The organism is Pseudomonas sp. P42 (genome assembly GCF_017973755.1).
Lineage (GTDB): Bacteria > Pseudomonadota > Gammaproteobacteria > Pseudomonadales > Pseudomonadaceae > Aquipseudomonas > Aquipseudomonas iridis.
In genome coordinates, this window is record NZ_JACOPU010000003.1 from 342308 (window position 1) to 398051 (window position 55744).

55 protein-coding genes, 1 other RNA gene and 1 pseudogene (2 of these 57 cut by a window edge) are annotated in these 55744 nt (G+C 60.0%); 25 read left to right on the plus strand and 32 right to left on the minus strand.

Going from position 1 to position 55744, the window contains the following annotated elements:
- A protein-coding gene (gene argE, locus H8B20_RS10935; protein WP_210623138.1) for an acetylornithine deacetylase crosses the window boundary here: on the minus strand, nt 1-212 show its start. Its footprint begins 943 nt before the window's first position; 212 of the gene's 1155 nt are visible here — the first part of the coding sequence; it begins with the start codon at nt 210-212; the stop codon falls past the left edge of the window.
- A 155-nt stretch (nt 213-367) separates the two neighbouring features.
- Here argE and H8B20_RS10940 point away from each other — a divergent pair, with 155 nt between their 5' ends.
- Nucleotides 368-1738, plus strand: a complete 1371-nt coding sequence (locus H8B20_RS10940; RefSeq protein ID WP_210623139.1) for a CYTH domain-containing protein — start codon at nt 368-370, stop codon at nt 1736-1738.
- A 115-nt stretch (nt 1739-1853) separates the two neighbouring features.
- Here H8B20_RS10940 and H8B20_RS10945 read toward each other — a convergent pair whose 3' ends face one another.
- Nucleotides 1854-2318 (minus strand): Lrp/AsnC family transcriptional regulator, encoded by a 465-nt coding sequence (locus H8B20_RS10945; RefSeq protein WP_016983809.1) that lies wholly within the window; start codon nt 2316-2318, stop codon nt 1854-1856.
- Between the two features lie 126 nt (nt 2319-2444).
- Between H8B20_RS10945 and H8B20_RS10950 the strand changes: the two genes are divergently transcribed.
- The 3 genes from H8B20_RS10950 to H8B20_RS10960 all read left to right on the plus strand — a co-directional run bounded on the left by H8B20_RS10950 (nt 2445) and on the right by H8B20_RS10960 (nt 5048).
- Complete coding sequence (locus H8B20_RS10950; RefSeq protein ID WP_210623140.1) at nt 2445-2783, plus strand: hypothetical protein; 339 nt, start codon at nt 2445-2447, stop codon at nt 2781-2783.
- 92 nt (nt 2784-2875) lie between these two features.
- Entirely contained in the window at nt 2876-4660 is a 1785-nt protein-coding gene (gene tfpB / locus H8B20_RS10955; protein WP_210623141.1) for a type IV pilus assembly ATPase TfpB, read from the plus strand.
- A 70-nt stretch (nt 4661-4730) separates the two neighbouring features.
- The gene (locus H8B20_RS10960; protein ID WP_210623142.1) at nt 4731-5048 is read left to right on the plus strand and encodes a DUF2388 domain-containing protein; all 318 of its coding nucleotides are present in this window, start codon (nt 4731-4733) and stop codon (nt 5046-5048) included.
- Between the two features lie 179 nt (nt 5049-5227).
- Here H8B20_RS10960 and gcvP read toward each other — a convergent pair whose 3' ends face one another.
- The 10 genes from gcvP to H8B20_RS11010 all read right to left on the minus strand — a co-directional run bounded on the left by gcvP (nt 5228) and on the right by H8B20_RS11010 (nt 17790).
- Nucleotides 5228-8101: an aminomethyl-transferring glycine dehydrogenase gene (gcvP, locus tag H8B20_RS10965; protein WP_210623143.1), complete on the minus strand. Its 2874-nt coding sequence runs from the start codon at nt 8099-8101 to the stop codon at nt 5228-5230.
- Nucleotides 8102-8355: 254 nt separating this feature from the next.
- On the minus strand, nt 8356-8739 hold the full coding sequence (gcvH, locus tag H8B20_RS10970) for a glycine cleavage system protein GcvH (RefSeq protein WP_042561656.1): 384 nt from the start codon (nt 8737-8739) through the stop codon (nt 8356-8358).
- Between the two features lie 48 nt (nt 8740-8787).
- Nucleotides 8788-9870 carry a glycine cleavage system aminomethyltransferase GcvT gene (gene gcvT / locus H8B20_RS10975; protein WP_042561657.1) on the minus strand — a complete coding sequence of 361 codons (1083 nt, stop codon included), beginning with the start codon at nt 9868-9870 and terminating at the stop codon, nt 8788-8790.
- Nucleotides 9871-10025: 155 nt separating this feature from the next.
- On the minus strand, nt 10026-11642 hold the full coding sequence (locus H8B20_RS10980) for an ABC transporter permease (RefSeq protein ID WP_210623144.1): 1617 nt from the start codon (nt 11640-11642) through the stop codon (nt 10026-10028).
- Between the two features lie 144 nt (nt 11643-11786).
- Complete coding sequence (locus H8B20_RS10985; protein ID WP_042561659.1) at nt 11787-12791, minus strand: extracellular solute-binding protein; 1005 nt, start codon at nt 12789-12791, stop codon at nt 11787-11789.
- 187 nt (nt 12792-12978) lie between these two features.
- Nucleotides 12979-14196, minus strand: coding sequence for a 2-octaprenyl-3-methyl-6-methoxy-1,4-benzoquinol hydroxylase (locus H8B20_RS10990; RefSeq protein ID WP_181818472.1), 1218 nt, complete (start codon nt 14194-14196; stop codon nt 12979-12981).
- A gap of 9 nt (nt 14197-14205) precedes the next feature.
- Nucleotides 14206-14691, minus strand: coding sequence for a DUF4442 domain-containing protein (locus H8B20_RS10995; protein WP_210623145.1), 486 nt, complete (start codon nt 14689-14691; stop codon nt 14206-14208).
- Nucleotides 14684-15871 carry a 2-octaprenyl-6-methoxyphenyl hydroxylase gene (gene ubiH, locus H8B20_RS11000; protein ID WP_200612542.1) on the minus strand — a complete coding sequence of 396 codons (1188 nt, stop codon included), beginning with the start codon at nt 15869-15871 and terminating at the stop codon, nt 14684-14686. The genes H8B20_RS10995 and ubiH overlap by 8 nt, the downstream gene beginning before the upstream one ends.
- On the minus strand, nt 15868-17202 hold the full coding sequence (pepP, locus tag H8B20_RS11005; protein WP_150593516.1) for a Xaa-Pro aminopeptidase: 1335 nt from the start codon (nt 17200-17202) through the stop codon (nt 15868-15870). Before pepP ends, ubiH begins: the two co-directional genes overlap by 4 nt.
- A gap of 27 nt (nt 17203-17229) precedes the next feature.
- The gene (locus H8B20_RS11010) at nt 17230-17790 is read right to left on the minus strand and encodes a YecA/YgfB family protein (RefSeq protein WP_042561664.1); all 561 of its coding nucleotides are present in this window, start codon (nt 17788-17790) and stop codon (nt 17230-17232) included.
- 118 nt (nt 17791-17908) lie between these two features.
- On the opposite strand from H8B20_RS11010, the gene H8B20_RS11015 reads away from it, so the two are divergent.
- The 4 genes from H8B20_RS11015 (at nt 17909) to H8B20_RS11030 (ending at nt 19326) form a co-directional block, all read left to right on the plus strand.
- The gene (locus H8B20_RS11015) at nt 17909-18118 is read left to right on the plus strand and encodes a TIGR02449 family protein (protein WP_016985919.1); all 210 of its coding nucleotides are present in this window, start codon (nt 17909-17911) and stop codon (nt 18116-18118) included.
- A complete protein-coding gene (locus H8B20_RS11020) occupies nt 18115-18432 on the plus strand; it encodes a cell division protein ZapA (RefSeq protein ID WP_210623146.1) in 318 nt (105 codons plus the stop codon). The genes H8B20_RS11015 and H8B20_RS11020 overlap by 4 nt, the downstream gene beginning before the upstream one ends.
- A gap of 30 nt (nt 18433-18462) precedes the next feature.
- Nucleotides 18463-18641: non-coding RNA, 6S RNA (gene ssrS, locus H8B20_RS11025), on the plus strand.
- A 79-nt stretch (nt 18642-18720) separates the two neighbouring features.
- Nucleotides 18721-19326 carry a 5-formyltetrahydrofolate cyclo-ligase gene (locus H8B20_RS11030; RefSeq protein WP_210623147.1) on the plus strand — a complete coding sequence of 202 codons (606 nt, stop codon included), beginning with the start codon at nt 18721-18723 and terminating at the stop codon, nt 19324-19326.
- Nucleotides 19327-19359: 33 nt separating this feature from the next.
- On the opposite strand, the gene H8B20_RS11035 is transcribed toward H8B20_RS11030, so the two are convergent.
- Complete coding sequence (locus H8B20_RS11035; protein ID WP_164488117.1) at nt 19360-19515, minus strand: hypothetical protein; 156 nt, start codon at nt 19513-19515, stop codon at nt 19360-19362.
- Nucleotides 19516-19712: 197 nt separating this feature from the next.
- On the opposite strand from H8B20_RS11035, the gene H8B20_RS11040 reads away from it, so the two are divergent.
- Nucleotides 19713-20162 carry an EVE domain-containing protein gene (locus H8B20_RS11040; RefSeq protein ID WP_210623148.1) on the plus strand — a complete coding sequence of 150 codons (450 nt, stop codon included), beginning with the start codon at nt 19713-19715 and terminating at the stop codon, nt 20160-20162.
- Between the two features lie 102 nt (nt 20163-20264).
- Here the strand turns inward: H8B20_RS11040 and H8B20_RS11045 are convergent, their stop codons facing one another.
- Entirely contained in the window at nt 20265-20672 is a 408-nt protein-coding gene (locus H8B20_RS11045) for a flagellar basal body-associated protein FliL (RefSeq protein ID WP_042561670.1), read from the minus strand.
- Nucleotides 20673-20822: 150 nt separating this feature from the next.
- On the opposite strand from H8B20_RS11045, the gene H8B20_RS11050 reads away from it, so the two are divergent.
- Complete coding sequence (locus H8B20_RS11050; protein ID WP_210623149.1) at nt 20823-21800, plus strand: NADPH:quinone oxidoreductase family protein; 978 nt, start codon at nt 20823-20825, stop codon at nt 21798-21800.
- A 15-nt stretch (nt 21801-21815) separates the two neighbouring features.
- On the opposite strand, the gene H8B20_RS11055 is transcribed toward H8B20_RS11050, so the two are convergent.
- Nucleotides 21816-22445 (minus strand): flagellar basal body-associated protein FliL, encoded by a 630-nt coding sequence (locus H8B20_RS11055; protein ID WP_210623150.1) that lies wholly within the window; start codon nt 22443-22445, stop codon nt 21816-21818.
- A 224-nt stretch (nt 22446-22669) separates the two neighbouring features.
- Between H8B20_RS11055 and glpT the strand changes: the two genes are divergently transcribed.
- The gene (gene glpT / locus H8B20_RS11060) at nt 22670-24019 is read left to right on the plus strand and encodes a glycerol-3-phosphate transporter (RefSeq protein ID WP_042561673.1); all 1350 of its coding nucleotides are present in this window, start codon (nt 22670-22672) and stop codon (nt 24017-24019) included.
- Here glpT and H8B20_RS11065 read toward each other — a convergent pair.
- The 7 genes from H8B20_RS11065 to H8B20_RS11095 all read right to left on the minus strand — a co-directional run bounded on the left by H8B20_RS11065 (nt 23995) and on the right by H8B20_RS11095 (nt 32153).
- A complete protein-coding gene (locus H8B20_RS11065) occupies nt 23995-24663 on the minus strand; it encodes a gamma-glutamylcyclotransferase (RefSeq protein ID WP_042561674.1) in 669 nt (222 codons plus the stop codon). The two genes, glpT and H8B20_RS11065, sit on opposite strands and share 25 nt — an antisense overlap.
- A 209-nt stretch (nt 24664-24872) precedes the next feature.
- Nucleotides 24873-25841, minus strand: coding sequence for a CDP-6-deoxy-delta-3,4-glucoseen reductase (locus H8B20_RS11070; protein ID WP_042561675.1), 969 nt, complete (start codon nt 25839-25841; stop codon nt 24873-24875).
- Entirely contained in the window at nt 25841-27307 is a 1467-nt protein-coding gene (gene ubiD / locus H8B20_RS11075) for a 4-hydroxy-3-polyprenylbenzoate decarboxylase (protein ID WP_150593506.1), read from the minus strand. The genes H8B20_RS11070 and ubiD overlap by 1 nt, the downstream gene beginning before the upstream one ends.
- Nucleotides 27308-27387: 80 nt before the next feature.
- Nucleotides 27388-29349, minus strand: coding sequence for an acyltransferase family protein (locus tag H8B20_RS11080; protein WP_210623151.1), 1962 nt, complete (start codon nt 29347-29349; stop codon nt 27388-27390).
- A 138-nt stretch (nt 29350-29487) separates the two neighbouring features.
- Complete coding sequence (rho, locus tag H8B20_RS11085) at nt 29488-30747, minus strand: transcription termination factor Rho (protein WP_042561678.1); 1260 nt, start codon at nt 30745-30747, stop codon at nt 29488-29490.
- Between the two features lie 248 nt (nt 30748-30995).
- A complete protein-coding gene (trxA, locus tag H8B20_RS11090; protein WP_003206727.1) occupies nt 30996-31325 on the minus strand; it encodes a thioredoxin TrxA in 330 nt (109 codons plus the stop codon).
- A gap of 120 nt (nt 31326-31445) precedes the next feature.
- The gene (locus tag H8B20_RS11095; RefSeq protein WP_042561679.1) at nt 31446-32153 is read right to left on the minus strand and encodes a FadR/GntR family transcriptional regulator; all 708 of its coding nucleotides are present in this window, start codon (nt 32151-32153) and stop codon (nt 31446-31448) included.
- A gap of 255 nt (nt 32154-32408) precedes the next feature.
- Here H8B20_RS11095 and H8B20_RS11100 point away from each other — a divergent pair, with 255 nt between their 5' ends.
- The 5 genes from H8B20_RS11100 to ppx all read left to right on the plus strand — a co-directional run bounded on the left by H8B20_RS11100 (nt 32409) and on the right by ppx (nt 36965).
- Nucleotides 32409-33194 (plus strand): transporter substrate-binding domain-containing protein, encoded by a 786-nt coding sequence (locus H8B20_RS11100; protein ID WP_210623152.1) that lies wholly within the window; start codon nt 32409-32411, stop codon nt 33192-33194.
- Between the two features lie 21 nt (nt 33195-33215).
- Complete coding sequence (locus H8B20_RS11105; RefSeq protein ID WP_047304094.1) at nt 33216-33884, plus strand: amino acid ABC transporter permease; 669 nt, start codon at nt 33216-33218, stop codon at nt 33882-33884.
- On the plus strand, nt 33881-34531 hold the full coding sequence (locus H8B20_RS11110; RefSeq protein WP_042561682.1) for an amino acid ABC transporter permease: 651 nt from the start codon (nt 33881-33883) through the stop codon (nt 34529-34531). Before H8B20_RS11105 ends, H8B20_RS11110 begins: the two co-directional genes overlap by 4 nt.
- On the plus strand, nt 34518-35255 hold the full coding sequence (locus H8B20_RS11115) for an amino acid ABC transporter ATP-binding protein (protein ID WP_210623153.1): 738 nt from the start codon (nt 34518-34520) through the stop codon (nt 35253-35255). The genes H8B20_RS11110 and H8B20_RS11115 overlap by 14 nt, the downstream gene beginning before the upstream one ends.
- Before the next feature lie 207 nt (nt 35256-35462).
- Nucleotides 35463-36965, plus strand: coding sequence for an exopolyphosphatase (gene ppx, locus H8B20_RS11120; RefSeq protein WP_210623154.1), 1503 nt, complete (start codon nt 35463-35465; stop codon nt 36963-36965).
- Between the two features lie 103 nt (nt 36966-37068).
- Here ppx and ppk1 read toward each other — a convergent pair whose 3' ends face one another.
- Both ppk1 and hemB read right to left on the minus strand, forming a co-directional pair.
- Entirely contained in the window at nt 37069-39294 is a 2226-nt protein-coding gene (gene ppk1, locus H8B20_RS11125; protein ID WP_115146609.1) for a polyphosphate kinase 1, read from the minus strand.
- An 18-nt stretch (nt 39295-39312) separates the two neighbouring features.
- Complete coding sequence (hemB, locus tag H8B20_RS11130) at nt 39313-40326, minus strand: porphobilinogen synthase (RefSeq protein WP_210623155.1); 1014 nt, start codon at nt 40324-40326, stop codon at nt 39313-39315.
- 207 nt (nt 40327-40533) lie between these two features.
- Between hemB and H8B20_RS11135 the strand changes: the two genes are divergently transcribed.
- Complete coding sequence (locus H8B20_RS11135; RefSeq protein WP_210623156.1) at nt 40534-41184, plus strand: DedA family protein; 651 nt, start codon at nt 40534-40536, stop codon at nt 41182-41184.
- Between the two features lie 54 nt (nt 41185-41238).
- Here H8B20_RS11135 and H8B20_RS28275 read toward each other — a convergent pair.
- Nucleotides 41239-41378, minus strand: a pseudogene (locus H8B20_RS28275) (sterol desaturase family protein); the annotation flags it as partial.
- Nucleotides 41379-41474: 96 nt separating this feature from the next.
- On the opposite strand from H8B20_RS28275, the gene elbB reads away from it, so the two are divergent.
- The gene (gene elbB / locus H8B20_RS11140; protein ID WP_042561688.1) at nt 41475-42143 is read left to right on the plus strand and encodes an isoprenoid biosynthesis glyoxalase ElbB; all 669 of its coding nucleotides are present in this window, start codon (nt 41475-41477) and stop codon (nt 42141-42143) included.
- Nucleotides 42144-42273: 130 nt separating this feature from the next.
- Here elbB and H8B20_RS11145 read toward each other — a convergent pair whose 3' ends face one another.
- Entirely contained in the window at nt 42274-42729 is a 456-nt protein-coding gene (locus H8B20_RS11145; protein ID WP_042561689.1) for a YaiI/YqxD family protein, read from the minus strand.
- Nucleotides 42730-42865: 136 nt separating this feature from the next.
- Entirely contained in the window at nt 42866-44764 is a 1899-nt protein-coding gene (locus H8B20_RS11150) for an FTR1 family protein (protein ID WP_210623157.1), read from the minus strand.
- A 167-nt stretch (nt 44765-44931) separates the two neighbouring features.
- Between H8B20_RS11150 and H8B20_RS11155 the strand changes: the two genes are divergently transcribed.
- The 5 genes from H8B20_RS11155 to H8B20_RS11175 all read left to right on the plus strand — a co-directional run bounded on the left by H8B20_RS11155 (nt 44932) and on the right by H8B20_RS11175 (nt 49664).
- The gene (locus H8B20_RS11155; protein ID WP_115146611.1) at nt 44932-46305 is read left to right on the plus strand and encodes a COG3014 family protein; all 1374 of its coding nucleotides are present in this window, start codon (nt 44932-44934) and stop codon (nt 46303-46305) included.
- Nucleotides 46306-46508: 203 nt separating this feature from the next.
- Entirely contained in the window at nt 46509-47903 is a 1395-nt protein-coding gene (locus H8B20_RS11160; protein WP_210623158.1) for a COG3014 family protein, read from the plus strand.
- A 15-nt stretch (nt 47904-47918) separates the two neighbouring features.
- A complete protein-coding gene (locus H8B20_RS11165; RefSeq protein ID WP_042561692.1) occupies nt 47919-48293 on the plus strand; it encodes a YcfL family putative periplasmic lipoprotein in 375 nt (124 codons plus the stop codon).
- A 36-nt stretch (nt 48294-48329) separates the two neighbouring features.
- Nucleotides 48330-48917 carry a penicillin-binding protein activator LpoB gene (gene lpoB / locus H8B20_RS11170; protein WP_007911129.1) on the plus strand — a complete coding sequence of 196 codons (588 nt, stop codon included), beginning with the start codon at nt 48330-48332 and terminating at the stop codon, nt 48915-48917.
- Between the two features lie 3 nt (nt 48918-48920).
- Nucleotides 48921-49664, plus strand: a complete 744-nt coding sequence (locus H8B20_RS11175; RefSeq protein ID WP_210623159.1) for a penicillin-binding protein activator LpoB — start codon at nt 48921-48923, stop codon at nt 49662-49664.
- A 109-nt stretch (nt 49665-49773) separates the two neighbouring features.
- On the opposite strand, the gene H8B20_RS11180 is transcribed toward H8B20_RS11175, so the two are convergent.
- From H8B20_RS11180 to H8B20_RS11190, 3 genes are all read right to left on the minus strand, one after another.
- A complete protein-coding gene (locus H8B20_RS11180; RefSeq protein WP_042561694.1) occupies nt 49774-50406 on the minus strand; it encodes a LysE family transporter in 633 nt (210 codons plus the stop codon).
- 125 nt (nt 50407-50531) lie between these two features.
- Nucleotides 50532-51113, minus strand: coding sequence for a mechanosensitive ion channel family protein (locus H8B20_RS11185; RefSeq protein WP_042561695.1), 582 nt, complete (start codon nt 51111-51113; stop codon nt 50532-50534).
- Entirely contained in the window at nt 51113-53023 is a 1911-nt protein-coding gene (locus H8B20_RS11190; protein ID WP_042561696.1) for an ATP-binding cassette domain-containing protein, read from the minus strand. The genes H8B20_RS11185 and H8B20_RS11190 overlap by 1 nt, the downstream gene beginning before the upstream one ends.
- Nucleotides 53024-53073: 50 nt before the next feature.
- Here H8B20_RS11190 and H8B20_RS11195 point away from each other — a divergent pair, with 50 nt between their 5' ends.
- Complete coding sequence (locus H8B20_RS11195) at nt 53074-53535, plus strand: TIGR02444 family protein (protein WP_210623160.1); 462 nt, start codon at nt 53074-53076, stop codon at nt 53533-53535.
- On the opposite strand, the gene H8B20_RS11200 is transcribed toward H8B20_RS11195, so the two are convergent.
- Nucleotides 53532-54653 (minus strand): AlgP family protein, encoded by a 1122-nt coding sequence (locus H8B20_RS11200; RefSeq protein ID WP_210623161.1) that lies wholly within the window; start codon nt 54651-54653, stop codon nt 53532-53534. The two genes, H8B20_RS11195 and H8B20_RS11200, sit on opposite strands and share 4 nt — an antisense overlap.
- A gap of 192 nt (nt 54654-54845) precedes the next feature.
- Between H8B20_RS11200 and H8B20_RS11205 the strand changes: the two genes are divergently transcribed.
- On the plus strand, nt 54846-55511 hold the full coding sequence (locus tag H8B20_RS11205; protein WP_210623162.1) for an FKBP-type peptidyl-prolyl cis-trans isomerase: 666 nt from the start codon (nt 54846-54848) through the stop codon (nt 55509-55511).
- 58 nt (nt 55512-55569) lie between these two features.
- Here the strand turns inward: H8B20_RS11205 and H8B20_RS11210 are convergent, their stop codons facing one another.
- Nucleotides 55570-55744: the final stretch of an Rsd/AlgQ family anti-sigma factor gene (locus tag H8B20_RS11210; protein ID WP_042561701.1), read on the minus strand. 284 nt of this gene lie beyond the right edge of the window; the window shows 175 of its 459 coding nt (coding positions 285-459); the start codon falls outside the window, past its right edge — the gene reads right to left on this strand; its stop codon occupies nt 55570-55572.

Below are 55744 nucleotides of genomic sequence, written 5' to 3' on the forward strand. Positions count from 1 at the left end.
AGACCGCCGGGGCCACTGCCGAAACTGGCGAGCAGATTGAATTTGCCGGGGCTGACCTGCTGGATATCGCAGCTGAACCCCAGATCACCCAGCCATCCCGCGAGCAAATCGATCACCGCGCGGTTGGACTGATCGAGGCTCGGCTGGGTGCAGCTGACCGATGGCGCGGCAATCAGCGCAGCGAACTGGTCTTGCATGGATGGCAAAGGCATCGCTGACTCCAACTCCCGATTTGAAGTCCATCATAGAACCATCCGGCGTCAGGAATAAACCGCCGCAGGGCGTAGGACGAATCAGTCCTGTACACTGCACGGCCTTGGCAGCCACATATTCCCCGGCTGCGCTCCCGATCCTGGATTTTCCGGCCATGCAGAAAGAAACCGAAATCAAACTCCGCGTCAGCCGCGAAACCCTCGCGGCCCTGCGCGAGCACCCCCTTCTAAAAAAACGCAACAAAAGTGGCTGGGAACGCCGTGAGTTGATGAACCAGTACTTCGACACCCCGGAGCGCGATCTGGCCCAGGCCAAAGTCGCCCTGCGCCTGCGCAAGGACGGCGATGAGGTGATTCAGACCCTCAAGACCCGTGGCCAGAGTGTCGCCGGTCTGTCCGAGCGAAACGAGTACGACTGGAAACTGCCCAAAGCCAAGCTCGACGTGAAGAAACTCGACGGCGAATGCTGGCCAGAATCGCTGGCCGACCTGGACAAGAAAACCCTGAAGCCGATCTTCACCACCGATTTCGTCCGCGAGCGCGCCGAAATCGCCTGGGGCCGCGGCAAGAGCAAAGTGGTCATTGAAGCGGCGCTGGATCTGGGTCATGTCGTGGTTGGCAAACAGAAAGAAGAAATCTGTGAGCTGGAACTGGAACTGCGCGAAGGCGAGCCTGAAGCGTTGCTGGAACTGGCCGCTGAACTGGCGCAAACCCTGGCCCTGATGCCGTGCGACATCAGCAAGGCAGAGCGTGGCTATCGTCTGTACGACGCCAACAGCTACTCGCTGAGCCTGCCGGCGCCACAACTGACGGTCGAAACCCAACTGGACGATGCTTTCGCCGCCCTGTGCTGGCATTTGCTCGGCAGCAGCCAGCGTCTGGCCGAACAATATCGTTTCAACGGTCACTGGCGTTTGTTACAGGACTGGGTCGAGAACCTCGCCGAAATGCGCGCTCTGCTCAGCAGCCTCGGCCAGGCTGCCCCGCGTCCTTCAACCCACGACCTGCGCGTGGCCCTCGACGCACTGCTGGAAGACTGGCGCCCGCTGGTTCAGGTGGGTATCGAAGACGAAGATGTGCGCAAAGCCGCGCCGGAGCAGTTCCTCGAAGAGCTGGAAGACCCACGCTGGGGCCTGTTCTCGCTGACGGCTTCGCGCTGGTTGCTGGCTCGCACCTGGACGGCTGATCGTAACGTGCGTGGCAACCGTCAGGGTGGCGCGCAGTTGCACAGCTGGTTGCCGCGTCTGCTCGGCGAAGAAGCCACGGCCCTGCAATTGCAGCGCTATCAGCAGCAGCCGGAAGATCTGGCTGAACAGCTGCCACGTATCGAGCGCATTCAGGTCTGGCTGCACCACGCCCGCAATGTACTGGAGATCCCGGAAATGGATCGCCTGTACGGCGAGCTGAACAAGCTGGCGCAGTTGGCCAACGAGCCGACGATCACTGACGAGCTGCTTGATGCACGCAAGCAGCAGGCGATTGCGGTTTATCAGAATCGCGCGTGGAAAATGCTGCTGCGTATGTAATACCGCCATCGCTGGCAAGCCAGCTCCCACAGGGTTTGATGTTGAAATGTAATTTGTGTTTCAACACAAAACCTGTGGGAGCTGGCTTGCCAGCGATGAGGCCAGCAGCCTCACCTCAAACCGGCAGGCTTGTTGTGGACTTGATCTCCGATAGCGCCACAATCGAGTTCACTTCCTGTATCCCCGGCACCAGCGACAGCTTCTCGAAGAAAAACCGCTCATACGCCTCGATGTCTGCCGCGACAATTCGCAACAGAAAATCCACCGCGCCCATCAGCACATAACACTCCAGCACCTCCGGAAAACCGCGAATCGCTTCGGTGAATTCGGTGAAGTTCGAACGCCCGTGGGCGTTGAGTTTGATCTCGGCAAAGATCTGCGTGTTGAGGCCGATTTTCTTGCGATCGAGCAAGGTCACCTGGCCGCGAATGATTCCCTCCTCCTTCATCCGCTGAATCCGCCGCCAGCACGGCGATTGCGACAAGCCCACCTGTTCCGCGATCTGCGCGCTCGAGAGCGACGCGTCCTCTTGCAGCAAAGCCAGAATCTTGCGGTCGTAGCTGTCCAGCTCGCTGTGCATAGAAAAACCTCAAACAGAACATTCTGCGAATTGATCCAGTTGATCAAACACCAATAACGCCCATCTTAGATAAGAAATACCCGGCAGAGAATGTAAAAATTCCTCCAGTGATTTTGGAGCCCCGCCATGCCGCACCTTGAAGCCGTCAACACCCCCCTGACCCGCGCCGATGTCTGGAACGTCAGTAACGTCCACTGCCTGGCGCAGTATCAGATTCTCGCCGAGGCCGAACCGGATCTGCTGGTGCGTGTGCTCAACCTGTTCGCGTTGCAGTTTCTTACGCCTGAGCAAGTGAACGTGCAGCGAATGGATGATCTGTTGTCGATCGACCTCGTCATGGGCGGCCTGAGCTGGCATCGCGCGCAAGTGATTGCGGAAAAACTTCGTAACCTGATCAGCGTCTGTTCGGTGAATCTGCAGAACACCGACACGGCGTGGGCTGCACCGGCGCAAGCGGCCGGCTGACAAATCCGGCAACGGCTTCGTCGGGTAGTGGCCCAACGGTCTGCGGGGCCGCGACTATCCTTTTGCGCACTGTCGCTTAAAAGGAAGCCCGCATGTCCGTTCAACTTGCCACTCAGGACCGCTGGCTGGAACTCAATGATGTGTTGCGTGAACTGGTCGCCCAAGGCTTCATCAGCCAGGATTCGGCGGAGCAGGCGCTCAATGCCCGCCGTCGCCACGCCGCGCATGGCCAGAAGCATCCGCTGGAGTTTATCGCCAGCCAGCAACTGGACGACCTCAGCCGGCCGGGCAAGCATCTGGATCTTGAAAGCCTGACCCTGTGGCTGGCGCAACAGGCCGGCCAGCCCTATCTGCGCATCGATCCGCTGAAGATCAACGTTGCCGCCATCACCCCATTGATGTCCTACGCCTTCGCCCAGCGCCACAAGATTCTCGCGGTGGCGGTTGATCGCGACTCGGTGACGGTCGCCAGCGCCCAGCCCTATGTGAATGGCTGGGAAGCCGATCTGACTCACGTCTTGAAGTTGCCGATCAAGCGGGTGGTGGCCAACTCGGCGGACATCCAGCGTTTCAGCGTCGAGTTCTTTCGCCTGGCCAAATCGGTCAGCGGCGCCAGTAACGCCGATCAACAGAACGGCAACCTCGGCAACTTCGAACAACTGCTCAACCTCGGCGCCAGCGATCAGGAGCCGGACGCCAACGACGCGCACATCGTCAACATCGTCGACTGGCTGTTTCAGTACGCCTTCCAGCAGCGCGCCAGTGATATCCATATCGAACCGCGTCGCGAGCAAGGCACAGTGCGGTTTCGCATCGACGGTGTGTTGCACAACGTCTATCAATTTCCGCCGCAGGTAACCATGGCGATTGTCAGTCGCCTGAAAAGCCTCGGGCGCATGAACGTCGCCGAAAAGCGCAAACCCCAGGACGGCCGGGTCAAGACCAAAACCCCGGACGGCGGCGAAGTGGAGTTGCGCCTGTCGACCCTGCCCACCGCGTTCGGCGAAAAAATGGTCATGCGGATTTTCGACCCGGATGTGCTGCTCAAGGACTTCGATCAACTCGGGTTTTCCGCCGACGATTTGCGCCGCTGGCAGGACATGACCCGTCAGCCCAACGGCATCATTCTGGTCACCGGGCCCACCGGTTCGGGCAAGACCACCACGCTCTACACCACCCTGAAAAAACTGGCGACGCCGGAGGTCAACCTCTGCACCATCGAGGACCCGATCGAAATGGTCGAGCCGGCGTTCAACCAGATGCAGGTGCAACACAACATCGACCTGAGCTTCGCCGCCGGGGTCCGCGCGCTGATGCGACAGGACCCGGACATCATCATGATCGGCGAGATCCGCGACCTCGAAACCGCTGAAATGGCGATTCAGGCGGCACTCACCGGGCATCTGGTGCTCTCGACCTTGCACACCAACGATGCGCCGAGTGCGATCAGCCGGTTGCTTGAACTGGGCGTGCCGCATTACCTGATCAAGGCCACGGTGCTCGGGGTCATGGCCCAACGGCTGGTGCGGACCCTGTGCCCACACTGCAAGGCACCGCTGACCCTGGACGAGGAGGATTGGCAAACCTTGACCCGCCCCTGGCAGGCGCCACTGCCGGGCAACGCGCAAAGGGCCATCGGCTGCGTGGAGTGTCGCGACACGGGTTATCACGGACGCGCGGGGGTTTACGAAATCATGCAACTGAGCGACAGCCTCAAAGCCTTCATCACCCCGGACACCGACCTCACGGCGATCCGTCGCCAGGCATTCAAGGAAGGCATGCGCAGCTTGCGCCTCTCCGGCGCGCAGAAAGTTGCGGCGGGGCTGACGACGGTGGAGGAAGTGCTGAGGGTGACGCCGCAAAGTGAGCTGAAATAGGCGCCCAGGGAACCGGATAGGGAAAATGACGATCCAACCAGTCATTCAACACCAGTGGAGTCACCCCCTCATGCGTCTCAAACTTGCTGTCGCTACCGTTGCCCTGCTGTCTCTGCCTGTTGGTTCGGCAATGGCCGACAGCTTCTGGCGTAACGTCATTTCCTCCGGCGCCACCACCGGCTCGACCTACCTGACCTTCAAGGATCACAAGCTGATTGTCGCCGCGCAGGACGACGCCGGCAGTTTCGTTGCCAGCGACGGCGGCATCCGTGGCCCGTACCTGGAAGCTGCGATGCAGAAAGTCCGTAACGACAATCCGGGCCTGCAGGCGACGGACATGGAACTGGCGAACGCGATTCTGGCGAAGAACGCCGTGGCTTCCGAGTAAGTCGTTCGCAGACAAAAATGCCGCTCATTTGAGCGGCATTTTTTTTGCCCGGATTTCAGCCACACCCTGTAACCCTGTGGGAGCGAGCCTGCTCGCGAAAGCGGCGTGTCAGTCACCGCAAATGAATGCTGGCTGAACGACTGCTTTCGCGAGCAGGGGATGGCATGCTTGCAGGGCAATCAGCGGTAATCGTCGACCGGCACGCAAGCGCAATACAGATTGCGGTCCCCATAGACATTGTCGACCCGATTTACCGCCGGCCAGTACTTGTGTGCCTTCGTGTGCGCATCCGGGGTGATGCCTTGCTCGATGCTGTACGGCCGCTCCCACACGCCGGTCACATCCGCCAAGGTATGCGGCGCACGCTTGAGCGGGTTGTCTTCCGCCGGCCAGTTACCGTTCTGCACCTCGGTGATTTCCGCGCGAATACTCAACATCGCGCCGATGAACCGGTCCAGCTCAGCCTTGGATTCGCTCTCGGTCGGCTCGACCATCAAGGTGCCCGGCACCGGGAACGACATGGTTGGCGCATGGAAGCCGTAATCCATCAGGCGCTTGGCGACATCCTCCTCGCTGATCCCGGTCTGCGCTTTAAGCGGTCGCAAATCGAGAATGCATTCATGGGCCACGCGACCATTGCGACCGGTGTAGAGCACGGGAAACGCACCGGATAAATGCTGCGCCAGGTAGTTCGCCGCGAGGATCGCCACCTCGCTGGCGTCTGCCAGTTGCGGCCCCATCATGGCGATGTACATCCAGCTGATCGGCAGAATACTCGCACTGCCCCACGGCGCCGCGCTGACTGCTCCGTTCTGCGCCAGCGGCCCGTCGATCGGCACGACCGGATGGTTGGCGACGAACGGCGCCAGATGTGCGCGAATGCCGATCGGGCCCATGCCCGGCCCTCCACCGCCATGGGGAATGCAAAAGGTTTTGTGCAGATTCATGTGCGACACGTCGGCGCCGATGTCCGCCGGTCGCGCCAGCCCGACCTGCGCATTGAGGTTGGCGCCGTCCATGTACACCTGACCGCCGTGCTTGTGGATAACCTCGCAAATCTCGCTGATGCCCTCCTCGTAAACGCCGTGGGTCGATGGGTAGGTCGCCATCAGGCACGACAACTTATCCCCAGCCTCGGCGGCTTTTGCTTTCAAATCCTCCAGATCAACGTTACCCGCCTCGTCGCACTCGACGATCACCACGCGCATCCCGGCCATTTGTGCCGAGGCTGGATTGGTGCCGTGGGCCGACGACGGAATCAGGCAGATATCCCGTGCCCCTTGCTGGCGGCTCTCGTGATATTTGCGGATCGCCAGCAACCCGGCGTACTCGCCCTGAGCGCCGGAGTTGGGCTGCATGCAAATCGCATCGAACCCGGTAATCGCGCACAACCAGCGCTCAAGCTCTTCGATCATCAAGGTGTAGCCGACCGCCTGCTCCCTGGGCACGAAGGGATGCAACTTGGCGAACTGCGGCCAGGTGATCGGGATCATTTCGCTGGTGGCGTTGAGTTTCATGGTGCAGGAGCCCAACGGGATCATCGACTGGTTGAGCGCCAGATCCTTGTTCTCCAGTTGCTTGAGATACCGCAGCATCTCGGTTTCGCTGTGATGAGCGTTGAACACCGGATGACGCAGATAAGGTGTGCTGCGCTGAAGATTGTCTGGAATGCCGGAAATCAGCGCCTCAGCATCAAGATCGTCGACGATCAGCCCATGATCGGCGCCAAGCAGCACATCGAACAGCTTTGCCACGGTGTGCTCGTCACACGTTTCGTCGAGGCTCAGACCGACCCGACCCCGGCCGAGAATCCTCAGGTTGATTTGCGCAGCCTTGGCACTTTCGATAATCGCGGTTTGCGCGCCGCCGACGTCCAGTGTCAGCGTGTCGAAAAACTGCGCGTTGACCCGGTTGATACCGTGGCGCTCAAGACCTGCCGCCAGAATGCAGGTCAGCCGATGCACCCGCTGCGCGACGCGCTTCAAGCCTTCCGGCCCGTGATAGACCGCGTAGAAACTGGCGATGTTGGCCAACAGCACCTGCGCCGTGCAGATGTTCGAATTGGCTTTCTCGCGGCGGATGTGTTGCTCGCGGGTTTGCAGGGCCATGCGCAACGCGACGTTGCCGCGAGCGTCCTTCGACACACCGATGATCCGCCCGGGAATCGCCCGTTTGTACTCCTCGCGACTGGCGAAAAAAGCGGCGTGCGGCCCGCCATAGCCCATCGGCACGCCAAAGCGTTGAGACGAACCGAACACCACATCGGCGCCCAACTCACCCGGCGGCGTCAGCAACAACAAACTGAGCATATCAGTGGCGACACAGGCCAGCGCCTGCTGGGCATGCAAGTGATCGATGAGCGGTCGCAGATCGCGGATCTCGCCGTGGGTGTCGGGGTATTGCAGCAGTGCTCCAAATACGTGGTGCTGCTTCAAGTTATCCACAGCGCCGATGATCAACTCGAAACCGAAACCTTCGGCCCGGGTCTGCACGACGGAAATGGTTTGTGGATGACAGTTCTCGTCGACAAAAAACAGATTGCTCTTCGACCTGGCGACACGTTTGGCCAGTGCCATGGCTTCCGCCGCCGCAGTAGCCTCATCGAGCAATGAGGCGTTGGCCAGTTCCAGGCCAGTGAGGTCGATGGTCAGTTGCTGAAAATTCAGCAGCGCTTCGAGCCGACCCTGGGCAATCTCCGGTTGATACGGCGTGTAAGCGGTGTACCAACCGGGATTTTCCAGCACATTGCGCAAGATGACGGTCGGCGTGAGCGTGCCGTGGTAGCCCATGCCGATCAGGCTGGTCCAGACCTGATTCTGCTCGGCGTAGCCACGCAGCCTGGCCAGCGCCGCTTGCTCATCCAGCGCTGGCGGCAAATCCAGTGCGCGATTAAAGCGAATGCCTAGGGGCACGGTCTGCTCGATCAGTTCACCTCGGCTGCCGAGGCCGAGGCTGTCGAGCATGGCCTGCTGCTCGGCGGCGTCGGGACCGAGATGGCGGCGCAGGAAGGCCTCGGGATCGCGTAACTGGCTCAGGGACGGCAACTGGGACATGACGGGCTCTCTCTTCGCTGGCGCTCGGCGTCAAGGCAAATACGGTCAAACCAGCATAGCAGTCCATGTCGCCGCCAATTTTCAGAGCAACCCCTTTCCCCTTGTGGGAGCGAGCCTGCTCGCGAATGCGGTGTGTCATTCAATTCAAATGTGTCTGACAGACCGCTTTCGCGAGCAGGCTCGCTCCCACAGGGAAAAATCATCGCCCATGAAAAAGCCCCGACAAGTCGGGGCTTTGGGGTGCAGCGCTCAGCTTACTCGCCGATGGCAGCCTTGTAGGCAGCCGCGTCGTGCAGCTTGTCCAGCTCAGCCTTGTCGCTTGGCTTGAGCTTGAAGATCCATGCACCGTACGGGTCGGAGTTCAGCAACTCAGGCGAACCGCTCAGCTCATCGTTGATCGCGATGACTTCGCCGCTGACCGGGGCGTAGATGTCGGAAGCGGCTTTCACCGATTCGACCACACCGGACTGATCGCCAGCTGCAAATACTTTGCCGACTTCGGTCAGCTCGACGAACACCACATCACCCAGCGCTTCCTGCGCGTGATCGCTGATGCCCACAGTGACGGTGCCGTCGGCTTCCAGACGTGCCCATTCGTGACTTTCGGCAAAACGCAGGTCGGCAGGAATATCGCTCATCTTCAGTGTCCTCAAGAAATTGTCAGCGGTGGTGCCCGCCGGAAAAGGTTAGATCAAAGTTTTGCCATGGCGTACGAAGGTCGGTTTGACCACTCGCACCGGGTACCACTTGCCACGGATTTCCACTTCGGCGCGGTCGGCAGTCGCCATCGGAACACGCGCCAGGGCAATCGATTTGCTTAGCGTAGGAGAGAAACTACCACTGGTGATCTCCCCTTCGCCAACATCGGCGATACGAACGACCTGGTGGGCACGCAAAACACCGCGTTCCTCAAGCACCAGACCGACCAGTTTGTGTGCAACGCCAGCGGCTTTTTCCGCCTCCAGCGCAGCACGGCCGATGAACTGACGCGAGGCCGGTTCCCAGGCAATGCTCCAGGCCATGTTGGAAGCCAGCGGCGAAACGTCTTGATGAATGTCCTGCCCGTAGAGATTCATGCCGGCCTCCACACGCAACGTGTCGCGGGCACCGAGGCCGATCGGGGAAATGCCGGCACCCACCAGATCGTTGAAGAATGCCGGGGCCTGATTGGCCGGCAATACGATTTCCAGACCGTCTTCACCGGTGTAACCGGTGCGGGCAATGAACCAGTCGCCGTCGGTCTCGCCTTCGAAGGGTTTGAGGTGCTGGATCAGCGTGGCACGCGACTGGGTGACCAGTTCGGCAATCTTGTGCCGAGCATGCGGGCCTTGAATGGCCAGCATCGCCAGCTCCGAGCGCTCGTGCAGTTGCACGGTGAAACTGCCGAGTTGCGCCTGCATCCAGGCCAGGTCCTGATCACGGGTCGAGGCGTTGAACACCAGACGATAACCGTCTTCGAGGCGGTAGACGATCATGTCATCGACGATGCCGCCACGCTCGTTGAGCATGGTGCTGTACAACGCACGGCCGGGGCGGTGCAGGCGTTCGACGTCATTGGCCAGCAAATGCTGGAGCCAGGCCTTGGCCTGGGCGCCGTTAACATCGATTACGGTCATGTGGGACACATCGAACACCCCGCAATCGCGGCGCACTTCGTGGTGCTCCTCGACCTGCGAGCCGTAATGCAGTGGCATGTCCCAACCGCCAAAATCGACCATCTTCGCGCCGAGGGCGAGATGCAGGTCATACAGAGGCGTACGCTGTCCCATGGGTTTCTCCTTCCGGGCGTGGCGAGGGTGCGGACTGCCGCTGCACGGCTGAAAGCCTCGAAATATAAGGCTTTGAGCTGTTTCCAGCGAACGGGTCTGTCAGACGAACCGCACCGAATGCCGCGCATTGTAGCCGCATGATTCAGGACTGACGACTAAGTGTTTCGGTGCGCCGAGCGACGGATCAGACCAATGACCGGCAATAGTCCGACCAGAACCAGGGTCAGCGCCGGCAACGACGCCCTCGCCCATTCGCCTTCGCTGGTCATTTCAAAGATGCGTACGGCCAGCGTGTCCCAGCCAAACGGGCGCATCAGCAGGGTTGCCGGCATTTCCTTGAGCACATCGACGAACACCAGCAGCGCCGCGCTCAACGTACCGGGCAACAACAACGGCAGATACACTTTGAAAAACAGTTGCGGCCCACTGACACCCAGGCTACGTGCCGCTTCCGGCAAAGATGGCCGTATACGCGCCAGACTGTTTTCCAGCGGGCCATACGCGACGGCAATGAACCGCACCAGATAGGCCATCAGCAACGCCGCCAGACTGCCGAGCAACAACGGTTTGCCTGCACCACCGAGCCAGCCCGAAAGCGGAATCACCAGTTCGCGATCCAGATAACTGAAGGCGAGCATGATCGACACCGCCAACACTGAGCCCGGCAGGGCGTAACCGAGGTTGGCCAGACTGACCCCGGAGCGGATCGCCCGGGTTGGCGCCAACCGTCGGGCGAACGCCAGCAGCAACGCAACGCTGACAGTGATCAACGCCGCCATGCCACCCAGATAGAGGGTGTGAAGGATCAACCCGGCGTAGCGCTCATCGAGATCGAAACGCCCGCGCTGCCAGAACCACACGACCAATTGCAAAACCGGAATCACAAACGCGCAGGCGAAGACCAATACGCACCAACTCATCGCCGCGACAGCCTTGAGCCCGCGCAGGTGATACAGCGCCTTGATCCGCGGACGCTCGTTGCTCGCCCGGTTCGCGCCGCGTGCACGACGTTCGCCGTACAGCACCAGCATCACCACCAGCAACAACAGGCTGGCCAATTGGGCCGCACTGGACAGGCTGAAGAAGCCGTACCAGGTCTTGTAGATCGCCGTGGTGAAGGTGTCGAAGTTGAACACCGAGACCGCGCCGAAATCCGCCAGAGTCTCCATCAGCGCCAGTGCCACGCCCGCGCCGATTGCCGGACGCGCCATCGGCAACGCTACGCGCCAAAAGGCTTGCCAGGGTGATTGGCCGAGCACGCGCGCGGCTTCCATCAGGCCTTTGCCCTGAGCGAGAAACGCCGTGCGTGCCAGCAGGTAGACGTAGGGGTAGAAGACCAGCACCAACACCAGAATCACTCCACCGGTGGAGCGAACACGCGGCAGCCGCAGGCCGGAACCGAACCATTCACGCAGCAGGGTTTGAACAGGCCCGGCGAAGTCGAGCAAGCCGACGAAGACGAAAGCGAGCACATAGGCCGGGATGGCGAAGGGAAGCATTAGAGCCCAATCGAGCCAGCGGCGACCGGGGAATTCGCAGAGGCTGGTGAGCCAGGCGAGGCTCACACCCAGCAGCGTCACACCGAAACCAACGCCGAGCACCAGCGTCAGGGTGTTGCCCAGAAGGCGCGGCATCTGGGTTTCCCACAGGTGCGACCAGATCTGTTGATCGATGGTCTGCCATGACAGCAGCAGAACGCTCAGGGGCAACAGCACCAGCGCGGCAATGGCGAAGACGATGGGATACCAGCGGCGTTGGGCGGGGTGGGCCACTTGCGAACTCTCGTGGAGGAAAAACGTAGAGTGTAAGGAGAAAAGCAAAAAGATCGCAGCCTTCGGCAACTCCTACAGTGGGATTGTGCTCACCCTGTAGGAGCTGCCGAAGGCTGCGATCTTTTGCTCTCTAAATCAGCAGACTCAGTTCCAGCCTGCCCGATCCATCATGCGAATCGCTTCGGCCTGGCGCTTGCCCGCCACTTCCACCGGCAAGGTGTCGGCAATGAACTTGCCCCATGCGGCCACTTCTTCCGACGGTGCAACGGCAGGGTTGGCCGGGAATTCCTGGTTCACGTCGGCGAAGATTTTCTGCGCCTCAGGCGTGGTCATCCACTCGACCAGTGCCTTGGCGGCTTCCGGGTGTGGTGCATGTTTGGTCAAGCCGATACCCGACAGGTTGACGTGCACACCGCGATCCGCCTGATTCGGCCAGAACAGTTTCACCGGCAGTTCCGGCTTCTGCTTGTGCAGGCGACCGTAGTAGTAGGTATTGACGATGCCGACATCGCACTGCCCGGCATTGATCGCTTCGAGCACTGCAACGTCATCGGAGAACACATCGGTGGATAGGTTGTTGACCCACCCCTTGAGGATCTTCTCGGTCTTCTCGGCACCATGCACTTCGATCATGGTTGCGGTGAGAGACTGGTTGTAGACCTTCTTCGCCGTGCGCAGGCACAGACGACCTTCCCAGTTCTTGTCGGCCAGTGCTTCGTAGGTGGTCAGTTCGCCCGGCTTCACTCGCTGGGTGGAATAGGCGATGGTCCGTGCGCGCAGGCTCAACCCCGTCCAGGCGTGGCTAGAGGCGCGGTATTGCTGCGGGATATTGGCGTCGATGGTTTTAGAGGTGAACGGCTGCAGGATGCCCATCTGCTCGGCCTGCCAGAGGTTGCCGGCATCAACGGTCAGCAGCAGGTCGGCGGTGGCGTTTTCGCCTTCAGCCTTGATGCGCTGCATCAGCGGCGCTTCCTTGTCGGTGATGAACTTGATCTTCACCCCGGTTTTGGCGGTGTAGGCATCAAACACCGGTTTGATCAGTTCATCGATGCGCGAGGAGTAAACCACCACCTCGTCGGCGGCCTGGGCAGTGGTGCTGCCGATCAGGGTCAAGGCCAGTGCGGTCAGAAGACGCTTGGGTGCCAACATGGGAGTGGTCTCTCGGTCGGGAAATGTGGGCCAAATGATAAGGACTCACATTTACGTTCTCAATCGAACACTTGGGCAAGGAGTTACCAGATGTTGCACGGCGCTAAACGAATCCCTACATAGGGACGCATTGCCAAATTTAAGAGTGAGCCTGCTCACGATGAGGCCATCAGCCTCAATGCAGGCCTCAGGGTTTTGCGAGTGCCGGAAGGTCACCCGTCAAACCGAGGGCTTCACGCACAAACAACGCCTTGGCCTCAGGCATCTGCTCAACCAGCTTCAACCCGGCATTACGCAACCAGCGCACAGGCAGCGGATTGGCCTGGAACAAGCGCTCGAACCCTTCCATCGCCGCCATCAACGCCAGGTTATGCGGCATGCGCCGGCGCTCGTAGCGGCTCAGCACTTTCACATCCGCCAGCCGTTCACCACGCTCGTTAGCCTGCAACAGCACTTCAGCCAGCACCGCCGCATCGAGGAAACCCAGGTTCACGCCCTGCCCCGCCAGCGGGTGAATGGTGTGCGCGGCATCGCCGATCAGCGCCAGGCCTTCAGCCACATAGCGCTTGGCGTGGCGCTGACGCAGTGGCACGCACAGCCGTGGATCGGCACTGACGACGTCGCCCAGGCGACCTTCAAACGCCCGCTCCAGCTCACGGCAGAATGCCGCTTCATCCAGCGCCATCAAACGCTCGGCTTCGCTCGGCGTGGTCGACCAGACGATCGAGCACCAGTCCTGCTGACCCTCGCGCTCCAGCGGCAGAAACGCCAGCGGCCCGTGATCGGTGAAGCGTTGCCACGCCGTCATCTGATGCGGCTTGCTGCTGCGCACGCTGGTGACGATGGCGTGATGCAGGTAATCCCACTCGCGGGTCGCGACACCGGTCAGACGGCGCACCGCTGAATTGGCGCCATCCGCCGCGATCACCAGCGGAGCGCGCAACTGCCGACCATCGGCCAGGGTCAGCAACCAGTCATCGCCGGAGCGGCGCATCTGTTCCAGCCGTGCGTTGGCCAGCATGCCCAGATCGCAATCGTGCAAACGATCGAGCAAAGCATCCTGCACCACACGATTTTCGACGATATGGCCGAGTACGTCGGCGTGCACGCTGCTCGCCGAGAAGTGAATCTGCCCGGTGCCGCTGCCGTCCCAGACATGCATGTCGGTGTACGGACTGCTGCGTCGACTGGCGATGCCTTCCCACACACCAAGGCGTTCGAGAATCCGCTGGCTGGCCGCCGACAACGCACTCACCCGCGGTTCGAATGGCGCCTGGGCATCGAACGGTTTGACGCTCAGCGGGCTGCCGTCGAGCAGCAAAACTTCCAGGCCACTGTCCTGCAACGCCAGCGCCAGGGCGCTGCCGACCATTCCGGCTCCGACAATCAGCAGATCTGCGCGCATTTCCATGCTTTAAGCCTGTCTCGCTTGCGGCTTGAGCCGCACGTAAAGGGTTTTACCGACCCGCGCGACAAGGTTGCCGGCGCCGTCATGAATATCGACCTGCAACTGCGGCAGGTACTTTTCGCCAGTGGCGGTCTGCCGACGGACCTCATCCAGCAAGGTGTCGTCGATGGTAAACCGGGCGAACACCGGGCCTTTGCCCGGCGCAATGAAATCGATGTCGGCGGCCTTGTCCCAGACGATGTACCGCGACCCGAGGTTTTCCATCAGCATCAACATGAAAAAAGGATCGACCATCGAATACAGACTGCCGCCAAACTGCGTGCCGACGTAGTTGCGGTTGTACCAGCCCAACCCCATCGACACCTGAATGTCGCGAAAGTCGTCGCTGATGTGCCGTACCCGAACACCGGCGCCGAGATACGGCGGGTAAAAGGTCATCACCCAACGCATCAACCGCGCCTTGCCGAACTTGTCGCTTAACCACTTAAGCATCCGGACGAGTTCCCAAACCCATGGCCTGGCGGGCGAACCAGCGCTTGGCGGGTGGTAACAGGTCGAGACCGAGCAAACCGATGTTGCGCCCCAGCGATACCAACGGCTGGGTGCTGCCGAACAGCCGCGTAACCTGATCGGAGAACCCCACCGTGAGGTCCTGATCGAGACGCTGACGCTCGCGATAAGCCTGCAACGTGGCGAAGTCGCCCAACGGTTTGTCGCTGGCGAGCAACGCCGCGGCGAGAGCATCGGCATCACGCAGGGACAGGTTGAAACCCTGCCCTGCAATCGGATGCAAACTGTGCGCGGCGTTGCCAAGTACGGCCAGATGCGAGCGCACCTGCTCTTCGGCTTCGACCAGCGACAGCGGATACAAATGCCGCGCCCCCACCTGTTTCAACGTGCCGAGACGGTAACCGAACACGCCCTGCAATTCGCTGAGGAAATCGCGCTCGCTCAAATCAGCCAAGCGTTGCGCGTCCATGCCCAGACGAGTCCAGACCAATGCGCAACGGTTATCCGGCAGCGGCAGCAAGGCCATCGGGCCCTCGTCGGTGAAACGCTCGAACGCCATGCCGTTGTGCGCTTCGCTCGGGGTGATGTTGGCGATCAGCGCACTCTGGTTATACGGACGCTTGCGCACGTTGATGCCCAACTGCTCGCGCAATCCGGAGCGCCCGCCATCGGCCAGCACCGCGAGGTCGCATTCAATGGTGGTTTCATCATTAAGAGTCAGGCGATAGCCGTCGGACAACGGCTCCATGCGCGTGACTTCCGCCGGACAACGCCAGCTGATCACATCCTTGTCGACGTGCCGCCACAGGCATTGGCCGAGCCAGGCGTTTTCCACCACGTAACCGAGCGCCGGCACACCTTCTTCCATCGCCGACAACCGCGCGGTGGAGAAGCGGCCACGATCGGACACATGGATCTGTTTGATCGGCTCGGCGCGACGGGAGATTTCCTGCCACACGCCCAGCCGTTGATAGATTTGTCGTGCGCCGAAGGACAACGCCGAGGAACGTGCATCGTAGCTCGGCTGCCAACTGTCGCCAGGCGCGAACGGTTCGATCAACACGATTTTCCAGCCGCGCGCCTTGGCCCCGGCCTGCAGTGCCAATGCCAGACTGGCGCCGACCAGGCCGCCACCGATGATTGCCAGATTGACTCGACTCATGCCGCGTGTGTCCGTGCTTGCGCCATCAGCGCTTCGATGTCGGCGACGGTTTTCGGTACGCCGTTGGTGAGGATTTCACAGCCGGTCTTGGTCACTACCACGTCATCCTCGATGCGCACGCCAATGCCGCGCCATTTTTTCGCTACGTTCTGATTGTCCGGGGCGATGTAAATACCCGGCTCCACGGTGAGCGCCATGCCGACTTCCAGCACGCGCCATTCGCCGCCGACCTTGTACTCGCCGACGTCGTGTACATCCATCCCCAGCCAGTGGCCGGCGCGGTGCATGTAAAACGCTTTATAAGCCTCAGTCGCGATCAATTCGTCGACATCGCCCTGCAACAGACCCAGCTTCACCAAACCTGCGGTGATGACTCGAACCGTGGCTTCGTGCGCCTGATTCCAGTGCTTGTTCGGGGCGATTTCAGCGAACGCGGCTTCCTGCGAGGCGAGTACCAATTCGTAGATCGCTTTCTGCTCGGGCGAAAACTTGCCGTTGACCGGCCAAGTACGGGTGATGTCACTGGCGTAGCAGTCGATTTCGCAACCGGCGTCGATCAACACCAGATCACCGTCCCTGAGCAGCGCGTCATTTTGCTGATAATGCAGGATGCAGCTATTGCGCCCGGCGGCAACGATCGAACCGTAGGCCGGCATCTTCGCCCCGCCCTTACGGAATTCATAATCGAGCTCGGCTTCGAGGCTGTACTCGTAGAGCCCGGCGCGGCTGGCCTGCATCGCGCGGATGTGGGCCTGGGCCGAGATCCGTGCGGCTTCGCGCATCACCTTCACTTCTGCCGCGGATTTATACAGGCGCATGTCGTGCAGCAGATGATCCAAGGCAACGAATTCGTTCGGGGGCTGGGCGCCGAGGTGCGCTTTGGAGCGGATCACGTTGATCCAGTCCATCAGGTGTCGGTCAAATTCGGGGTTACTGCCCATCGCCGAATACACCCGGTCGCGACCTTCGATCAGGCCCGGCAGGATGTCGTCGATGTCGGTGACAGGGAATGCGTCGTCGGCGCCAAAGTCGCGTATCGCGCCTTCCTGGCCGGCGCGCAAGCCGTCCCACATTTCCCGTTCAGCGTTGCGTTCACGGCAAAACAAAACATATTCGCCATGCTCGCGGCCGGGCATCAAAACGATGACGGCTTGCGGCTCGGGGAAACCGCTGAGGTACTGGAAATCGCTGTCCTGACGGTAGACGTGCTCGACGTCGCGGTTGCGGATGGCCACCGCGGCGGCGGGCAGAATTGCGATGCTGTTGGGTTCCATCTGCGCCATCAGGGCCTTGCGGCGACGGCTGTATTCCGCTTTCGGGATATGGGTCATGGGCAGATGGCTTTCCCTGGCTCGCGATTAATGCAGCGACGGCTTGGCGGCTGGCGGCACGTCGGCTTTTTTGGTTTCCGTGAACAGCAGCAGCGGCGCGACGCGCAGGTACTCCATGACTTCCATGTAGTCGGTCTCGCCGTCTTCGGATTCTTCCAGGGCATCTTGCACCTGGGAAATGGCGGCCAGATCCTGCAACACTTCGGTGGCTTCAGTGCTGAGCATGCTGCTGTCGCGGCAGTTCAGGCCGAAACCGCTGAGGAAGCCCTGGCACCATTCGCCCAGTGCGGCGGCACGCTCAGCCAGTGGCGCGTCATCGGTCGGCAGCAGCAGGACGACAGTGACGTCGTCGCCGGTCAGCTCACCCTTGACCATCTCTTGCAGGCCAATCAGGGCGTTGCGGATGTTGTCCTGGGGCTCACTTTCGAGCAGCTCGGCGGCATCGATCAGCCACTCGTCGGCATTGAAGCCAGCACCGGCGCAACTGCGCCCGAGCAGCAAGCCGTGCAGTTCGGCAGGCGAGACGTTATGGCCGCTGGAGGTCAGCAGGGTGGCAAAGGCTTGGTACGGGGAATTCGCAATGGTCATGGGCAGCTAGGCGCCAGACGGCGCTATGTCTAGAATGGAGGCCTTGTATCCTACATCGACAGACTCGCCAAGACTATTAAAGGCTGTCCGCCAGCTAACCCATCAGACAGTGAATCCAATGGAAGACAACGACCTGCAAGCGCTGATGGCCAGACTCGAACTGCTGATTGGCCGAGTCGAGCAACTAAAGAGTCAAAACGCACTCTTACTAGCTCAGGAAAAGACCTGGCGCGAGGAACGCGCGCACCTCATTGAAAAAAACGAAATCGCCCGGCGTAAGGTCGAATCGATGATTTCGCGCCTCAAGGCCCTGGAGCAAGACTCATGAGTTCAAGCAATAGCGTTACCGTGCAGATCCTCGATAAAGAATATTCGATCATTTGCCCGCAGGAAGAGCGCAGCAATCTGGTGAGCGCCGCACGCTACCTGGACGGCAAGATGCGCGAGATCCGCAGCAGCGGCAAAGTCATTGGGGCCGACCGCATTGCTGTGATGGCCGCACTGAACATCACTCACGATCTCTTGCACAAAGAAGAGCGTCCGGACATTCAAGCCAGCGGCTCGACCCGTGAGCAGGTGCGTGACTTGCTCGATCGTGTCGATCTGGTCCTGGCCGACGATCAGGACATCAGCAAGGGCTGATTCGCCCGCCCGCTTGAGGTATACTCGCGGCACTCCCTGGGGTGCTTGCCAGTTGACGATGTCCCTGAGCCGATTCGCACTACCCTGGAAGTTGCACGTTGGGCTGGTGTGCATGTCCGCCAGACGGAAAGCCTTAAAGTCTACTGCATCTTCCACCTTGAACTTTCGGGTTCAAGGGCTAAGTTGACAGCGGTTCATCCGGGGAGCCTGATTCGAATCCGATGTCGGTGAATGCCGACATCGGATTTTTTATGCGTACGTTTTCGTCCAACCTGCCGAAGCCGAACCATGACCGAACTCGCGCTGCTGCCCCGCCCGCAACTCCGCCGCCTGCTGCGCAAGGCGCGCCGCGCACTGACTGCTGCTGAACAACGCCAGGCCGCCAAAGGCTTGTTCCGGCAATTGGCGCAAGACCCGCACTTTCGCCGGGCCAAACACATCTCCCTGTACCTGCCTACCGACGGTGAAATCGATCCGCGTCTGCTGCTGCGTGAAGCACAGCGTCGGGGCAAGGCCACGTACCTGCCGGTGCTCAGCGCCTGGCCGCGAACCAAAATGGTGTTCCAGCGCATCCGTCCCGGCGAAAAACTCAAACCCAACCGTTTCCGCATTCTTGAGCCGCGCGCCAATCTGGCTCGCCAGCGCAAGATCTGGACACTGGATCTGGTGTTGTTGCCACTGGTGGGATTTGACGACGTCGGCGGACGTCTGGGGATGGGCGGCGGCTTCTATGATCGCAGCCTGGCGTATCTGGCGCGGCGCAAGAACTGGTGCAAGCCGACATTATTGGGTCTGGCCCATGAATGTCAGAAGGTCGAACGGCTGGCGCAGGCGAGTTGGGATGTACCGTTGCAAGGCACGGTCACTGACAAGGCGTGGTATTTCGTAGACTGAACGCCGCAGATCAGCGGCGTCGGGAAGGCAGTTTCAGCGCTTGAAAGCTGTCGACTGTTGAACCTGTTGCGCGATTTCAATCGGTGCGTCGGCCTTGTTGGCCCACAGGCTTTGCGCGTAACCGGTGGTCACAACGCCCAAACCAAACAAAATAACCAAAACCCAAAGCAAATCCGGTTTGCGTTTCATCGATTGCCCCCCTCAAGGCACATCATCACGATGACAGCAGCGGTTTCCATTCGTAGGCCGTGCAGCAGCGTCAAGCTTTAAAGGCCGGCATTTTGCGACAACGAGAACCTGCGCGCAAACGCTGACGTCAACCGACTGTCGGTTTGTCATAAAATTGCCCGACAACTTGCCCAAAGAACGCTTCAGGAGCAAAAACCATGGCCTATTGGCTGATGAAATCCGAACCTGACGAACTCTCGATCAAAGGCCTGGAGAAACTCGGCAAAGCGCGCTGGGACGGGGTTCGCAACTATCAGGCACGCAACTTCCTGCGCGCGATGGCGGTGGGGGATGAGTTCTTTTTCTACCATTCCAGCTGCCCGGAGCCGGGAATTGCCGGGATCGGAAAAATAATCGAGGCGGCGTATCCGGATCCGACGGCGCTGGACCCTGAAAGTCATTATTTCGATCCGAAGGCCACGGCGGAGAAAAACGCCTGGAGCGCGATCGATGTCGCCCATGTCGAAACGTTCGCGCGGGTGTTGAAGCTGGACTATCTGAAGCAGCAGACCGCGCTGGCCGAAATGCCGCTGGTGCAGAAAGGGTCGCGGCTATCGGTTATGGCGGTGACGCCGGAGCAATGGGCGGCGGTATTGGCGCTGCGGTAACGGCCACAAAAAAGATCGCAGCCTTCGGCAGCTCCTACAGGGAAGTGCATTCCAATGTAGGAGCTGCCGAAGGCTGCGATCTTTTGACTTTCTAAATCTGTCTTACTGAATGATCAGGTTGTTGAACAACAGATCCTCAACCACCGGCTTGCCGGTCTCGTCATTCATCACTTGCTGCGTTTGTTTCAATGCTTCCTGACGCAACTTTTCCTTGCCCTCGATGCTGCCCATCGCTTCTGTGGTCTGCTGGGAGAACAGTGCCACCAGCTGATTGCGAATCAACGGTTCGTTGGCCTTGACCAGTTTGGTCGACTCTTCGCCGGTCACACGTAGCGCCACATCGGCTTTGAACACCTTCAGTTTCGGCGTGCCATCGAGCCCGTAGTTACCCACGAACGGCGGGCTCAGGGTGATGTAGTTGACCTTCGGCGCCTCACCTTCTTTGGCTTCTTCGGCCAGCGCTGCCACAGGCAGAGACAGGGCCAGCAACAACATGATCCACGCTTTCACAATTCGCTCCTTATCCGGTTTGCGGCCTAGCATAACGACCCGCCGCGCAAGCACAAGCTTATGGCTGGCTATCAGGGCCGGGTATGCTCGTTGACCCGTTGACTGACACACCTACACTTATCGGCCATCACTCCCAAAGGAATAGCCCTGATGAAAGCCGTGCTGTGCAAAGCCTTCGGCCCTGCCGAATCGCTGGTGCTGGAAGACGTCGCCAGTCCTGTCGCCAAGAAGAACGAAATCCTGCTGGACGTGCACGCCGCCGGGGTCAACTTCCCGGACACGCTGATCATCGAGGGCAAATACCAATTCAAGCCGCTCTTCCCGTTTTCGCCAGGTGGTGAAGCGGCCGGCGTGGTCAGCGCCGTCGGCGAAAAGGTCAGTCATCTGAAAGTCGGCGACCGGGTCATGGCCCTTACCGGCTGGGGTAGCTTCGCCGAGCAGGTCGCGGTGCCGGGCTATAACGTGCTGCCGATTCCGCCGTCGATGGACTTCAACATCGCCGCTGCATTCAGCATGACCTACGGCACCTCGATGCACGCCCTCAAGCAACGCGCCAACCTTCAGCCCGGCGAAACCCTGCTGGTGCTGGGAGCTTCCGGCGGTGTCGGACTGGCGGCCGTGGAAATCGGTAAAGCCATGGGTGCGCGGGTCATCGCCGCGGCCAGCAGCGCGGAAAAACTCGCCGTGGCCAAGGCTGCCGGCGCCGATGAACTGATCAACTACAGCGAAACCAACTTAAAGGAAGAAATCAAACGCCTCACCGACGGTCAGGGTGCCGACGTGATCTACGACCCGGTCGGCGGCGATCTCTTCGACCAAGCCATCCGCGCCATCGCCTGGAACGGACGCCTGCTGGTGGTCGGTTTTGCCAGCGGACGCATTCCCGAACTGCCGGTCAACCTCGCCCTGCTTAAGGGTGCAGCGGTACTCGGCGTGTTCTGGGGCTCCTTCGCCCAGCGCCAACCGCAGGACAACGCGGAGAACTTCCAGCAACTGTTCGGCTGGTTTGCCGAGGGCAAGCTGAAACCGCTGGTGTCGCAGGTGTATCCACTGAGCAATGCGGCACAAGCGATCAATGATCTTGGCCAGCGCAAGGCTGTGGGCAAGGTTGTGGTGCAGGTGCGCTGAAATCAGGAAGAACTTTTAACTGCCGGGCGATCCCGCAACATCGCCCGGCAACAGCTGTTCCTGAATCTTCTGACTACGTGACTCGATGAGTTTGCCGTTGTCATCAAAGCGCAGAACGATGAGCCAATCGTAAACATCCACAGGCCATTTCGGCACACCGATCAGGGCGGGGCCATCGCCGCCGAACGCCGCTATCAGCTTGTTGATGTGCCCGTGGTGCCAGGCGATGAGCAGTGTTTTCGCCTGATTTTTCTCGCGCAGCAGACTCACCAATTTATCGACTTTGCTATTGGCGCAGGGTTGTTCGATTGGCAGTTGCAGGCGTAGGGACAGCGGGATCAGTGTTTGCCGAGGCCGGATACTTTCGGCGCTGTCTGAGGTGGCAATGAGCCGCTGCGGCGTTAGGGTCTGACCATCCAGTTTCAGCGGGGTGAAATAGTCGGCGTATGCCGCGGCGCGCTGTTCGCCTCGGGCATTGAGCTCCCTGCCCACGTCGGGTTTTTCCGCATGACGAACGATCAACACCGTGACATTGCGCAAGCCCGGGGCCGCAGAGCTCTGGACAACACTCAACATCAGTACCGAAGCCGCGACGACGGCCACCATCAACAACCTCGGCAATAACCTGCGGACCTTCGGAGCCATCATTTATCTCTGCTGAATCAGGCGGGATTATTGAGCCGAGTCTAAGACACAACCCTTCAATCGCGACAAAAACGCCCCGTTCTTACAGCTGAGCGACAGGTTCGTAAAGGAATGTGCGATTTCCAACATTTCCCCTTTTTGGTGGATGCGAACCAGTGCTATTTTCGGTAACGAAACTGTAACATTCGCATCCGCAGTCAAAACAAGAAATCTGGAGCTCTTGAATGTTTGCTTTCTTTCGTCCTGCCGCACATCAGGCTCCATTGCCTGAAGAAAAAATAGACAGCACCTACCGACGCCTGCGTTGGCAGATCTTCGCTGGCATTTTCATTGGCTACGCGGGTTATTACCTGCTGCGCAAAAACTTCTCCCTGGCCATGCCGTACCTGATCGACGAGGGCTATAGCCGTGGCGATCTGGGTCTGGCGATGTCGGCCATCGCCATTTCCTACGGTCTGTCCAAGTTCCTCATGGGCCTGGTGTCCGACCGCTCCAACCCACGTTTCTTCTTGCCTTTCGGCCTACTGGTATCGGCTGGGGTGATGTTCGTGTTCGGTTTCGCGCCGTGGGCGACGTCCAGCGTGACCATGATGTTTATTCTGTTGTTCATCAACGGCTGGGCACAGGGCATGGGTTGGCCGCCGAGCGGGCGAACCATGGTGCACTGGTGGTCGCAGAAAGAACGCGGCGGCGTGGTCTCGGTGTGGAACGTGGCGCACAACGTCGGTGGTGGTCTGATCGGCCCGCTGTTCCTGCTCGGCATGGGCCTGTTCAACGACTGGCACGCGGCGTTCTACGTGCCGGCAGCTGTGGCTCTGGCCGTGGCGGTTTTCGCCTTCATGACCATGCGTGACACCCCGCAATCGGTTGGCCTGCCGCCAATCGAGCAGTACAAGAACGACTACCCGGAAGGCTACGACGCCAGCCACGAAGACGAATTCAGCGCCAAGGAAATCTTCGTCAAATACGTGCTGCGCAACAAAATGCTCTGGTACATCGCCATGGCCAACGTCTTCGTCTACCTGCTGCGCTACGGCGTACTGGATTGGGCGCCGACGTACCTCAAGGAAGCCAAGGGCTTCACCGTGGATAAAACCTCGTGGGCCTACTTCTTCTACGAATGGGCAGGGATTCCGGGCACGCTGCTGTGCGGCTGGATGTCGGACAAGATCTTTCGTGGCAACCGTGGCCTGACCGGCATGGTGTTCATGGCATTGGTGACCGTGGCAACGCTGGTTTACTGGCTCAACCCGGCCGGCAACCCGACTGTGGACATGATCGCGCTGGTCTCCATCGGCTTCCTGATCTACGGTCCGGTGATGCTGATCGGCCTGCAGGCACTGGAACTGGCGCCGAAGAAAGCCGCGGGTACCGCTGCGGGTTTCACCGGTCTGTTCGGTTATCTGGGTGGTTCGGTCGCGGCCAGTGCGGCGATGGGCTACACCGTCGACCATTTCGGCTGGGACGGCGGTTTTGTCCTGCTGGTGAGCGCGTGCCTGCTGGCGATGGCCTTCCTGGCCCCGACGCTCTGGCACAAGCAAGTTGCCAGTCAGAGCCGCGAAGCAGTCGCTTGATCGACCTGTGATTTACAACGCTTGAGCCGCGCCTCCAGATTTCGGTCTGGCATGGCGTGGCTGCGCAGGGCGTGGGCGGTCTGTTCGACATAATCGCGAGTGGTTCCGTAACGCCCGCAAGCGCTTGCGAACACCTGGCTCAGCACGTGATCCGGCAAGTTGCCGGCATAGCTGGGCAGGTGTCGCTCCAAAACAAATCCTAATGCCTGAACCTGACTGCCATCTTCGAGCCGGCAGTTGAGCCAGTGTGGCCGATAGGACGGGAACGGCATCTCGCGCTTCCACAGTGCATACAGCGCACTGTCCAGATCGTCTTCGGGCAAGCGATAAGCAAATCCACTGCACGAACCGCCACGATCCAGACCGAACACCAGCCCCGGCATTTCCGGGGTGCCGCGATGTTCGTGCGACCACAGGTACAACCCACGATGATAGCCGTGCACGCGACCGCGCATGCGCTGCGCCGAATTGCATTCCGGCCGCCAGATCAGCGAACCGTAGGCGAACAGCCACACCGGCCCGCCCTTGTGGCGCGCCATGGTCGATTGCATGGAAGCGAGAAGTTGTTCGTGCGTCAGCTGCGGCCCAAGATCGAGCCGCGGAGGGTAAGCCAGGTTCAGAAAAGCGTTTTCAATGGCACTCATGGCGAATAGCGTTCAGCTCCCCGCGGGTGAAGAATTACTTAATAGAACGCACCGCTGTAACAATAAGGCACATATGTTTTAAGGCAATTTAGGTGCCATGGCACACTTCTTAAAAGATTGCCTGATTGATATATAACCTAGCGGTATTTACCCAATTAGATAAATACCGATCGGCTATATAGGGAGTTATAAAGATTTACCCACACGGCTCAAGAGCGGGGGGCATACGCGAACACATCGGCGCGCATTTGATGAGCATCCATCCCCGCTTCGACCAGCGCGTCCAGCGTCCCGTAGACCATGGCCGGCGAGCCGCTGGCGTAGACGTGAAGGGACTTGAGATCGGTAAAGTCTTCACAGACCGCCTCGTGCAGCATTCCGCAGCGGCCTTCCCAGCCACATTGGTCGCTGACGACTTTGTGCAGGAACAGATTGGGCAGCTTCACCCATTCGTCCCAATGTTCGATCTCATAGAAATCTTCCGGCCGACGCACGCCCCAATACAGATGTACCGGGTGCTTGAAGCCGTTGGCGCGGCAATGTTCGATCAGGCTGTGGATCTGGCCCATCCCCGTGCCAGCAGCAACCAACACCAGCGGCCCGTCGGGCAACTCGGCGAGGTGAGTGTCACCGAATGGCAGTTCGACGCGCACCATTGCGTTGCGTTGCAGCTGTTCAATCAGGCTCAACGCACTGGCCTCGCGCGCCAGCACGTGGATTTCCAGGTCGCGCCCACCGTGCGGTGCCGAGGCCATGGAAAACGCTGACTTCTCGCCGCTCTCGCGCTCGATCATCAAATATTGCCCGGCGTGATAGCGCGGTGGCTTGCCGGCCGGCGCGCGCAGACGCACACGCCAGGTGTCGCCGCCGACGTCGCGGCATTCGATGACCTGACACGACAGGCTACGCACCGGCAGTTCTCCCAGCGCAAGCACGCCATCCCACAGCACGATGCAGTCTTCCAGCGGCTCGGCTATGCAAGTGTAGAACTCGCCGTGGTCGCGCACCGTGCCGGCCTGTTCGACCCGGCCTTCCACCAGCAGCGCCGCACACACGTGGCAGTTGCCGTTGCGGCAGCTTTGCGGGCAATCGTAGCCCAGGCGCCGCGCACCATCGAGAATCCGCTCACCGGGCTGTATCTCAAGTACCGCTCCGGAAGGCTGCAGGGTTACACGCATCAATCTATTCCTAATTGATTCCAGATGGCATCGATCCGCTGGGTGACAGCGTCGTCCTTGACAATCACACGGCCCCACTCGCGAGTGGTTTCGCCCGGCCACTTGTGGGTGGCATCCAGGCCCATTTTCGAACCCAGGCCTGAGACCGGCGAGGCGAAGTCGAGGTAGTCGATCGGCGTGTTATCGATCATCACCGTGTCGCGCTTGGGGTCCATGCGCGTGGTGATGGCCCAGATCACGTCGTTCCAGTCGCGGGCGTTGATATCGTCGTCACAGACAATAACGAACTTGGTGTACATGAACTGTCGCAAAAACGACCAGACACCCAGCATCACGCGCTTGGCGTGCCCCGGATACGACTTCTTCATGGTCACGATGGCCATGCGGTACGAGCAGCCTTCCGGCGGCAGATAGAAGTCGGTGATTTCCGGAAACTGCTTCTGCAGGATCGGCACGAACACTTCGTTCAGCGCCACGCCGAGGATCGCCGGCTCATCCGGCGGACGGCCGGTGTAAGTGCTGTGGTAGATCGGTTTGATCCGGTGGGTGATGCGCTCGACGGTGAACACCGGGAAGCTGTCGACTTCGTTGTAGTAACCGGTGTGGTCGCCGTACGGGCCTTCATCTGCCATTTCGCCCGGATGAATCACGCCTTCAAGAATGATTTCGGCAGTGGCCGGCACTTGCAGGTCGTTGCCACGGCACTTGACCAGTTCGGTGCGGTTGCCGCGCAAGAGGCCGGCGAACGCGTACTCGGAGAGGCTGTCCGGCACTGGCGTCACGGCGCCGAGGATGGTCGCCGGGTCAGCACCGAGAGCCACCGACACAGGGAACGGCTGGCCTGGATGCTTCTCGCACCACTCGCGATAATCCAGAGCGCCACCACGGTGGCTGAGCCAGCGCATGATGACTTTGTTGCGGCCGATCACCTGCTGACGGTAGATGCCCAGGTTCTGACGGTCCTTGTTCGGGCCTTTGGTGACGGTCAGGCCCCAGGTGATCAGCGGGCCGACGTCGCCGGGCCAGCAGGTTTGCACCGGCAGCATCGCCAGATCGACGTCATCGCCTTCGATAACCACTTCCTGGCACACCGCGTCTTTGACGACTTTCGGTGCCATGGCAATGATCTTGCGGAAGATCGGCAGTTTCGACCACGCGTCTTTCAAGCCCTTCGGCGGTTCCGGCTCCTTGAGGAAAGCCAGCAGCTTGCCGATTTCGCGCAGTTCGCTGACCGACTCGGCGCCCATGCCCATGGCCACCCGCTCGGGGGTGCCGAACAGGTTGCCGAGCACGGGGATGTCGTAGCCCGTCGGCTTCTCGAACAGCAGCGCCGGGCCTTTGGCCCGCAGCGTGCGGTCGCACACCTCAGTCATCTCCAGCACCGGCGAGACGGGAATCTGGATGCGTTTCAACTCTCCGCGCTGCTCAAGCTGCTGCACGAAATCCCGAAGATCCTTGAATTTCATTGACGATGGCACCCTCAAAATAGGCGTACATCCTACCTGCTCTGACGGGCAAACAGCAGCCCGTCAGCGCCCGGCATCGCTCAATTTTGGTTCGTACCCAGCAGTAGCGGCGCAAATAACGGGCTCAGTCTGGCGCTGCCTACGTCCGAAAGATGATCCGCGTCCTTGTACTGCGAGCGACCATCGACATCGATGGCACACAACCCGTCCTTGCACATCAGCGGCGTCGGGTCGATGACATGCACGCCCGAATCGGCGGCGCTCATCGAGCTGAACAGTGACGTGAAAAACTGCTGTCGCGCCAAGTGCTCCTGAAGCGGGCGGCCAAGGCCCTCCGCCGAGCGACCGATTCGCGCCAGACTGGTCAGACGATCAATGAAGCTCTTGTGTTGCAACGGCACTTCCTTGAACAACCAGACCTGCACACCCGCTGCGCGCAACTCGGACACTTGCGCCTTGATGCCGGCGGCCATGCGCTGCTCTGCCTGGCGTGGGTTGTCTTTGCGATCAAGCAGGAATTGTCTGTCGCCATCGCCATCTTCGCGACCATAAACGTAAAGGCTCCAGTTCGCTGCCAGCACCACGTCCTTGATCCCCAGACTGATGACGCGTTCCATGTTGCGCTTATTGAAGTCTTTGCACTGCTGGCGCAGCCTGTCTTCGATAATCGGTGGGCAACCCGTCAAGCTGTACAGCCACGCCGGCTGGACATTACGACCGGTGTTGCCTTCGATGGCCGGCAACAATGCGGCGGCGTGACTGTCGCCCCAGAACAACTTTGTCGCCCCACTTTCCGGATCGCCACCCACCAGACAGGACTTGGTCAGCGCCTTGTCCGTGCTCAAGTGCATGCATTTCGACTGCCCGGCGTTCCACTCCCGGGACTGAGCGTATTCCAGCGCCTTGCCGCTCAGACGCTGTGGAACACCGTCTGCCGAGCGAATCGCCGAGCCGGTGATCGCCAGAACGGTGATCGATACCAGACCGCCGACCAACACCGAGTTACGGCTGGCGAATACTCGCTTTTCCCGAAACGGCAGTTCGATATAGCGCAGGCTCAGCCATGCCAGGCCCAGCGCCAGGGCCATCCAGCCCAGCGCCTCCAGAGGCTGGATGCCGTCGATCGAGATCGCATTGGCATACACATAGACCGGCCAATGCCAGAGATAAAGCGAATAGGACAGCAGGCCGATCCACACCAGGACTTGCATACTCAACAGTCGGCTAGTCCATGTCGCGCCCTGCGCGCCTGACCAGATCAGCGCCGTCGTGCCCAATACCGGCAGCAATGCTGCCCAGCCCGGGAACACCGTGGACCGGTCAAAAGTGAAGATCGCCACCAGCACCGCAGCCAATCCGGCCAGGCCGACAGACTGCCGAAGCCATGCACTTGGGGCCTGCTTCGGCGCAGGCATCACCGCCAGCATGGCGCCGCACAGCAACTCCCAGGCGCGAGTCGGCAGCGAGAAAAACGCGAATTCGGGCCTGCGCTCGATATAGACGATGTTCATGCCGAACGACACCAGCAGCACGGCGAACAGCATCCAGCGCCAATGCCGGACATAGCGCATCAGCAACACCATCATCAGCGGGAAGAAGATGTAGTACTGCTCTTCCACCGCCAGCGACCAGGTATGCAACAGCGGTTTGAGCTCCGACGCCGGCGCAAAGTAGCCGTCTTCACGCATGAACAGGATGTTGGAGATGAACAACGACTGGTAACGAATCGTGCGCCCCAGTTCGGAAAGATCTTTGGCCGTCAACAACAGCCAACCCAGCGCCAGCGTTACCACGACCACTACGGTCAAGGCGGGCAGGATGCGTCGGGCGCGGCGCCCCCAAAAATCAAGGAAGCTGAAACGCTGCGCACTGATTTCACGGAACAGGATGGTGGTGATCAGAAAGCCGGAAATGACGAAAAAGACGTCAACGCCGACAAAGCCGCCACTGAATGTATTGAAGCCGAAATGAAACAGCAGGACCGGTATGACCGCCAGTGCCCGTAATCCGTCGATATCACGGCGATTGCCAAACGTATGCATGAAAAACCTTTCTTCTTTTGGATACAAAGTCCCTGAAAGCGCGAAAGTTATCAGCAGCGTTCGTTTCAATCCATACACAAATAATTGCGCGCAAAAAAAAACGCCCCTTTCGGGGCGTCCTTTTGAACAGCGCTGGTATTACTTGCGCTTCATCGACAAGAAGAACTCGTCGTTGGTCTTGGTCGTTTTCAGCTTGTCGATCAGGAACTCGATGGCCGCGACTTCGTCCATCGGGTGCAGCAACTTACGCAGAATCCACATACGCTGCAGTTCGTCGTCGGCGGTCAGCAACTCTTCGCGGCGGGTGCCGGAACGGTTGATGTTGATCGCAGGGAACACACGCTTCTCGGCGATCTTGCGATCCAGAGGCAGTTCCATGTTGCCGGTACCCTTGAACTCTTCGTAGATCACTTCGTCCATCTTCGAGCCGGTTTCAACCAGCGCGGTGGCGATAATGGTCAGCGAGCCGCCTTCTTCGATGTTGCGCGCAGCACCGAAGAAACGCTTTGGTTTCTCCAGGGCGTGAGCATCGACACCACCGGTCAATACCTTGCCGGAGCTCGGGATCACGGTGTTGTAGGCACGGGCCAGACGGGTGATGGAGTCAAGCAGGATCACCACGTCTTTCTTGTGTTCGACCAGGCGCTTGGCCTTCTCGATCACCATTTCGGCAACCTGGACGTGACGGGTCGGCGGCTCGTCGAAGGTCGAGGCAACCACTTCGCCGCGCACGGTGCGCTGCATTTCGGTTACTTCTTCCGGACGTTCGTCGATCAGCAACACGATCAGGTGAACTTCAGGGTTGTTACGGGCGATGTTCGCTGCGATGTTTTGCAGCATGATCGTTTTACCGGCTTTCGGCGGTGCAACGATCAGACCGCGCTGGCCTTTGCCGATCGGAGCGCACAGGTCGATCACACGACCGGTCAAGTCTTCGGTGGAACCGTTGCCGGCCTCCATCTTCATGCGCACGGTCGGGAACAGCGGGGTCAGGTTCTCGAAGAGAATCTTGTTTTTCGCGTTCTCTGGGCGATCGAAGTTGATCGTGTCGACCTTGAGCAGAGCGAAATACCGCTCGCCTTCCTTCGGAGGGCGAATCTTGCCAACGATGGTGTCACCGGTGCGCAAGTTGAAGCGGCGGATCTGGCTCGGCGAGACGTAGATATCGTCTGGGCCGGCGAGGTAGGAAGCGTCAGCGGAGCGCAGGAAGCCGAAGCCGTCCTGGAGAATCTCCAGCACGCCATCACCGGAGATTTCCTCGCCGCTTTTAGCGTGCTTTTTCAGCAGGGAGAAAATCACGTCCTGCTTGCGCGAACGGGCCATATTTTCTATGCCCATCTGTTCGGCCAATTCGAGCAGTTCGGTAATCGGCTTTTGCTTGAGTTCAGTCAGATTCATATAGGAATGACGTAATCATTTATGGAGGGGGGAAATTAAGCTTTTGGCTTAATGAGGCCGCGCCGCAGAGAAGGCGACAGGATCGCGTACTTATTCGAAAAGGAGTGCGTCGGCGACGGCTAGCAGGGGGCATTGGAGAAACCAGTGCGGGGCCGAATGTACCACCTGAGTTTCGGAGCGTCTAGCCCTGAATACGCAAAAAGCCCCGCTAATTGCGGGGCTTTTTTTCAGGCACTTTGCTGCGACGCTTAGATGTTGGCGTCAAGGAAAGCAGCCAGTTGCGACTTCGACAGGGCGCCGACTTTGGTCGCTTCAACGTTGCCGTTCTTGAACAGCATGAGCGTCGGGATACCACGTACGCCGTGCTTGGCCGGGGTTTCCTGGTTCTCGTCGATGTTCAGTTTGGCAACGGTCAGCTTGCCTTTGTAAGTCTCGGCAATTTCGTCCAGAACCGGAGCGATCATTTTGCAAGGGCCGCACCATTCAGCCCAGTAGTCGACCAGTACAGCGCCTTCGGCCTTGAGTACGTCGGCTTCGAAGCTAGCGTCGCTAACGTGTTTGATAAGATCGCTGCTCATGGAATTCTCCAGGTTGTAAGCAAAAAAACGTGGCCCATCATATCCGCCCCGCTCCGGTTCAGGAAGCCGCAGATGATTGAGTCTTGCTATGGTGCCTCATGAGTTTGGGTATAGCTCAAGTCAAGCGCTGGCGGGAGCAATGAAGGCGATTCCGGTGCGCAGTGCGGCGTTGCGCACGTGTTCCTGCATGGCTTTTTGCGCTGCACCCGAGGCACGGCGGGCCAGCGCACGAAGGATCTTGCGGTGCTCCTGCCAGGTTTCCATGGCGCGTTCGGCGCGGATGAACGGTAGTTTCTGACTCTCCAGAAAGATCTCGGCGCTGGCGGTAAGGATGCTCAGCATCGCCTGATTACCGCTGGCCAGCAGGATTCGTCGGTGAAATTCGAAATCCAGCTTCGCCGCGGCTTCGAAGTCGGCGCATCGCAATTGCTCGCGCATAGCGGCGACATTGTCTTCCAGCGCATCCAGATCAGATGTGCTCAACGTCACCGCCGCCAGCCCCGCCGCAAAGCCTTCAAGGGCATAGCGTAATTGAAAGATATCCAGCGGCGAGGCCTGCGCCGCGAAGGGCCAGCTCCCGGCACTCTCCCCGCGCGACAACTCCACCGGCGACTGCACGAACACACCCTTGCCCGGCTGAATGCTGACCAGACCCAGCGCGCTCAACGATGACAGCGCCTCACGCAACGACGCCCGGCTGACGCCCAGTTGAAGCGCCAGATCACGTTGCGACGGCAAGGCGTCGCCCGGGCCGAAGCCCTGTTCGGTGATCAATTTGCGGATCGCTTGCAGCGCCACTTCGGGCACGGCGCGGGAGATCGAGTTCATGATTTTCAGACGTACCAGGCCAATGTGCGGCTAGTTGTAAAGCTATTCGCCGAGTCCGGCAAGTCGTGCCCCAGCGGGGTTCGGCGAATGTGACCGATGCGCTATCGCAGTGCGAAAAACAACCTGACTGTTCAGACCAGTAAGACCGAGCAAACCCGCTGAAACTGCGGCGCGCCGGGACGAAAGCTGCGTATTGGCACGGCCCATGCTCTGTCCGATCGCAGAAAATACTTCCCGCCGATCCGGAGATTGTCCATGACCCAGCGTTACAGCGCCCTCCTCGCTTCCCTGTTTGCCGGCCTGTTGTTGTGCCAGGCGCCCGCTCACGCCGACGGTCTCGACGACGTGGTCAAACGCGGCACGCTGAAAGTCGCCGTGCCGCAGGACTTCCCGCCGTTCGGCTCGGTCGGCCCGGACATGAAACCCCGCGGCCTGGACATCGACACGGCGAAACTGCTGGCCGATCAGCTCAAGGTCAAACTCGAACTCACGCCGGTCAACAGCACCAACCGCATCCCCTTTCTGACCACCGGCAAGGTCGATCTGGTGATTTCCAGCCTGGGCAAGAACCCGGAGCGCGAGAAAGTCATCGACTTCTCGCGCGCCTACGCACCGTTCTACCTCGCCGTGTTCGGCCCACCAGAGGCGGCGATCACCAGCCTCGACGACCTCAAGGGCAAAACCATCAGCGTCACCCGTGGCGCCATCGAAGACATCGAACTGAGCAAAGTCGCCCCTGAAGGTGTGACCATCAAGCGCTTCGAAGACAACAACTCGACCATCGCCGCCTACCTCGCGGGCCAGGTCGACCTGATTGCCAGCGGCAACGTGGTGATGGTCGCAATCAGCGAGAAGAACCCGAAACGGGTGCCGGCGCTGAAAGTGAAGCTCAAGGATTCGCCGGTCTACGTTGGCGTGAACAAGAATGAAGCGGCGCTGTTGGCCAGGGTCAACGACATCCTCAACGCTGCCAAAACTGATGGCGCGCTGGAAAAAAACTCGCAGACCTGGCTGAAAGAGCCGCTGCCGGCCGATCTCTGATCGACTGCGCGGGAGAACCTCATGGCTTATCAGTTCGATTTCATGCCGGTGGTGGAAAACACCGACCTGCTGCTACGCGGCGCGCTGTTCACCCTTGAGCTGACGGCCATCGGCGCACTGCTTGGGGTGAGCGTGGGCATTGTCGGGGCGCTGGTACGGGCGTGGAACATCCGTCCGTTCTCGGCGATTTTCGGCGTTTACGTCGAGTTGATCCGCAACACACCGTTTCTGGTGCAGTTGTTTTTCATCTTCTTCGGCCTGCCGTCCCTCGGTGTGCAGATTTCAGAGTGGCAAGCAGCCGTGCTGGCGATGGTCATCAACCTCGGGGCGTATTCGACCGAGATCATCCGCGCCGGCATTCAGGCGATCCCGCGTGGGCAACTGGAAGCCGCTGCGGCACTGGCGATGACGCGCTTCGAAGCGTTCCGCCACGTGGTGCTGCTGCCAGCGCTGGGTAAGGTCTGGCCGGCCCTGAGCAGTCAGATCATCATCGTCATGCTCGGCTCGGCGGTGTGTTCGCAAATCGCCACCGAGGAGCTGAGCTTTGCCGCCAACTTCATTCAGTCGCGCAACTTCCGCGCATTTGAAACCTACGCGCTGACCACGCTGATCTATCTGTGCATGGCGCTGCTGATCCGCCAATTGCTCAATTGGCTCGGCCGTCGCTACATTTCCAGGAGCAGCCAATGAGCGACTTCACGTTCTGGGACATCCTGCGCAACCTGCTCACCGGTCTGCAATGGACACTGGCATTGTCGCTGGTGGCGTTTATTGGCGGCGGCATCGTCGGGCTGCTGATCCTGATCATGCGCATCTCGAAAAACACCCTGTCGAGCAATATCGCCCGCACCTGGATCGAGCTGTTCCAGGGCACGCCGCTGTTGATGCAACTGTTTCTGGTGTTCTTCGGCGTGGCGCTGGCCGGGATCGAGATTTCGCCGTGGATGGCGGCGGCGGTGGCCCTGACCTTGTTCACCAGCGCCTATCTGGCGGAGATCTGGCGCGGCTGCGTCGAGGCGATCCCCAATGGCCAATGGGAAGCCTCATCGAGCCTGGCGCTCAATCCGCTGGAGCAATTGCGCTACGTGATCCTGCCGCAAGCGCTGCGCATTGCCGTGGCGCCGACCGTGGGTTTCTCGGTGCAAGTGGTCAAAGGCACTGCCGTGACCTCGATCATCGGCTTCACCGAACTGACCAAGACCGGCGGCATGCTCGCCAACGCCACGTTCGAACCCTTCATGGTCTACGGCCTCGTTGCCCTCGGCTATTTCCTGCTCTGCTACCCCTTGTCCCTCAGTGCGCGCTACCTGGAAAGGAGACTGCATGCCTCTGCTTAGAATTTCCGCCCTGCATAAATACTACGGCGATCACCACGTCCTCAAAGGCATCGACCTCAGCGTCGAGGAAGGCCAGGTGGTGGCGATCATCGGCCGCAGCGGCTCGGGCAAATCGACCCTGCTGCGTACGCTTAACGGCCTGGAATCGATCAATGACGGCGTGATTGAAGTCGACGGCGAATACCTCGACGCCGCCCGCGCCGACCTGCGCAGCTTGCGACAGAAAGTCGGTATGGTGTTCCAGCAGTTCAACTTGTTCCCGCACCTGACCGTTGGCGAAAACGTCATGCTCGCCCCGCAAGTGGTGCAAAAAGTGCCGAAGGCCAAGGCTGCCGAACTGGCGCGCAAGATGCTGGAGCGCGTCGGCCTGGGCGAAAAGTTTGACGCGTTCCCGGATCGGCTGTCCGGCGGGCAGCAGCAACGCGTGGCGATTGCCCGGGCGTTGGCGATGTCGCCGAAAGTGCTGCTGTGTGACGAGATCACTTCGGCGCTGGACCCGGAACTGGTCAATGAAGTGCTCGCCGTGGTTCGGCAACTGGCCAAAGAAGGCATGACGCTGATCATGGTCACCCACGAGATGCGCTTTGCCCGTGAGGTCGGCGACAAACTGGTGTTCATGCACCATGGCAAGGTGCATGAAGTGGGGGATCCGAAAGTGTTGTTTGCCAATCCGCAAACGGCGGAACTGGCGAATTTCATTGGTTCGGTTGAAGCGGTGGCCTGAAAAAGCTCGGCGTCTGTAATGTCCTCTTCGCTAGCAGGCTAGCTCCCACAAGTGAGCGCGTTCCAATGTGGGAGCTAGCCTGCTGGCGAATGAATGCGTAGCGGTCACCCGCATTACTGTGTCAGATCAAGGGTTTGAACCGTGCGCGTTGGCGTCAGCCGTTGATCGTGGCACGATGTCGGGGTTATCGACCGAGACCCCCTGACCATGCCGCAATCCAAAGCCAAGAATCTGTCCCTGATCGCTGCAATCGACTTGGGCTCCAACAGCTTTCACATGGTCGTGGCCAAGGCCCAGAACGGCGAAATCCGTATCCTTGAGCGCCTCGGCGAGAAAGTGCAACTGGCCGCCGGCATCGACGACCAGCGCCAGCTCAACGAAGAGTCGATGCAACGTGGCCTCGATTGCCTCAAGCGCTTTGCCCAACTGATCAACGGTATGCCGCTGGGCGCCGTGCGGATCGTCGGCACCAACGCCCTGCGTGAAGCGCGCAACCGCCTCGAATTCATTCATCGCGCCGAAGAAATCCTCGGTCATCCGGTGGAAGTCATCTCCGGCCGCGAAGAAGCGCGCCTGATTTATCTGGGTGTGTCGCACACCCTCGCCGACACCCCGGGCAAGCGTCTGGTCGCCGACATCGGCGGCGGCAGTACCGAATTCATCATCGGTCAGCGCTTCGAACCGTTGCTGCGCGAAAGCCTGCAAATGGGTTGCGTCAGCTTTACCCAACGCTACTTCAAGGACGGCAAGATCACCCCGGCCCGTTACGCTCAGGCGTACACCGCGGCGCGGCTGGAGATCATGAGCATCGAACACGCCCTGCACCGCCTGACCTGGGATGAAGCCATCGGCTCCTCCGGCACCATTCGTGCCATTGGCCTGGCGCTGAAGGCCGGCGGGCACGGCACCGGCGAAGTGAATGCCGAAGGCCTGGCCTGGCTCAAACGCCGACTGTTCAAGCTGGGCGATGTCGACAAAATCGATTTCGATGGCATCAAGCCCGACCGTCGGGCGATTTTCCCGGCAGGCCTGGCGATTCTCGAAGCAATCTTCGACGCCCTCGAACTGCAACGCATGGATCACTGCGATGGCGCGCTGCGTGAAGGCGTGCTCTACGACCTGCTTGGCCGTCATCATCACGAAGACGTGCGCGAACGCACCCTGACGTCACTGATGGAGCGCTACCACGTCGATGTCGAACAAGCGGAGCGGGTCGAACGCAAAGCCCTGCACGCCTTCGATCAGGTTGCCGTGGACTGGCAGCTGGATGACGGCATCTGGCGCGAACTGCTGGGCTGGGCTGCGAAAGTGCACGAAGTCGGCCTCGACATCGCTCACTATCACTATCACAAGCACGGCGCCTATCTGATCGAACACTCTGATCTGGCCGGGTTCTCCCGTGAAGACCAGCAGATGCTCGCCCTTTTGGTGCGCGGCCATCGCCGCAATATCCCCAAGGACAAGTTTGCCGATTTTGGTGCCGACGGCGACAAGCTGATCCGCCTCTGCGTGCTGCTGCGTTTTGCGATCCTGTTCCACCACATCCGTGGTACGCAGGCGATGCCGCAGGTGGTGCTGCATGCCAATGGCAATAACCTTGATGTGGAATTTCCGCAGAACTGGCTGGATGAGAATCAGCTGACCCAGGCGGATTTCGGGCTTGAGGCTGATTGGTTGACGCGGGTGGGGATTGTTCTCACGGTTCACTGAGTATTGGTTGGGCACAAAAAAGGCGATCCTTCTGGATCGCCTTTTTTATTGGGTTCGACTTGAGGGCAGAGGGTTAGAGTGAGGGGCTTTTGACTTTCAGCTCTCAGCTGCTCACTGGCAGAATCGGGCTACCCAAACGCTCCAGCAACGTCGCCTGCGCACTTCTCGGGTTCTGGTTACCGGTTGGCGTGTTGCGGATGTAACGGCCATCCGACTGCAGGCTCCAGCTGTGGGTGTTGTCGGTCAGGTACAGCTCCAGCTCTTTCTTCACCCGGGTCAGCAGCTTCTTGCCTTCAACCGGGAAGCAAGTCTCGACGCGCTTGTCGAGGTTGCGCTCCATCCAGTCGGCGCTGGAAAGGAACATCTGCTCCTCGCCGCCATTGAGGAAGTAGAACACTCGGGTGTGCTCAAGGAAGCGACCGATGATCGAGCGCACGTGAATGTTGTGCGAAACCCCGGCGATACCCGGCCGCAGGCAGCACATGCCACGCACCACCAGATCGATGCGCACACCGGACTGGCTGGCCTTGTACAGCGCGCGGATGATCTTCGGATCGGTCAGCGAGTTGAACTTGGCAATGATGTGCGCCGGTTTGCCTTCGACAGCGAACTGGGTTTCGCGGGCAATCATGTCGAGCATGCCCTTCTTCAGGGTGAACGGCGCGTGCAGCAGCTTCTTCATGCGCAGCGTCTTGCCCATGCCGATCAACTGGCTGAACAGTTTGCCGACGTCTTCGCACAAGGCGTCGTCGGAAGTCAGCAGACTGTAGTCGGTGTAGAGCTTGGCGTTGCCGGCGTGGTAGTTACCGGTGCCCAAATGCGCGTAACGCACAATCTCGCCCTGCTCACGGCGCAGGATCAACATCATTTTGGCGTGGGTCTTGAAGCCGACCACGCCATAGATCACCACCGCACCGGCCGCTTGCAGACGGCTGGCCAGTTGCAGGTTGGACTCTTCGTCGAACCGCGCACGCAGTTCGATGACCGCGGTGACTTCCTTGCCGTTACGCGCGGCATCAACCAGCGCATCAACGATTTCCGAGTTGGCCCCCGAGCGATACAGGGTCTGGCGCACAGCCAGAACGTGCGGGTCTTTCGCGGCCTGGCGCAGCAGGTCGACCACCGGGGTGAACGACTCGAATGGGTGCAGCAACAGGATGTCCTGCTTGCTGACCACACTGAAAATGTTCTCGCTGTTCTGCAGCAGTTTCGGGATCTGCGGGGTGAACGGCGTGTATTGCAGCTCCGGATGGCTGTCCAGACCGGTGATGCTGAACAGACGCGTCAGGTTGACCGGGCCATTGACCTGATACAACTCGGTCTCGCTCAGGTTGAACTGCTTGAGCAGGTAATCCGACAGATGTTTCGGGCAGGTGTCGGCCACTTCCAGACGTACAGCGTCGCCATAACGACGGGAGAACAGCTCGCCACGCAGCGCACGGGCCAAGTCTTCGACGTCTTCGGAATCGAGTGCCAGGTCAGCGTTTCGCGTCAGACGGAACTGGTAGCAGCCCTTGACCTTCATGCCTTGGAACAGGTCATCGGCGTGAGCGTGGATCATCGACGAGAGGAACACATAGTTGTCGCCAGCGCCGCCGACTTCTTCCGGCACTTTGATGATGCGCGGCAGCAAACGCGGCGCCGGGATGATCGCCAGACCGGAATCGCGGCCGAAGGCGTCGATGCCTTCCAGCTCGACGATGAAGTTCAGGCTCTTGTTCACCAGCAACGGGAACGGGTGCGTCGGGTCGAGGCCGATCGGGGTGATGATCGGCGCGATCTCGTCGCGGAAATAACGGCGCACCCAGGTCTTGATCTTGGTCGTCCAGTTGCGGCGACGGATGAAACGGACCTGATGCTTTTCAAGCTCCGGCAAAAGAATGTCGTTGAGGATCGCGTATTGGCGATCAACATGGCCGTGCACCAACTCACTGATGCGGGCCAAGGCTTGATGCGGCTGCAAGCCATCGGCACCGGCCTGTTCGCGGGCGAAGGTTATTTGCTTCTTGAGGCCGGCGACGCGAATTTCGAAGAATTCGTCGAGGTTGCTGGAGAAGATCAGCAGGAACTTCAGCCGCTCGAGCAACGGATAGGACTCGTCCAGCGCCTGCTCGAGCACGCGGATGTTGAACTGCAATTGCGAAAGCTCGCGGTGGATGTACAGGCTGCTGTCATCCAGGCCGGGAATGGCGATCGCCGGCACCGCCGCAGCGGTTTCGGTGACCGGCGCCGGTGGCGCTGGCTCCAGTTCCGGCGGGGTTTCGGTGATTTGTTCGACCACCGGCTGAGCTTCTTTTACGGCAACTTCAGTGAGTCCTTCGGTATTCATGGAATGTTCCTGGGAGGGCTATTTCTGCTCTCGTAACAATTGAGCGGCGCGGACGGCAAAGTAAGTCAGGATGCCATCAGCGCCGGCACGTTTAAAGGCGGTCAGTGATTCGAGAATCACCGCTTCGCTCAACCAGCCATTCTGGATCGCCGCCATGTGCATGGCGTATTCGCCACTGACCTGATAGACGAAGGTCGGCACCTTGAAGGCATCTTTTACCCGGAAAAGGATGTCCAGGTACGGCATGCCCGGCTTGACCATGACCATGTCCGCGCCTTCAGACAAGTCCGCACCGACTTCGTGCAGCGCTTCGTCACTGTTGGCCGGGTCCATCTGATAGGAGGCCTTGTTCGCCTTGCCCAGGCTCGCGGCCGAACCCACGGCATCGCGGAACGGGCCGTAATAGGCGCTGGCGTACTTGGCCGAATAGGCCATGATGCGCACGTTGACGTGACCGGCAATTTCCAGCGCTTCACGAATCGCCTGGATGCGCCCGTCCATCATGTCCGATGGCGCGACAACCTGCGCGCCAGCTTCGGCATGGGACAGTGCTTGCCTGACCAGCGCATCGACAGTGATGTCGTTCTGCACATAGCCGTCTTCGTCGAGGATGCCGTCCTGACCGTGGGTGGTGAACGGATCGAGGGCAACATCGGTGATCACGCCCAGCTCGGGAAATCGATCGCGCAGAGCGCGGGTTGCGCGCTGAGCAATGCCCTGCGGATTCCAGGCTTCGGCAGCGTCGAGAGATTTCAGTTCCGCTGGCGTCACCGGGAACAAGGCCAGCGCCGGAATCCCCAACTCGACCCATTTGGCAGCTTCTTCAAGCAGCAGATCAATCGTCAGCCGCTCTACGCCCGGCATCGACGCCACGGCTTCGCGGCGGTTTTCACCGTCGAGCACGAACACCGGCAGGATCAGGTCATCGACCGTCAGCACATTTTCCCGCACCAGCCGACGCGAAAAATCATCACGACGGTTGCGACGCAGGCGGGTTGCAGGGAACAGACGATTGGCGGGGGTAAAGCTCACGGCGGACTCCTGAGCCCGCGCAAACGGGCGAGCGTGACAGTTATAGACGGCCATTATGACGAACGGATGACAGTTGTGCGTGCACCGTGACATGTAGCCGCATTCCATTGTCAGTGCAGGAATAGTTCACGTCGAGACACATTTGGACACTTTCATGAATGTGTCCGAAGGGGTAGGCTGCGCGTTCATTTCGCCAGCACCCAGACAATGCTCCAACAATTTCTGCATGACTTTGGCTACTTTGCCCTGTTTCTCGGGACGTTCTTCGAAGGCGAAACCATTCTGGTGCTCGCGGGCTTCCTCGCGTTCCGTGGCTACATGGACATCAATATTGTGGTCGTCGTGGCGTTCTGCGGCAGCTATGCCGGTGATCAGCTGTGGTACTTCCTGGGGCGCAAGCACGGGCGCAAATTGCTCGCGCGCAAACCGCGCTGGCAACTGATGGGCGACCGGGCGCTGGAGCACATTCGTAAGCATCCTGACATCTGGGTCCTGAGCTTCCGCTTCGTGTATGGCTTGCGCACGGTGATGCCCGTGGCGATCGGCCTGTCGGGCTATCCGCCGGGGCGTTATCTGCTGCTGAACGGCATCGGCGCAGCCATCTGGGCCACCGCGCTGGCGGCTGCGGCTTACCATTTCGGCGCAGTGCTGGAAGGCATGCTCGGCAGCATCAAAAAATACGAACTGTGGGTCCTCGGCGCCCTGCTGGTATTGGGCGTTGGCCTGTGGCTGCGTCGCCGCTTCAAGAATGCCCGTCTGGCGAGGAAGATCTACGCCGACGAGCAAGCCGCAAAAGCCGCGCAGTTGCAGCAAGTCGAACTGGCCAATCCCGCCGACCCCAAGACGCCAGCCGAGTAACTCGCTGGCGGGTGGCGCCCGCCATCCCACACTGCGCACAGCAGTGTGGTTCCCCCCGAAAATCATCAGTTCATCGTCGCCCTCTTCCTGGCGCGAGCCGAACAGTCGACCCAAATAATGAACACCCCGCCGTCGTTGCGATCCATGTAGAAAGCGCTCTGTGCATGCTGTGTCCGATGCCTGGACGGCGTGAGTCTTGAGGCCGACCCCAGGGGTCGCCACCCATAACCCCTATGGCAACCCGCGATAAATTAGTGGACATTTAGCGCTATGAATCTGGAGAGAAAACCATGAGCAAAAAAGTTGCAGTGATCCTGTCCGGCAGTGGCGTTTACGACGGCGCCGAGATCCATGAAAGCGTGATTACCCTGCTGCGCCTCGATCAACGCGGCGCGCAGGTGCAGTGTTTCGCCCCGAACATCTCGCAATTGCATGTGATCAATCACCTGACTGGCGAAGAAATGCCCGAGTCGCGCAATGTGCTGGTGGAATCGGCGCGCATTGCTCGCGGCAACATCAAGGACATCCGCGAAGCCGACGTCGAAGACTTCGACGCGCTGATCGTACCCGGCGGTTTTGGCGCGGCGAAGAACCTCTCGAATTTCGCCATCGAAGGCGCCGGCTGCACTGTGCAGCCAGACGTGCTGGCCTTGGCCGAGGCATTTGCCGAAGCGGGCAAACCGGTGGGGCTGATCTGCATCTCGCCGGCACTCGCGGCGAAAATCTACGGCCCGGGCGTAACCTGCACCATCGGCAACGATGCCGACACCGCCACGGCAATGAACAAGATGGGCGCCACCCACGAAGACTGCGCCGTGACCGACATCATCGAAGACAAGGCGCGCAAACTGGTGACGACTCCGGCGTACATGCTGGCGCAGAACATCAGCGAAGCGGCTTCGGGAATCAACAAACTGGTCGACCGTGTGCTCGAACTGACCCACGAGAACGACGCCTGATACCCCAGCAGCACAAAAAAACAAATGTGGGAGCGAGCCTGCTCGCGAAAGCGGTGTGTCATTCAACTCAATGTTGTCTGATACAACGCCTTCGCGAGCAGGCTCGCTCCCACATTGGATTTGTGCAGAGTCAGGGTTTGCGAGCAAGGCGAGTCAGGATGCGGTCCAGCGCATTGGCAAACGCCTGCTTCTCGCGATCGCCGAATGGCGCAGGGCCGCCGCTCATCTGGCCCTGTTCGCGCAGATCGGTGAACAGGTTGCGCACCGCCAACCGGTCCCCCATGTTCTTCTCGTCGAACTCCTTGCCGCGCGGATCCAGCGCTGCCACGCCCTTCTTCACCAACCGATCGGCCAGCGGGATATCGCTGCATATCACCAGCTCACCGGGCACCGCGTGCTCGACCAGATAATCGTCCGCCGCATCCGGACCGCTCGGCACCACGATCAACTTGACGATGGCCAGCCCCGGCTTGGTCTGCGGCTGCCCGGCCACCAGCACCACTTCGTACTGTCGCTTGAGGGCAAACTTCACCACCAGATCCTTCGCCGCCCGCGGACAGGCGTCGGCATCGATCCATACACGCATTTTGTTTACCTCTTAAAAGCAAAAGATCGCAGCCTTCGGCAGCTCCTACAGAGTTTTCGGTTGGTCACAAATAGTGTGATCACCTCAATCCCCTGTAGGAGCTGCCGCCGGCTGCGATCTTTTCAGGATCACACAATCAAGCAGCAGAAACCCGCTTCTTCTCCGCCACCCAACTACGCCCATACAACACAACAATCGCCAGAATCGCCACCGCCTGCGCCGCCAGCGAATACGCATCGGCGTGAATCCCCAGCCAATCGAAATCGACAAACGGCACTGGCCGTGTACCGAAGATCCCGGCCTCCTGCAGCGCCTTGACACCATGCCCGGCAAACACCACCGACAGCGCACACAGCAGCGCGGCGTTGATGCTGAAGAACAGCGTCAGCGGCAGTTTCGCCGAACCGCGCAAGATCACCCATGCAAGCCCGACCAGCAGCACCAGCGCAGTCGCACCGCCCGCCAACACCGCGTCATGCCCGGCGGGGCCAGCCTGCAGCCAGAGGGTTTCGTAGAACAGGATCACTTCGAACAGCTCGCGATACACCGAGAAGAACGCCAGGATTGCAAAGCCGAATCGCCCGCCACCGCCGACCAGACTGCTCTTGATGTAATCCTGCCAGGCTGCCGCGTGCCGGCGGTCATGCATCCACACGCCGAGCCACAGCACCATCACACTGGCGAACAGCGCCGTGGCGCCTTCGAGCAATTCGCGCTGCGAGCCGCTGACGTCGATCACGTACGCCGCCAGCGCCCAGGTACCGAGACCGGCCAACAACGCCAAACCCCAACCGACGTTGACGCTGCGCACGGCCGACTGCTGACCGGTGTTACGCAGGAAGGCGAGGATCGCTGCCAGCACCAGAATCGCTTCAAGACCTTCGCGCAGCAGAATCAGCAAGCCGGAGATGTAGCTCAGCGACCAGCTCAAACCGTCGCTGCCGAGTAACCCGGCGGACTCTTTCAGCTTCGCCTTGGCGGCGTCCAGACGCTGCTCGGCCTGCGCGACCGGCAAGCCATCCTGCAACGACTGCCGATAGGCCATCAGGGATTTTTCGGTGTCCTTGCGTACGTTGGCGTCGACGTTATCCAGCGAACTCTCGACCAGTTCGAAACCTTCCAGGTACGCCGCCACCGACAGGTCGTAGGCCTGATCGTGCTCACCCGCGCGGTAGGCCGCGAGACTCTTGTCCAGCGTCGCAGCGGTGTAGTCGAGCAACTGCGCCGGACCTCGTTTGACCTGCGGCGGCTGCGCTCGCTGAGCGCGGAAGATCGCGGCGGCTTGCGCGCCTTCGGCGGCCTGCACTTCGGTCGGTGTCTGGCGCGCCAGATCAGCGATGTTGTAACTCTTTTCGGATTTGGCCGCCGCTGCATCGGCACTGAACCCGGCGATGTAAGTGGCCAGATCCCAACGCTGGCGATCATCGAGCTGATCGGCAAACGCCGGCATGTCGGTGCCTTCGACGCCTTGGCCCAGAGTGCTGTAGATCGCGTACAGGCTCAGGTGATCCATGCGCACAGCATCACGCAGATTGGCGGGCGCCGGTGTCAGCCCCACACCTGCCGGGCCGTCACCGGCGCCTGTGTCGCCGTGGCACACCGAGCAATTCTGCGCATAGAGCGGGGCACCACGGGTTGGGTCCGGGGTGATGATCGGCGCCTGGCTCACTTCATACGCCACCGCCAGTTTCGCCCCCAGTTGCCGCGCCTGACGGGCCACTTCGGCGCCGTCCTGCTTGGCACTGATGGCTGCGTGCAACGCATCGACACCCTGCTCCAGCGCAGCTTTCTCGGGTTTGGCCGGCAGGTTGGCGATCAAGCCTTGCAGCGCTTGGGTGAATTCCAGCTGTTCGCGGTATTCGGAGTCATCCATGACTTTGCCCGCTGCTACCGTTGGCGGGTAGTCAGCGCTGATGTAATCAAGCAGGTGCAGCGCTTGCGGCGCGCCTTCCACGGTGTCGGCCAGCAGGTTGAAGCTGCTCAGGGCGAACAACGGGAACACCAGCCAGGCCAGGAAGCGGGACGAGGCAGTCATGAATGATTCTCAAATGGAAATACGAAGTTACATATTGTTCACTTCGAAACCGATTCACTCAAGCTTTCTCGCAGATTTGCGCGCCCCTGACCTCTGCTCAACAGCAACACCCATCCCTATAATGCCGACTCGCTACGCCCTTTGAGCTCAAGGAAGAACCGCTGCCCATGCGTCGATATCTGCTGTCTTCAGCGCTACTAATCGCCGTCCTGCACCTCAGTGGATGCGCCGCTTACCGCAATTACGACCAGGAAATGCAGCAGACCAATGACCAGTTGATGCGGGGCAACTTTCAGGGCGCGCTGGATCTGCTGAACTGGAACAACCCGTGGGAAGACAAGGATCTGCTCTATTACTTCGAAAAAGGCGCGATCCTGAGCTTCGCCAACGTGCTGCCGCAGAGCCAGACCGCTTGGCGCAGCGCCGACCAAAGGGTCTTTCAGCGCGAAGAGGCCGTGCCCTCCGGTGCCAGCAAGCTGCTCAACCGGTTCGCCTATGAGATGGGCACCATGCTGGTCAACGACAAGCTGAGTCGCTACGAAGGCTACGACTACGAAAAGGTCATGCTGACCACGCAGATGGCCCTCAACCAATTGGCCGAGAGTGATTTCGACGGCGCCCGGGCCGACATCAAGAAAACCCACGAACGTGAAGCGCTGATTGCCCGTCAGCGGGAGCGCCAGTACGAAGAGCTCGAAGCGCAGGCCGGTGCTCAAGGCATCAAGGTGCAATACAAGGATCTGCAAGGCTATCCGGTGACTACCCTGGATGCCCCGGCGGTGATCGAATTAAAAAACGGTTACCAGAGCGCTTTCAGTCACTATCTGGCCGGGTTCGCGTATGAAGCGCTGGGCGAACGGGGCCTGGCCGCGCCGGGCTATCGGCAGGCGATCGAATTGCGCCCAGACCTGGCCTTTCTTCGGCAGGCGTTGCGCGATCTCGACAAGTCTCCAGCCAAAGCGGATGAAAGTGATGTCCTGATCGTCGTCCAGAGCGGTCTGGCACCGGCCCGCAGTTCGGTGAGTGTGCCGATCCCGGTACGGCTCAATGAAAACCTGGTGATTGTCGCGCCGATCGCCCTCCCGATCATGGTGCCCGACACCGTCACACCCGCGTTCGACCACATCGTAGTGGATGGTCGTAAACGACCGCTGACCGTCGTCAACAGTGTCACCGACATGGCTTTTCGTACGTTACGCGACGACATGCCGGCGATCATTTCCCGGGCGATGTTTCGCGCGAACATGGCCGCGATATCCCAGGCTCAGGAAAACGAACGCAATCCGGCCAAAGCCTCGCTGGTGGTCACTCAGCACGATCCTTTCGAAGAGGCCGACACCCGAACCTGGCGCACCCTGCCGGACAAGACACTGGTCGCGCGCGTCCGTCTGAAAAAAGGCAATCATCTGTTCAGCGCCCCGAATGTCCCGGGCGCAGCACCGGTCACTTGGCGCATCGACCGCGATCACCAGTTGGTCTATATGCGAGCCCTGAGCGACATAGCCAACCTTATCGGTAACGGCTATGCGCCAGCCAAGTAATGGCACATAACTAACTCGCGCAATTAAAAAGCTATTACATAGCCATCACCGGACGCCTATAATGCCGCGCCCTCGCTATGGCGAAGTGGCATAAAAGCTCCTCTGGTTATGAGGAATTGGCAGGAGGCCAGTGCCACTGTCGATCGGTCCCACCAGCCCGACCCGCACACGAGGCTGTCGTTACTCATGGAAGAAGTACCCCCATGGCATTCCGCGCCCCTACTCTGATCGCCCTCAGCGCCATCACTCTGCTGTCCGGCTGTTCGGCGTTTCGCAACTACGATTCCGAACTGGCACAGACCAACCAGCAACTGGCTTCCGGCAATGTCGACGCCGCGCTGTCCCTGCTGGAAAAGAACAACACCAGCCCCGACAAAGACCTGCTCTATTACTTCGAGAAAGGTGAGCTGCTGCGCGCCAAGGGCGATTTGTCCGGCAGTCAGAATGCCTGGACCAGCGCTGATCAGGTCGTCGGCCAGTGGGAAGATTCGGTCAAGCTCGATACCGGCAAATACCTCGCCCAGTTCGGCAGCTTCGTGGTCAACGACAAGGTCCGCCGCTACGAAGGCTACGACTATGAAAAAGTCATGCTGACCACGCAGATGGCCCTGAACCTGCTGGCGGTCAACGACTTCGACGGCGCTCGCACTGCGATCAAGAAGACCCACGAACGTGAAGCGGTGATCGCCGACCTGCGCGACAAGGAATACCTCAAAAGCGAGGAAGAGGCCGAGAAAGAAGGGATCAAGACTCAGTACAAGGATCTGCAAGGCTACCCGGTCGCCAGCCTCGACGCACCGGAAGTGGTCAGCCTGAAAAACAGCTATCAGAGTGCGTTCAGCCATTATCTGGCCGGTTTCGTTTACGAAGCGCTGGGTGAAAAAGACCTGGCTGCACCGGGCTACCGCAAGGCTGTCGAACTGCGCCCGAACACGCCGCTGCTGGAACAGGCACTGGTCAACCTCGACAAGCCGAGCAAGAGCGATGACAGCGACATCCTGATCGTGGTGCAAAGCGGTCTGGCGCCAGCACGCGATTCGATCCGCGTCCCACTGCCATTGCCGATCTCCAACAACGTGGTAATCACACCGCTGTCGTTCCCGATCATCAAAGCAGACACCTCTACCGCGCCGTTCGCGCAGATCGGTGTCGATGGCCAGCAAGTCAACCTGACTGCGCTCAACAGCACCACCGCCATGTCCCGTCGCGCCCTGCGTGATGACATGCCCGGCATCATCCTGCGTACCACCGTGCGCGCAATCACCAAAGGTGTCGCGCAGAAGCAGATCAACGAAACCAACCCACTGGCCGGTCTGGCAGTAGGTATTTCTTCAGCCGTGCTCGAAGGTGCCGATACCCGTACGTGGCGCACCCTGCCGGACAACACCCAAGTGGTGCGTCTGCGCTTGAAGAAAGGTGAGCACCAAGTCACTCTGCCGAGCGCCGTGGGCGGGTCGGTGGTCAAGGTCACCGTCGATCAGCGTTATCAGGTGATCAGTCTGCGCGCCGTAGGCAATCAGGTGTTCGCTGGCGGTCTCGCCGCCCACGTGATCCCGAGCGCCAGTGCGACCAACGTCGCCAGCCTCAAACAACCTTAAGAACGGAGTCTTTGCATGCGCTTCAAACTCATCGCCGTCGCCGCCCTCGCCTTGCTGGCCAGCGGCTGCGCCACCCCGCCACCTCCAGAGCCGGGCAGCGCCGCGAGCAAAGTCGTGGCCATGGGCCCGCAGAAACACATCGTGGTCGGCGCCATGCGCGTCGCCCGCGAAAACGGCTTCATGACCGTCAACGTGCAGTTGAGCAACACCCTCAACAGCAACAAGATTTTCTACTACCGCTTCGCCTGGCTCGGCGCGGAAGGTTTCCCGGTTGCTGAAGAAGAAGTCTGGAAAAGCCAAATGATGTACGGCGCCCAGACCAGCTTCATTCAAGCGATCGCCCCAACGCCTAAAGCCGTGGACTTCCGTCTGGAAATCAAGACGCCTTAAGCCCGCCACCCTATTCCTGTTTTAGAGAGCACTGACATGTTTGTACGCTTTTCCTGCATCGCCGTTATCGCCCTGCTGGCCTCCGGTTGCGCCAACACCTCGCCGACCCTGGGCAGCAAGAACATCAGCTACGGCGACACCAAGGCTGTTGAAACCGTCACCAACGAATTCGGTTCGACCGACCTGCAGATGATCGCCGAATCGATGACCCGCTCGCTGGCCCAGTCCGGCATTCTGCAGGGTCGTCCGGTGGTTCAGGTCTACGACGTGAAGAACAAGACCAGCGAGTACATCGATACCCGCGAAATCACCACCAGCATCAAGACTCAGCTGATGAAGACCGGCGTTGCCCGCTTTGCCAGCGACAACAACGCGATGCAGAGCCAGGTTGACCAGCTCAAGCTGCAAAACCAGAGCGGTCTGTACAAGAAGAGCACCGTGGCCAAGACCGGCAACATGGTGGCTGCCAAGTACCGCATCGAAGGCTCGATCAGCTCCATCGTCAAGCGCAGCAGCGATTACAAAGACGTCTTCTACAAATTCAGCCTGCAATTGATCGACGTTGAAAGCGGTCTGGCCGAGTGGATGGACGAAAAAGAGATCCGCAAAACCACGGAGCGTTAATCGATGCGCACATGGATTGGCATCATGGCCCTGGCTTGCGCGTTTGGCGCGCAAGCGGCCCCGAAAGTCGCGGTGACGGATCTGGCGTATCAGGAACGTGTGGAGCAATACATCCACATCGTTTCGGCGCAGAGCAATTATCGTGAGGGTTACTACAGTTCCAGTGGTTCTTCGAGCTATAACGAGATCGAAGCCACCACCAGCTACATCGAGCAAACCGAGCTGCGCAAGTTCACCGGCGACATCAAGGGTGAAATCCTGCGTACCGGCATGTTCCAGCTGGTGCAGGGCACGCCGTACACCGCGTCGTCCAAGGGTGACATTTACGACGTGATCAAGCGGATCAAGGCCGGCAACTTCAAAGGTGCCGACTATGTGCTGTTCGGCACTGTGTCCGATATCGACTTCACAGAGGACATGAACGAGCTGGCGCACACCGACAGTTATTCGGCGGTTCTGGGCCTGACGTTGGTGGCGGATTTCAGCCTGATCAACACCAAGACCTTCGAAATCACTTCGGCCTTCACGGCGATGGGTGAAGCGCAGGACACCAAACTGGTGAACGGCCGCGACCTCAAGATCTCGCTGAATCGCCCACGGGTGGTGCGCGAGGTGTCGAAGGCCCTGGGTGAAGACGTGGCCGGGCAACTGAGCCAACAGCTCGGTGGCGGTGGTTACGAGCAGCCGCGCGAAGCGCAGCAGCGCAACAATCTGCCGCGCGATACGGCGCCGGTGATTTTGCGCTGATCCATGGGATGACCTGTGGCGAGAGGATTTACCCCTCGCCGCATGTCAGTGCCAGGCAGAGCAATAAAAAAGGCGACCTCTTGGGGTCGCCTTTTTTGTGTCTTGCGGTTTAGACCGCCGCTTTGCGCAACGTCGCCATGAACGCTGCGGCGCCAATGAACAACCCGGCAAACGTGCGGTTCATGCGCTTTTGCTGCTTGGGCGTGCGCAACAGCCGCAAGACCTTGGACGCCAGACCGGTGTAGCCGGCCATGACAATCAGGTCGACAAACACCATCGTCGCGCCGATCACCAGATACTGGATGAGCAGCGGCGCGTGGGGATTGATGAACTGCGGAAGCACCGCCAGCATGAACACCAGTGCTTTGGGGTTGCTCATGTTGACCAGGAAACCACGGAAGACCAGAACCAACGGCTTGCCAATCGGGCGAATGGCCGCGTCATCGCTCATGTCGCTGGGCAGCGCGCGCCATTGCTTGATCCCCAGGTAGACGAGATAGGCGACGCCGAACCATTTGATTGCATAGAAGGCGGTAGCGGAAGCCGCGAGGATCGCGCCGACACCGGCGCCGACAATCGCGATTTGCAGCGCCAGCCCCAATTGCAACCCCAGCGCGTTCCAGTAACCACGCCAGAAACCGTATTGCAGACCACTGGACATTGATGCGATAGCACCCGCGCCGGGCGTAATACTGATCAACCAGCAGGCGGCAAAGAATGCCAGCCATGTTTCAAGCTCCATCGCACACCTCGACTTTGACTCGTGACAGACGTCTAAGCTAATGCGACTTGGCGCCGCTGACTATCGATTTTTTGTAGGAAAAGGGGACTACAGAAAACCCAAAACAAAGGATCCTGCTTTAAACGCTACTTCTCGAATCCGCTCGAAGGAAACACATCAGTCCCCCGCCAACGTCGCACCGAACGCTGGAAGAACAAGCTGTTTGGCACCTGCACCATCGCGCTACCGGTGCCCAACTCCTCAGCCTCAATCAACGTGGTGTAGAGCAGATTGATCGCCACCACCCGGCCTTTGACCCCAGGCTTGTCGGTGGTGTCGACCAGTTCGACCACATCGCCCAACCGAAACGGGCCAACGGTGAAAATCAGAATCGCGCAGAGCAGGTTCGACAGCACGCTCCACATGGCGAAAAACGCCACCGCCGCCACTGCAACGAAACCCGACAGCGCCGTCCACAACACGGTGGCCGACACGCCGAGGCGTTGCAGAACAAAGATCACTGCACTGCCCATGATCAGCCAGCGCAAGACGCCACGCAGTGGCATCAGCAGTTGCGGCGGAAACGGATAGCGTTCGCCCAGACGGGTCAGACATTTGGCCACGAAGCGCTGGGCCAGGTAACCGGCCAGCAGGATGAGCAGAATCTGCACGCCGAGCCAGATCGGCTCGACCCACATCGCCGGCAGCGGCAGCTTGAACGCGTCCATCAGGACAGCGCCTCCAGCTCCGCCTGCATGCTTTCCAGCGTCTCCAGCGCTTCCATCCACGCCTCTTCCAGCTCGCCTTCACGCACTTTCAATTTCGCTTGCTCGGCCAGCAGATCACGCAATTCGTTCTTGCGTGCCGGCTCGTAGATGTCGCTGTCGCCGAGGCTGGCGTCAACCTTGGCCAGTTTCTCGTGGAGCTTGCCCAATTCGGCTTCGAGCTTGTCAGCCTCGCGCTTGTGCGGCGCCAGTTGCTGACGCAATGCAGCCGCAGCCTGACGCTGGGCTTTCTTGTCAGTCTTGTCCGGGTTCACCGGGGTGTTACTGACCGGCGCATTGCGCTGACGGTATTCCACCAGCCAACGGGCATAGTCTTCGAGATCGCCATCGAACTCTTCAACCTTGCCATCGGCCACCAGGTAGAAGTTGTCGGTGGTGCTCTTGAGCAAGTGCCGATCGTGAGACACCACCAGCACCGCGCCGCTGAATTCCTGCAGCGCCATGGTCAGCGCCAGGCGCATTTCCAGGTCGAGGTGGTTGGTCGGTTCATCGAGCAGCAACAGGTTCGGCCGCTCCCAGGCGATCAGCGCCAGGGCCAGACGCGCCTTCTCGCCACCGGAGAAATTCAGCACAGGCTCATCGAGCCGCGCACCACGGAAGTCGAAACCGCCGAGGAAGTCGCGCAACGCCTGCTCACGCTCAGTGGGCGCCAGACGCTGCAAGTGCAGCAACGGGCTGGCCTTGGCATCCAGCGAGTCGAGTTGATGCTGGGCGAAGTAACCGACCACGGTGTTCTCGCCACGGGTCAGGCGCCCGGACAGCGGTTCGAGCTCGCCGGCGAGGTTCTTGATCAGTGTCGATTTACCCGCGCCGTTAGGGCCGAGCAGACCGATCCGCGCGCCGGGGGTCAGTTGCAACTTGACCTTCTCCAGCACGGCTCGGTCGCCGTAGCCCAGGTTCGCATCGGACAGATCGATCAGCGTGCTGGAGATCTTGGTCGACTCGCGGAACACGAAGTCGAACGGCGAATCAACGTGGGCCGCCGACAGCTCTTCCATGCGTTCCAGTGCCTTGATACGGCTTTGTGCCTGACGGGCCTTGGTCGCTTGTGCCTTGAAGCGGGCGATGTAGCTTTCCATGTGCGCACGCTGCGCCTGCTGTTTCTCGTAGGCCTGTTGCTGCTGGGCCAGACGTTCGGCACGGGCACGTTCGAACGCGGTGTAGCCGCCGCGATACAGGGTGATCTTGCGCTGATCGACATGGGCCACATGATCGACGACTTCGTCGAGGAAATCGCGGTCGTGAGAAATCAGCAGCAAGGTGCCGGCGTAACTTTTCAGCCAGTCCTCGAGCCAGATGATGGCGTCGAGGTCCAGGTGGTTGGTCGGTTCGTCGAGCAGCAACAGATCCGACGGGCACATCAATGCCTGCGCCAGATTCAGACGCATCCGCCAGCCACCGGAGAAATCTCCGACCTGTCGATCCATCTGTTCGTTGGTGAAGCCCAGACCGGCCAGCAACTTGCGGGCGCGGGCGTCGGCGGTGTAGCCGTCGGCGCTGTCGAGTTCGACATGCAGACGCGCCAGGGCAACGCCGTCGTGCGCCTCTTCGGCCACGGCGAGGTCACGTTGCACCTCGCGTAGACGCAGGTCGCCATCGAGCACATAGTCGACTGCCAGGCGCTCGAGCGTGTCGACCTCCTGACGCATGTGCGCGATCCGCCAGTCGGCCGGCAGCAGGCAATCGCCCGAGTCCGGGTGCAATTCGCCACGCAGCAAGGCAAACAGGCTGGATTTGCCGGCGCCGTTGGCACCGATGAGGCCAGCTTTGTGGCCGGCGTGCAGGGTCAGCTCGGCGTCTTCTAGCAGACGTTGCGGGCCACGCTGTAAAGTCAGGTTCTGAAGTCGGATCATAATGGCGGCGGAGTCTACCAGCTTCGCTCACAACTAGCGCGAGTAGCACGATGTCCTCTGACCTGTGGAGCTTTTCCCTTGCCACCTACGCCCGTCCGGGCGTGGAAGACGCTTGTCTGCAACTGCAAACGGCGGGGGTCAATGTGTGCCTGTTGCTGTGCGGTTTGTGGCTTGAGCAACGCGGCGCGAGCTGTGATGAACAGCGTGCGGGACAGCTTCAGGCGCTGACCGGGCCTTGGGATATCGGGGTTGTGCAGCCGCTGCGAACCCTGCGCATGCAATGGAAAGCGCTGGCTTTGGATGATGGAGTGTTGAAGGGCATGCGCGAACAAGTCAAAGCGCTGGAGCTGGAAGCCGAGCGTACGTTGCTGTCGCGGCTGGAGGGCATTGCTCAGGTGTGGGGGCGCAGCGGAGCTGGGTCAATCGGCTGGCTGGAGGCCCTGGCTGGCTCGGCGGCCAACCTGAACCGCGACGCGCTGCAAGTGCTGCGCGTCGCGGCAATCAGCACTTAGGAAGCGCTGGTCGGGTTGCTGCTGGTGCTCGACGCAGCGGCTGGCGATGGCGCAGTCGAAGTGGTCGAGGCAGTGGCGGCGGCAGGTGCAGCTGGCGTAGCCGGTGTGGCTGGCTTGGCAGCTGGAGCAATCGCCGGTTTGGCGGCGGCTGGCTTGGCAGCCACTGGTTTTTTTGCGGCAGGTTTTGCGGCCGGCTTGGCAGCAGTTTTAGCAGCGGCAGTTGCCGGCTTAGTGGCGGTAGCTGGTTTCGCGGCTGGCTTGGCTGCCGGTTTGGCGGCGGCTTTCACTGCTGGTTTAGCAGCTGGCTTGGCGGCCGGTTTCGCGGCAACTTTAGCCGCTGGTTTTGCTGCTGGTTTAGCAGCAACAGGTTTGGCGGCAGACTTGGCTGCAGGTTTTGCTGCGGCAGTTCTAGCGGCAGGTTTTACGGCAGTCCGGGCAGCCGGTTTTGCCGCTGCGGTTTTCGCTGGAGCAGCTTTGGTCGCGGCTGGTTTGGCAGCAGCAGTTCTGCGCGCGGCCGGTTTCGCTGCGGTGGTTTTAGCCGCCGGTTTCGCCGCGGTCGTCGAAGCTGGTTTTTTCGCCGCAGGTTTTGCAGCGGTTTTTGCCGCAGTTTTTACCGGGGCTTTTGCAGCCGGTTTTGCGGCAGCGGTTTTAGCCGGGGCTTTGGCAACAGCGGGTTTGAGTGCGGCTTTCTTCGCCGGTGCCGATGCAGGCTTGGCCGCACGGGAAGTCAACACCTTGCCCACGGCTTCTTGCACACGGCCCACACCCTGGGCCAGTTTCAGGCTTTCCTGGGCATCGCGCTTGAGTTGCAGAATGTAGCTGCGGGTATCGGACTGGCGATCCTTCAAGGCATCAAGCAGCTCTTCCAGTTCTTTGACTGCGCCTTTGGCTTTGGTCTGCGCCTTGGCTTTGCCGGCGGCAGCTGCGTCCTGCAATTTGGTGCGGGATTTGTGCAGTTTTTCTTGCGCCTTGCCGCGTTGCTTTTCGAGTTTGGCGAGCAGTTTTTCAGCATCAGCCAAGGCTTGCGAGCAAGCGTTTTCCAAATGCTCGAGCAAGCTGCCCGAGAGTTGTTGGAGTAAGTGCAACGGAGTATTTACAGGCTTCTTGGTGGCCGACATGGTTTACCTCCTGGCTGACGTGAGTGCGGCTCATACTAGACCTCTGCTGCTACCGCCGCTAGGTCATCTTGACAGTATCAATAGCCTTGGGTTGCACCGAGGTGAAAATGTTCTGCCCGCAGTCAAAAGCAGTTCACCGTTGCAGACGTTCGCGCTGGCATAATCCACCGCATCTCAGGACGGAGAGTGCCCATGTCGCGCTACCTTTTTTTATCCCTCTGCATGGTTTTTTCCAGCGCCCACGCCGACGAAAAAACCACCGCGAACGACGCTCATGATCTTGCCTACAGTCTGGGTGCCAGCCTCGGTGAACGGTTGCGCCAAGAAGTCCCGCAACTGCAGATTCAGGCACTGATTGATGGCTTGCAGCAGGCTTATCAAGGCAAGCCGCTGGCCCTGAGCGAAGCGCGGATCGAACAGATTCTGGCCGATCACGAATCGCAAAATGCCGAACACAACGCGCAGCCTTCGAGCGATGCCGCGATGGAAAACGAACAACGGTTCCTCACTGCGGAAAAAGCCAAACCGGGAGTAAAGGAACTGGCTGACGGCATCCTGCTTACCGAGCTTGCACCTGGCACGGGCACCAAGGCCGGACCCGATGGAAAAGTGCAGGTGCTGTATATCGGTCGCTTGCCGGACGGCACCGTGTTCGATCAGAACAGTCAGCCGCAATGGTTCAACCTCGACAGTGTGATTGCCGGTTGGCGCACTGCACTGCAAAACATGCCGGTGGGGGCAAAATGGCGACTGGTGATTCCATCGGATCAGGCTTATGGCGCCGATGGCGCCGGGGACTTGATCGCGCCCTTCACACCGCTGATATTTGAAGTCGAATTGCGCGGCGCGACGAGTTGATCAGGGATAAAAAAACGGTGCGCTTGAGGCGCACCGTTTTTTTATTGAGCGAAGCCGATCAGGCCTGAACTGAATCTTCTTCCTTATGCGCCGTATGCAGCACTTCAATCAGGCAATCTTCCAGTTCGAAGCGCTCGTGAAGCAGGCCGCCGAGCTCTTTGAATTTCTCGACAACGCACTTGCCTTCATCGCAAAGGTCGTTGAACGCGAGTAGCTTTTCGGTGATCACATCG

What these genes read in the sequence shown, in the direction of transcription:
- H8B20_RS10940 (WP_210623139.1), top strand. Translation starts at nt 368, where the DNA reads ATGCAGAAAGAAACCGAAATCAAACTCCGCGTCAGCCGCGAAACCCTC.
- H8B20_RS10945 (WP_016983809.1), bottom strand. Translation starts at nt 2,318, where the DNA reads ATGCACAGCGAGCTGGACAGCTACGACCGCAAGATTCTGGCTTTGCTG.
- H8B20_RS10950 (WP_210623140.1), top strand. Translation starts at nt 2,445, where the DNA reads ATGCCGCACCTTGAAGCCGTCAACACCCCCCTGACCCGCGCCGATGTC.
- tfpB (WP_210623141.1), top strand. Translation starts at nt 2,876, where the DNA reads ATGTCCGTTCAACTTGCCACTCAGGACCGCTGGCTGGAACTCAATGAT.
- H8B20_RS10960 (WP_210623142.1), top strand. Translation starts at nt 4,731, where the DNA reads ATGCGTCTCAAACTTGCTGTCGCTACCGTTGCCCTGCTGTCTCTGCCT.
- gcvP (WP_210623143.1), bottom strand. Translation starts at nt 8,101, where the DNA reads ATGTCCCAGTTGCCGTCCCTGAGCCAGTTACGCGATCCCGAGGCCTTC.
- gcvH (WP_042561656.1), bottom strand. Translation starts at nt 8,739, where the DNA reads ATGAGCGATATTCCTGCCGACCTGCGTTTTGCCGAAAGTCACGAATGG.
- gcvT (WP_042561657.1), bottom strand. Translation starts at nt 9,870, where the DNA reads ATGGGACAGCGTACGCCTCTGTATGACCTGCATCTCGCCCTCGGCGCG.
- H8B20_RS10985 (WP_042561659.1), bottom strand. Translation starts at nt 12,791, where the DNA reads ATGTTGGCACCCAAGCGTCTTCTGACCGCACTGGCCTTGACCCTGATC.
- H8B20_RS10990 (WP_181818472.1), bottom strand. Translation starts at nt 14,196, where the DNA reads ATGCGCGCAGATCTGCTGATTGTCGGAGCCGGAATGGTCGGCAGCGCC.
- H8B20_RS10995 (WP_210623145.1), bottom strand. Translation starts at nt 14,691, where the DNA reads ATGCTTAAGTGGTTAAGCGACAAGTTCGGCAAGGCGCGGTTGATGCGT.
- ubiH (WP_200612542.1), bottom strand. Translation starts at nt 15,871, where the DNA reads ATGAGTCGAGTCAATCTGGCAATCATCGGTGGCGGCCTGGTCGGCGCC.
- pepP (WP_150593516.1), bottom strand. Translation starts at nt 17,202, where the DNA reads ATGACCCATATCCCGAAAGCGGAATACAGCCGTCGCCGCAAGGCCCTG.
- H8B20_RS11010 (WP_042561664.1), bottom strand. Translation starts at nt 17,790, where the DNA reads ATGACCATTGCGAATTCCCCGTACCAAGCCTTTGCCACCCTGCTGACC.
- H8B20_RS11015 (WP_016985919.1), top strand. Translation starts at nt 17,909, where the DNA reads ATGGAAGACAACGACCTGCAAGCGCTGATGGCCAGACTCGAACTGCTG.
- H8B20_RS11020 (WP_210623146.1), top strand. Translation starts at nt 18,115, where the DNA reads ATGAGTTCAAGCAATAGCGTTACCGTGCAGATCCTCGATAAAGAATAT.
- H8B20_RS11030 (WP_210623147.1), top strand. Translation starts at nt 18,721, where the DNA reads ATGACCGAACTCGCGCTGCTGCCCCGCCCGCAACTCCGCCGCCTGCTG.
- H8B20_RS11035 (WP_164488117.1), bottom strand. Translation starts at nt 19,515, where the DNA reads ATGAAACGCAAACCGGATTTGCTTTGGGTTTTGGTTATTTTGTTTGGT.
- H8B20_RS11040 (WP_210623148.1), top strand. Translation starts at nt 19,713, where the DNA reads ATGGCCTATTGGCTGATGAAATCCGAACCTGACGAACTCTCGATCAAA.
- H8B20_RS11050 (WP_210623149.1), top strand. Translation starts at nt 20,823, where the DNA reads ATGAAAGCCGTGCTGTGCAAAGCCTTCGGCCCTGCCGAATCGCTGGTG.
- H8B20_RS11055 (WP_210623150.1), bottom strand. Translation starts at nt 22,445, where the DNA reads ATGGCTCCGAAGGTCCGCAGGTTATTGCCGAGGTTGTTGATGGTGGCC.
- glpT (WP_042561673.1), top strand. Translation starts at nt 22,670, where the DNA reads ATGTTTGCTTTCTTTCGTCCTGCCGCACATCAGGCTCCATTGCCTGAA.
- H8B20_RS11065 (WP_042561674.1), bottom strand. Translation starts at nt 24,663, where the DNA reads ATGAGTGCCATTGAAAACGCTTTTCTGAACCTGGCTTACCCTCCGCGG.
- H8B20_RS11070 (WP_042561675.1), bottom strand. Translation starts at nt 25,841, where the DNA reads ATGCGTGTAACCCTGCAGCCTTCCGGAGCGGTACTTGAGATACAGCCC.
- ubiD (WP_150593506.1), bottom strand. Translation starts at nt 27,307, where the DNA reads ATGAAATTCAAGGATCTTCGGGATTTCGTGCAGCAGCTTGAGCAGCGC.
- H8B20_RS11080 (WP_210623151.1), bottom strand. Translation starts at nt 29,349, where the DNA reads ATGCATACGTTTGGCAATCGCCGTGATATCGACGGATTACGGGCACTG.
- rho (WP_042561678.1), bottom strand. Translation starts at nt 30,747, where the DNA reads ATGAATCTGACTGAACTCAAGCAAAAGCCGATTACCGAACTGCTCGAA.
- trxA (WP_003206727.1), bottom strand. Translation starts at nt 31,325, where the DNA reads ATGAGCAGCGATCTTATCAAACACGTTAGCGACGCTAGCTTCGAAGCC.
- H8B20_RS11095 (WP_042561679.1), bottom strand. Translation starts at nt 32,153, where the DNA reads ATGAACTCGATCTCCCGCGCCGTGCCCGAAGTGGCGCTGCAAGCGATC.
- H8B20_RS11100 (WP_210623152.1), top strand. Translation starts at nt 32,409, where the DNA reads ATGACCCAGCGTTACAGCGCCCTCCTCGCTTCCCTGTTTGCCGGCCTG.
- H8B20_RS11105 (WP_047304094.1), top strand. Translation starts at nt 33,216, where the DNA reads ATGGCTTATCAGTTCGATTTCATGCCGGTGGTGGAAAACACCGACCTG.
- H8B20_RS11110 (WP_042561682.1), top strand. Translation starts at nt 33,881, where the DNA reads ATGAGCGACTTCACGTTCTGGGACATCCTGCGCAACCTGCTCACCGGT.
- H8B20_RS11115 (WP_210623153.1), top strand. Translation starts at nt 34,518, where the DNA reads ATGCCTCTGCTTAGAATTTCCGCCCTGCATAAATACTACGGCGATCAC.
- ppx (WP_210623154.1), top strand. Translation starts at nt 35,463, where the DNA reads ATGCCGCAATCCAAAGCCAAGAATCTGTCCCTGATCGCTGCAATCGAC.
- ppk1 (WP_115146609.1), bottom strand. Translation starts at nt 39,294, where the DNA reads ATGAATACCGAAGGACTCACTGAAGTTGCCGTAAAAGAAGCTCAGCCG.
- H8B20_RS11135 (WP_210623156.1), top strand. Translation starts at nt 40,534, where the DNA reads ATGCTCCAACAATTTCTGCATGACTTTGGCTACTTTGCCCTGTTTCTC.
- elbB (WP_042561688.1), top strand. Translation starts at nt 41,475, where the DNA reads ATGAGCAAAAAAGTTGCAGTGATCCTGTCCGGCAGTGGCGTTTACGAC.
- H8B20_RS11145 (WP_042561689.1), bottom strand. Translation starts at nt 42,729, where the DNA reads ATGCGTGTATGGATCGATGCCGACGCCTGTCCGCGGGCGGCGAAGGAT.
- H8B20_RS11150 (WP_210623157.1), bottom strand. Translation starts at nt 44,764, where the DNA reads ATGACTGCCTCGTCCCGCTTCCTGGCCTGGCTGGTGTTCCCGTTGTTC.
- H8B20_RS11155 (WP_115146611.1), top strand. Translation starts at nt 44,932, where the DNA reads ATGCGTCGATATCTGCTGTCTTCAGCGCTACTAATCGCCGTCCTGCAC.
- H8B20_RS11160 (WP_210623158.1), top strand. Translation starts at nt 46,509, where the DNA reads ATGGCATTCCGCGCCCCTACTCTGATCGCCCTCAGCGCCATCACTCTG.
- H8B20_RS11165 (WP_042561692.1), top strand. Translation starts at nt 47,919, where the DNA reads ATGCGCTTCAAACTCATCGCCGTCGCCGCCCTCGCCTTGCTGGCCAGC.
- lpoB (WP_007911129.1), top strand. Translation starts at nt 48,330, where the DNA reads ATGTTTGTACGCTTTTCCTGCATCGCCGTTATCGCCCTGCTGGCCTCC.
- H8B20_RS11175 (WP_210623159.1), top strand. Translation starts at nt 48,921, where the DNA reads ATGCGCACATGGATTGGCATCATGGCCCTGGCTTGCGCGTTTGGCGCG.
- H8B20_RS11180 (WP_042561694.1), bottom strand. Translation starts at nt 50,406, where the DNA reads ATGGAGCTTGAAACATGGCTGGCATTCTTTGCCGCCTGCTGGTTGATC.
- H8B20_RS11185 (WP_042561695.1), bottom strand. Translation starts at nt 51,113, where the DNA reads ATGGACGCGTTCAAGCTGCCGCTGCCGGCGATGTGGGTCGAGCCGATC.
- H8B20_RS11190 (WP_042561696.1), bottom strand. Translation starts at nt 53,023, where the DNA reads ATGATCCGACTTCAGAACCTGACTTTACAGCGTGGCCCGCAACGTCTG.
- H8B20_RS11195 (WP_210623160.1), top strand. Translation starts at nt 53,074, where the DNA reads ATGTCCTCTGACCTGTGGAGCTTTTCCCTTGCCACCTACGCCCGTCCG.
- H8B20_RS11200 (WP_210623161.1), bottom strand. Translation starts at nt 54,653, where the DNA reads ATGTCGGCCACCAAGAAGCCTGTAAATACTCCGTTGCACTTACTCCAA.
- H8B20_RS11205 (WP_210623162.1), top strand. Translation starts at nt 54,846, where the DNA reads ATGTCGCGCTACCTTTTTTTATCCCTCTGCATGGTTTTTTCCAGCGCC.